Origin of the sequence: Saccharothrix longispora (assembly GCF_030852425.1) — a bacterium.
Taxonomy (GTDB): Bacteria; Actinomycetota; Actinomycetes; order Mycobacteriales; family Pseudonocardiaceae; genus Actinosynnema; species Actinosynnema longispora.
Genome location: NZ_NSDM01000031.1, coordinates 1 through 45,233 on the forward strand (window position 1 = coordinate 1; position 45,233 = coordinate 45,233).

Consider the following 45,233-nt stretch of genomic DNA (forward strand, 5'->3'; position numbering starts at 1 on the left):
GTGGCGTAGCGCCAGGATCTCCGTGTCTTTGTCCCGGTCGCTCATGGGCAGCAGGCGCAGCAGCGCGAACGTGTTGGTCATGCCCAGGTAGGCCAGTCGAAGCAGCACAGCCGGTCATCATGCCGTGCTTGTCGATGTCACAGCGGATACAGCCGTGCTGTGAGCGCTTCGATGTCTTTGGCCTTGCACGCCCTCTACCTGCGTGGATGGAGTTCTCGGCAGGTACAGGGTTGTGATGGCCCCGAACATCGCAACCAGTCCCGCTCCAAGCACCACGGTCATGGTCTGGCAGAGTTGTTCCATTGGGAAGCCGGGACATCCCCATGGCACCACAGGTCAGACTTATCTCTGAGGAGTATCGTGACGCCCCCATCGCTGCAGATCGCCGTCGATCGATACATTCGCGCGCTTGAGGTCTCGCAGCGACTCATCGCATTGCATCCGCGCAATATAGGCGGCTCAGGCAACCACGCCGCGCTAGCTCCCGCCATTGCGTTGTCGACCATCGGGGCGTTCGAGGGCTTCTGCGAGGAGTTCCTGGCGAACCTGTTGCTGTTGAATGGTCACGGGTACGCACATGTGGCGAAAGCTGTCGGGAAGATGAACAACCCCACGCCTCGACAGTTCGCCACAGCCTTGGCAGCTGAGATCCCTAGCCTCAAGGCCGCCGCTGGGAACGGCTACTCACTTCAGGTCTGGAACATCCCTGGCGTCAACCAAAGGCCAGCGACGGAGACGATCGGGTGGAGCGACATTCTGACCAGGGCCGATGGTTGGATGGAAGTTCGACACTGTCTGGCGCACGGGCTGGTAAGCGGTTGGCGCAGCGAGGTGTGGCCCGCACCGTTGAAAGGCACCGGCGCCGTGGCTGCCCGCGACGTGCTTCGAGCCAAGGCAGGCGGCAAGCACTCGATGGGACTCACCGGTGCGCTCTCCTGCGCCCGCCTCTACTACTACCCGGCACAACACCTGGCCGACTTGGTTGCAGGCTTCATCGGCCAGCCACTCAGCTGGAACGCTGGGCCGGACTACGCACTTAAGAAGGCCGACTAGAAAATCGCCTGTAACCCGACAGCACCTCTGGTCTGCCACAGCACACGGGTCTGTCAAACGAGCGGCTCTGGCATGTAGCCGGTGGTGACGCGAAGTAGTCAGTCATGGTCATGATCTTGTGATGGATGTCGATTTCCTTATGGGAACGGTGTTTCCGGTTGTCGGCGCTGGTCGTCCAGAATGTGGCGGACAGTGAGCCTTTCCAACCTCATCCGGCGTTGAGGTGGAGTGTGAGGACGGCTTGGTCAGGTCGGTGATGTGGGTGGTGGAGCAGCGGAGTCTGCGCAGTAGCCGCCAGTTCTTGAGGGTGGAGACGGCGCGTTCGCCCAGGGCGCGGATGCGGGCGTGGGAGCGGTTGACCGCCTGCTGCCCTGGTGACAAGTTGTGCCACTTGCCTCGGTGGGGGACGCGGACCGGGCCGCCGGTACCCCGGTAGGCCTTGTCCGCCCAGTACGGGATGTCCGCTGCGGCCAGGGCGTCGACGATGCCGTGGGTGCGGGCCGCGGTCAGATCATGGACCGAGCCCGGCAACGCGGGCGAGACCCAGAGCAGTCGCCCGGCCGGATCGGCGAGGACTTGGACGTTCATGCCGTGCCGCTTGTGCTTCCCGGAGTAGTACGGCCGGTCGGCGGCGACGCGGTCGATGCGTAACAGGGTGCCGTCGAGGATGACGTAGGCCTTGCGTGAGGCGACTTTCGCCGCGTCGGCCAGGTCCGGTGCCAGTGCGGCCAGGAGTTCGACCGCTTCGTGGATGTAGCGGCAGACGGTGGCCAGACCGACGCCGAATCCGACGGCCAGTCGGGTGTAGGTGTCGCCGCAGCGCAGATGCGCCAGCACCAGCAGGGCTTGGCGTCCGGGATCGAGCCTGCGCCACCTGCTGCCGATCCGGCGCCGGTGCGCGGTCAGTTCCCGCGCCAGGAACCGGAGGTGTGAACTGGACAGGTCGATCGCGGATGGGTGGACAAGCACTCGAAGCTCCTGGCGATGGCCTTGCTCTTGGTCGAGAAGTCATCTACCAGGAGCTTCGCCACGTCTCCATCACAACCGCAGCCCCACCACGCCAGATTGGAAAGGGCTCAGTGTGAAACCGCAGGTCAACGGCGGTGAACGGCATGGTGGCCGGGTCGTGCTCCAGGGTGAGCACTTCTGCAACTCCGAGGAGCCGCTCCGCGCTCTTGAGGACCGTGTGGCTGGTGGCCGTGCATGGGCTGGTCGGTGTTTCGTGGTTACAGAGGGTGTGGCAGAGTCGGACCGTGCGAGAGGTGCCGGGTGTGGTGGGTGTCGGGTACGAGGGACTGGACGTGGAGGGCTTCGTGTCCCGGCTGACCGACCTTGGCGTGCAAGTCTTGGCGGATGTCCGGTTGACGCCGATCTCGCGCAAGCGTGGCTTCAGCAAGCGTGCGTTGGCCGAGGCGGTGTCCGGGGCCGGGGTGGAGTACCTGCATCTGCGCGAGTTGGGCAACCCGAAGGACAACCGGCCGGGGTTCGCCGGTGACGACGTGGCGTTGTCGCGGGCTCGTGGGCGGTACGCGGACCTGCTGGATGTGGGGGCTGCGGATAGTGCTCTGGACCGGCTGGCGGTGCTGGCGGGGGAGCGGCGTGTGGCGGTGATGTGCTTCGAGGCTGACGAGGAGCGCTGTCACCGGCACGTGGTGCTGGAGGCGGTTCGCGCCCGTCTGGATCCGGTGTCGGTCTAGCGTTTCGGCCAGTAGACGCCCAGGACGCTGAAGGTGCGCGGGCTCTTGGCCTGGTTGCCGACGTAGAAGACGGTGTCCCGGCCTGGCGCGCACATCTGGTCGAGGTACTTGGCTTGCAGTTCGCGTACGAGGTCGTCGTCGTTGCGGTGCTTCAGCGTGCGTTGCAGGGCGACGAACTCCCAGTCGAGGATGCCTTGGCGGTGGCCGTTGCAGCGTGGTGTGCAGCGGTAGCGGTACCAGCCCTGGAACCGCGGCGCCTGCAGTGCGGTCCGGTCGCCGCCAGTGAGGTCGAGTTGACCGACGTAGCGGTCGATCTTGCGCTGATCCTCGGGGCTCCATCCCGGATGGGGCTTGATGTCGATGCCGAGAACCCGGTCGGGGCGAACGGCGGCCAGGGATGGCGCGGCGGAGTTCGCGTGGACTGCTTCGCGGACGGCGCACATGGACGCGTCGACGTAGGGCTCGACTTCGACACGTCGTCGTGTCCACGGTTTGAGGTGGTCCACGGTGTGCACGCTGGTGATGTCCGGGCGCCAGCTCTCGGTGCGGAAGTCGCCTCGGGCGGGTTTGGCGCGCAGGGACACGATGTCGTACTTCTTGAAGGTGTGCGGGCTGTCGAGTTCGCGGAAGTTGATCGGGTACAGGCGTACCCAGCCAGGCGCGTCGAAGTCCAGGCGGATACCTGCCACGCACACCGTCTCGCCGTAGGTCTCCGACGGGTTGGGCGCCGCCTTGACGGTGATCAGCACCCGCATCTGTTGCCATCCGTCCCCGACGGGTTTGGCGGTAGGAGCGTCGTCCGGTCCGAACAGCAGTCCCTGACTCATGACACCCCCGGCAGTGTGACAATCGGTCACCACGATCGAGTGTGACCTGCGTGAACATGCAAGTCATTCCTCCGGTCGTGTGCACACGGTGAGAGTGCGGTTCCTGTTGCGGCTTTCGAAGACGAAGCGATGAGCGTCGATCACTCGACCGGGTGAAGACGTTCGGGTGATGTAGCGAAGATCGCCTCGCATCGATGGTGATCCACAACGCTGTGCGTGCTAAAGATGCCATCCGTGCTGGTCAGGCGGCGGGGTGGTACTCGTTGAGGATGCCGCCCAGTCGTTGCCGTTGGCGGATGTCGAGTCGGGTGAGGGCCGCTTGGTCGGTGACGGCTGGTGGCGGTGTGCGCAGTGGGCGGGCGTTGGCGATGCCTTGGTGGGGCCGGTGGGTGTTGTAGTACTTCTCGTACTCGCGCAGGGCGTGGAGTAGGTGCGGTCGGTTCCAGATGAGGGTGCGGTCGAGGAGTTCGCGTCGGCAGCTGCGGAGCCGGCGTTCCATGATCGCGTTCATGCGCGGTATCCGCACTCCGCTGAGGACGACCTCGATGCCCGAATCGGCGAGGACGGCGTCGAACAGGGCGGGGAACTTGCCGTCGTGGTCTCGGATCGGCAACCGCACGTGTCGGCCTGCGTCTTCGAGGTCCATGACGAGGTTCCTGGCGGCTTGGGTGACCCAGGACGCGGTCGGGTGCGCGGTGGCGCCCAGGATCCTGATTCGGCGGCTGGCGTGCTCGATGACCGCGAGCACGTACAGGCGGGTGCCGCTCAACGTGGAGGTCTCGAAGAAGTCGCAGGCCGGTAGAGCGTCGGCCTGTGAGCGGAGGAAGGCCGACCAGGTCGTCGTGGTGTGCTGGGGCGCCGGGTCGATCCCGGTGTCCTTGAGGATCTGTCGGACGGTGGAGGCGGCGATCTTGATGCCGAGGACGAGGAGTTCGCCGTGGATGCGGTGGTAGCCCCAGGTGGGGTTCTCCCGTGCCAGGCGCAGTGTCAGGAGCAGGATCGAGCGGACGGTCCGTGGACGACCGGGCCGCCTGGGACGGGATCTGATCGCGTGGCGGCGTTTCATGAAGTCCTGGTGCCACCGAAGCACTGTCTCCGGACGCACCGGCAGTCGGAGCCGACGAAGCGCATCGACCGGAATTCGGTGCAGCAGTGCCGTGAGGAACGCCCGGTCGTTGGGGGAGAACCGTGGACGGGCGTCACCGAGTTGGCGTTCCAGGACGGTGATCTGGTGCCGTAACGCCAGGATCTCCGTGTCCTTGTCCCGGTCGCTCATAGGCAGCAGGCGCAGCAGCGCGAAGGCATTGGTCACGCCGAGGTAGGCCAGTCGGAGCAGCACAGCCGCTCATCATGCCGTGCTGGACGACGTCACGGCGGATGGCAACCGTGCCGCGAGCACTTCGTGGTCTTGAGCTTCGTGCATCTTCTACCTGCATGGATGGGGTTGTCGGCAGGCACAGCGTCGAGGTCATGGACTGCCGGAGGCTGGTGTTGGGTCTCGGGTGGCATTTGGTCGCGGGCTTGGTGCGGCCGGTGTCGGTTGTAGTGGTGCTCTTAGGTTGTGAGGACCCGACGTGCGTGGGCCTCTCCAGGATCAGGATGTGGTCGAGGAGTTTGCGTCGGAGGGTGCCGATGACCCGTTCGCAGTGGGCGTTCATCCGGGTGCCTGTGGCGCGCTCTTGATCATGTGTAGGTCGTCGGCGTGGAAGACGGCGTTGAACGCTCGGTCGTACTTGCCGTCGCGGTCGCGTAGCAGGAAGCGCAGCGACTCCATCCGGTGTCTGAGGTCGGCGGCGAGGGGCCTGGCCTGCTGCGTCGTCCACTCCCGTGTCGGGTGGGCGGTGACGCCGGTGATGTGCAGGCGGCAGGCCCGGTGTTCGAGGAACACCAGTGCGTAGAGCCTTCGACCGTGCACGGTGTCGAGGTGGAGGAAGTCGGCCGCGATGATGCCCTGGGCCTGGGCGGTGAGGAACTCCCGCCAGGTCGGCCATCACGGCGTGGCGCCGGGTCGATGCCTGCGTCGTGCAGGATCTGCCAGACCGTCGAGTGGGCGCTGCGGTGGCCGAGTCGGGCCAGTTCACCCTGAATCCGCCGATGACCCCATCGGGTGTTCTCCTTCGCGAGCCGTAGCACGAGTGTCTTGATCGCGGTTCGTGTCGGTGGGCGTCCGGTGCTTCGGCGCGCGGAGTAGTCCCACTTATGGGCCATGAGTCTGCGGTGCCAGGCGAGCAGGGTGCCTGGGGTGACCGGAAAGATCTCTGACCAACGTCGACGATCCACCAGCCCGGACAGGGCGGCGAACCAGAACCGATCCGTGGGCTCGTAGCGGATCCGACCTGCGAGCTGCCGACGAAGGACCGCGTTCTCGTGGCGCAGCACGAGCAGCTCGGCGTCCTTCACCGCCTCGCTGCACAGCGGCACCGACGGCACGGACCAGCTTCCGGGTCATTCTGTACAGCAGGGACACGATCACCCGGACATGCTTCCAACGCCGTGACAGCTTCAGCTCTACCAGCGGCGATGACTGCTCGAGCGGCACAGGTCCGACGCAGCACGGCGACCTCGTGCCGCAGCAGCAGCTCGACGTCCTTGGCCGCCGACGACCGGCCAAGCAGGCGAACCAGCCGACGAGCCGGACAAGACCAGGTACAGCAGTCGTAACGCCACGCTTCACGACCATGCCCTGACCTTGCAAGGCGCGATCACCTCAGATCAGCACCTCAGTGCAGAGTTCTGGCACCCCACACGCTCATGCAATTCCTGCTCATGTGGATTATTGACATTTATTCGGAGGCGCTTGACACGGCGATGTCGCACTGGTTGAGTGCTGACTCAAATCGAATCAACTCAAGTCATATCGAATCACGGCATCCCGAATGGGGTTAACTAGATGGACGTGGCGGCGGAGAGCACCGACTCGGTGTCGACCGGGCGCGCGCGGCTGGCTGCGGAGCTGCGTCGACTGCGCGGCCTATCCGGCGTCTCGGGTCGTGAACTCGGCCGGCGCATCAACATGAGTCAGTCGAAGGTGTCCAGGATCGAGGCGGGAACCGTGCTCCCCTCGCTCCCCGAGGTGGCCGCGTGGGGTGCCGCTCTGGAGGCGTCCATCGACACAAGGGAACGACTCGACGCGTTGACCAGGATCGCGCACCGCGAGGCGCGGCACTGGCCTGCCCTCCTCCAGGACCGCGACCACCTCCAAGACGAGATTCACGCGCTGGAGACCATGGCGGTTCGGGTGCGCACCTACCAGCACTCGGTGGTGCCCGGTCTGCTCCAGACCGCCGACTACGCGCGCCGTGTCTTCTCCCTGTTCCAGGTGCCGTACTCGGACGAGGACCGGAGTGCCGCCATCGCCGCCCGCCTGCGCCGGCAGCAGCTGGTGTTCGAACCGGAGCGGCGCTTCGACTTCCTGATCACTGAGGCGGCCCTGCGCTGGCGACCGGGCCCATCCCGGCTGCTGCTCGCCCAACTCGACCGCCTCGTCTCGATCAGCACACTCGACAACGTGTCGCTCGGCTTGATACCGCTCGGCGCCGAAGCGTCGACGACCCTTTCCCACGGATTCGTCATCTACGAAGGACCCGACGAGGGCCGCGGGACCTTCGTGGCGGTCGAGATGATCCACGGCCCCGTCGAGGTGGTGGACGTCGAGGGCATCGAGCTGTACGAGAACCACTGGTCCCGACTGGAGCGGATGGCGGTCTTCGACGACCACGCCCGCTCGTTTCTGCTCACCCTTGCCGAAGACATCCGCTCGTCCACCGGATGAGCCGGGTGCCGCGGCTGCAACCAGCCGCGACACTCGCGCTCACCGGTCCGTCACTGGACGCCGAACTCGCCGGCCATCACGCCGTACAGGAAGGCGATCCACTCAAGGGAGGTGAACCACAACTCCGGTCCACTGGGGTTCTTCGAATCCCGGACGAGCACGCCGTTCGAGGCCATGGCCACCTCGACGCACGCGCCGCCACCCTCGCTGAACGAGCTCTTCTTCCAGTTCCTGTTCTTGGCGTCCACGATTCCTTCTCCTGTTCCGCTCCGGCATTTCCGTCGCATGGACAGAGGTTGGACCGCCGAACTAGCCGAACAGCTTGCTGTGCCACTGGAAGCAACTGGCAGGAGCGCTGCACCCAACTGGCACGACCGCTGCACGGACGCAGATCCGCCTGCGGAAACATCGAACCGAAAGGGCGAAATGACCGATCGACCAGTCGAATTCCGACTGTGGGGCCAGGTGACGGCGTACCGCGACGGCGAACGCGTGCACCTCGGCACCGAGAAGGAGCAGTGTTTGCTCGTCGCGCTCGCCGCGAAGAGCACGCCGGTGCGGCGCGACACGTTGCCCGAGTGGCTGTGGGACGACCCCCCGGACAGCGCCGCGTCGGAGATAGACCGGTACATGACGCGGTTGCGCGGTCGGCTGGTCGCAGCCGGAATCGGCGACCTGCTGGAGAGCAGGAACAGACTCTGCCGGTTGGACGTCGTAGACGCGCAGGTCGACGTCCGCCGCTTCGAGGCGTTGGCCGCGCGGGCCCGTTCCGTCGCCGACGGCCAGGCGGCCACGTTGCTCGCGGAAGCGCTGGAGCTGGCGGAAGGAGTGCCCTTGGCGGGGCTGCGGAGCCGTCGGATCGAGGTTTACCGGGCCGCGCTGGTCGAACAACGCCTCGCCGCCCGGATCCGCCTCGCTGGGATCGAGATCGGTCTCGGGCGGTACCACGAGTGCATACCGGGTCTGGTTCAACTGTTCCTGGAGCATCCCGGCAACGCCGAAGTCACTCGGCTCACGATGTCCTCCCTGCACTTCGCCGGGCGCACGCAGGACGCGCTCGACACCTTCGCCACGTACCGCAAGCAAGTAGTCGAAAACGGAGGGCTCGAAGTGGACGCGGAACTCGTGAAGCTACAGCGGATGATCATGGACAACGCCGAGAGCTTGCGCCGGCCCGTCGCATCGCGCCCGGCCCAGGTGGTCCCCGTGACTCTGTCTCCCGCTCAGGAGGTCCAGCGAGAGCTCATTGTGGTGCTGCGCCCCGACGACGAGGACCTGATCGCACTGCGGACGGCGATCTCCCGGTCGTTCCACCGGGATGGCATCGACGTCAGCATTGCGGACGACCGGTTGGTCTGCGTGGTGCCCGCCGACGTCCCGCACGCGGAAGTGGTCACCTCGTGGCTCGACCGGGTCGCCGCCGAGGTGCGGTTCCCAGTACGGGTGGGCGTCTCCGTCGAGAACGAGGAGCTGGCCACCGAGCTGGCCGGTTCTGACTACGCCAGACGGGTGCTGGCTGCGGCCCGGACCAAGAACCTGGTCGTCGTCGTGTCGGACGAACTGCACGAGTCAGTCGTGCGCCGCCGAGGAGTCCCGTACGAGCTGGGCTCCTACCGGCAGGTCGAGGAGCACCCAGGTGGTTGGGTGCGCGTGCCGGGTTACTCGGTGCCACCGAGACCGGTCCAGGTCGAGGAACGGCATCGCGGACCTCGCTCGGGAGACGTACTTAAGGGACCCACTGTGTACGTCCAGGGCCGGGCGCGGATCGGTGAGCAGTTCAACGCGACGGTGATCAACATGGACGCGAGGCGTCGCCGTGAGCGGTGAGGGTGCGAGCGGAACCGACCGACCGGCGGATCCCGGCACGTCGGGCACCGGACCGGCGAAGGGCGGTGGACCCGCCAAGGGCGGCGAGCGGAGCGCGGGTCCGGCCAAGAGCGGGGAGAAGGACGGCGCGGGCAACGGCAAGACGGCTTCGGAGAGCAGCGACCCGGACGCGCCGTACGGTTCGGACCGACGCGCGTTCGGCGAGGCGTACGACGAGGGCCGCAACCTCACCACCGGCGGCCCGATGGCGTTCATCCGCGATTCCGCCGTGGACGAGATGCACGTCGGGGACCGGCACTACCACTACTCGGCGGGCCGCGGTGGCAAACGCCGGTCCGGCTCGGTGCACGAGGACGAGTTGGAGGCCGTGCGCGCCCGCTACGTGCCGGTTGACGGGTACGACGACATGCTGTCGACCCTGGAGGACCGCCGAGTCATGGTGCTCTGTGGCGAACCCGGCACGGGCCGCTTCACCACGGCGGTACGCCTGCTCGACGGCGTGGGGTGCGAGGTGATCTCCCGGTTCGATGCTGGGCAGGACATTGGCGCGTTGACGTCGAACGACTTCGAGAACGGGCACGGCTACGTCGTGGAGCTTCTCGACGCGGCGGGCAGCTCCACGACGGAGACCCAACTCGACAAGCTGCGGGACTTGGTGGGGGCGAGCGGCAGCAACATCGTTCTCATTGCCGAACGCGACGATCTCCAGGGTTGGCACCTGGGCAGTTACGTGGTGCTGTATAGCCCGCCGAATTCGGACAGGGTTCTGGAGAGCCACCTCGTTGAAGAGGTGCGCGAGGACGGCCAGGATGCGCAGGCGCTGTTGCGCGAACTCGGTGAATCCCACCGCCTGCGCCGAGCGCTCGGTCCGGCCCCGCGGCCGGTGGAGGTCGCCCGGATGGCCCGCCTGCTCGCTGAGTACGGCCGGGGCGCCATCGGCTTGGACGAGGTCGAGAGTCAGGCCGCCCAGTTGGTGCAGCGACAGGTCGTGGAGTGGTTCGCCGGGCTGGCGGGGCTCCGCTCGGCCGAATTGGGCGACGCTCTGAGACTGGCGGCGTTCCGCATTGCGCTGGCGGTGCTGAACAGGTCGCCGTACAACATGGTCGCAGAGACCGGCCGTCAGCTCGCCGACCTGTTCCTCAAGGACGTCAAAGGGGTGTCGACGACCCAGTCCTCGCTGTTCGCCGACGATCACCAGAGCCGGTTGCCGAAGTCGCGGGCCGAGGTGGTGGAGGGTTCGATGTCGGTCGGTCTGGAGCGCGTCCCGGTTGGGCTCGCGAAGTACTCGGACGATCGCCTCCCGGTGGTGCTGCTCAGCTACGTGTGGAAGAACCACCACGGTCTGCGCAAGGTCATGGTCCAGTGGCTCAAGGCGCTGAGCAAGGACGGCCGTCCGATGATCTGGGTGCGCGCCGCGCAGGCGGCCGGGCTGTTCTGCTCACTGGACTTCCACTCCACCTTCGAAGACATGATCCGTCCCGGCGCCACGGCGATGGGCAAGAGGAGGAGGCAACGCAGACTCTTCGCGGCCGTCGCGCTCGACCAGGCCGCGCGGGACGAACGGGTCGCGGACGCGGTCGACGAGCGGCTCAAGATTTGGCGCCGGTCTGGCACGGACGCCGAGCGCTGGACCGCCGCGTCGGCTCTGGGCTACGACCTCGGGCGGCGGTCGATCGACTCGACCTTCGAGGAGCTGCGCGTCCTGGGCACGCCGTCTGAGCAGCAGTCAGCCCTGGACGAGTGGACGGACGCCAGTTTGGTGCAGGCGTCCGGCTACAGCGTGGCGAACCTGTTCGCGTTCGGTGAGGTGGAGCCCGTGCTGGGCAAGCTCGCCGAGTGGACCTCCAGCGACCGGCAGAGCGTCCGCAAGCTCGCCTGGTGGGCGATGCTCTATCTGATCCACATGCACGGCTTCGACCTCGACCAGCTGCGGCTGTCCGCGGGGCGGGTGGAGCGCCCTACGCCCAGGGCTCAGGAGCACTGGCCGCTGCTGCTGGCGTTGCAGGACGAGCAGTCGCACCTGGCCACCCCTATCGCTGACCTGCTGCGGTGGGGCCTGCGCGGGCGGCGGGGTGACTTCGTGGCCAGGTACCTGTTCGGGCCGTGGATCCGGGCTGCGGAGAAGGACGGTGAATGCCTGCGCGCTCTGATCACCTTCGTGCCGCACCTGGTGCACGACGAGTTCGATGTGCGCCGGCTCCACTACCTGGTCAACCGTCTGAGACACGACTGGAGCGACCCGCTTAAGGACGACGCCGCCCGGCTGCTCGAAGCCGCCATCCGTGTCCCCGCGCTCAGAGAGGAAGCGTCATGACGAAGTCGGATCCCAAGTCGGACTCCAAGGACCCCGCGCGGACCGAGGAACCGCCCCCCGCCGCCGAGGGCGCGAAAGACCGCGCGCGGCCGCTCGCTCCCGTCACGGCGCCGGATTTCGGCAGCCCGATCGTAGATGAACTCCACGTCAAGCGGTTCGAGCTGCTCTACCGACGACTGCCGGTCGGAGCCCGGGTCGCTCGGGTCTTCGTCACGCGTTCGGGCAACTGCCTCACCTATCCGGCGACGGGCCAGCCCACCACCGGGGAGTTGGTGTGGAACAAGGTCCGTACGGTGTACGAGGTCGATCTCGGCATCCACGTGTCCACCGTCAAGGCCCACCTGCCCAGCCGCGGCGACAAAATCTACTTCAAGGCGACCGTCGACCTGGAATGGAAGGTGACCGACCCGGCGCAGGTCGTGCAGGCTGGCGTTACCGACGTCCGCAAGGTTCTGTCCCCGCGCCTTCTCGCACGGCTGCGGGCGGTGACACGCAGGTTCGACATAGAGGACGCCGCCCAAGCCGAGAACTGCGCCAACGAGGAGTTGGAGGACGACTCGTTGGGCGCGGACCGCGGCCTGTGGGTGCGGCCGCACGTCCGCTTGGCGATGGACGACACGAGCCTCGGGCAGTCGGACATCCAGCGGAAAGTCGACCACTTCCGGACGATTATCGCCGAAGGCGACTTCGACCAGTTCGCGTTGCAGCTCACCCTGAAGCCCGAGGACATCGACTCCGTGGTCAAGGTCCTCGTGGACGAACGGGACAGCCGCCTCCGGGCGACCTTCGATTTCATGAACCGCCTGCTCGAATCCGATGCGCTCGACCGCTGGCAGATCGACGACCAGGTGCGGACCGCTCTGCAGATGGCGCAGGAGTCGATCTTCAGGGTGCTCACCGGCAGCGGGCAGCCGCGTCTGGTCTCCTCTGGTGAGACGATCAGGGAACCGGTGGCCAGCGGCAACGGCAGTGCGAGCCTGCCGTGACCCTCGCCGCGAGGATCGTCGGCCCGCTCGTCCCGCCGGGCGTCCTGTTCGTCGCGGCAGCAGTCGTGTTCGCTTGCCTGGCCACGCGCTGGGCGGCGCCGTTCCTCCTGCGCTTGGCGGCGTCGGCACTGCGCGGCGCCATCGCTGTGGCGGCCACACTGCTGATCTTCCCCGAGTACCGTTGGAGCACCCGGAGCCGCCGCAGAGAGAAGCCCCCGTCGTCGTTCGCCTACACCTACGGAGACGTCGTCGGGCGGACCACGTTTTGGATCAACCGGTTGCTGTCAGTCGTGCTGCACGCTGCGGCGGAGGCGGTCAAGGCGCTACCTCCGCCGCTGGTGGCGGTCCTGACCGGGGTGTTCGCCGCAGCGTTGTCGCTCGACCTCATCACGCCCTGGTGACGGAAGGCGGTGAGCCTTCATCGTCACGGTGCAGGTCACGGCACAGGCTGAGCGGTGGGCGAGCAGTCGACCAAGATCCGATGCTCCGACCGGGAGCCTTGCCGTGTCGTCGTACCCTGCCGCGATTCTGCTGTCCAACTACACACTCGTCCGCTTGGGCAACGTAATCAGCGCAAAGCGAGTGCGGCGTCGGTCGCGGTGGCGGCGACTCGATTCCGGGTGCCGGACGCTGCTCGTGCTCGCCCATCTGCGCGACGGTGACCCCATGCCCACCTCGCCGCCGGGTTCGACATTGGGTTGCAGCTTGATGCCTGCTGATCACGGTAGCCGTCGTGGGGCCGTGTTGCTGGTGGCACGGATTTGGTCACTTGACGAGTTGTCAAGCAGCAGTGCCGAGTGTCAGTTCTTCGGTAGTGATACGAGTCCGTTCGGATGCTGTCGGTACCAGGACACCAGCGCCACCTGTGGCGCGTCCTGCGGCGCGGTGCGGACAACAGCAATCCGACCCGACCGAGGCGTACCCTGGTCGCCAACATGATCACCGCGCCCACGAGTGCGTCCAGGCCATGCCGCTGCTCATCTTGGTGCGCTGCTCTCGCGGAGGCGTCCGCCTTTTAGCGGGCTGCGTGTTGTGGCGACGAGACCGTTTCCCGCTGTTACCGGTCGGGTTGGAGAGGTGTTCGTAGTGGTGGGGTACGAACCCGGTGATCAATCTGATCTCGGTTCCCGGCTCGCGGACGGGAGTGACGGGCCGCGGGTGGGCAACACCGCGTCTGGGACCGTGGTCGGGGTGGTGCAGGTGGGTGTGGTGCATGGTGATGTGCATCTACACGCGCCACCTCCGCCGTTCCCGTCGGTACCGCGGCAGTTGCCTGCCCTTCCGGGGGTCTTCGCTGGACGCGTGGCGGAGTTGGCCGCGTTGGACCGCGTCCTGGCCGCCACCGAGCGGGGTGGTCGGGACACCGCAGTGCCGGCGGGGGATCGGGCCGCTGCGGTGGTGAACGAGCCTGTGATGATCTCGACGATCGGCGGGGTGGGTGGGGTCGGCAAGACGTGGTTGGCGTTGGCATGGGCACACCGCAACCTGAGTCGTTTTCCCGACGGACAGTTGTTCGTGGACCTGCGGGGGTTCAGTCCTGCTGGTGAGCCGATGGTGCCGGCGGAGGCGTTGCGGGGCTTCCTCGACGCTCTGGGTGTCGACCCCGGTGGGCTTGCTCCGGACCTGGATGCCCTGGTCGCGTCGTACCGGAGCCTGGTGGCCGGTCGGCAGATGCTGGTGGTGCTGGACAACGCTGCTACCGCCGAGCAGGTGGTGCCGCTGCTGCCGGGCAGCGCGATGTGCACCGTGTTGGTCACCGGGCGCACGGTGATGTCCTCGTTGCTCGACCGGCACGGTGCCCGTCACCTGCCGTTGGACGTGTCCGGTCGTGACGAAGCCCGTGGTCTGCTGGTTGCACGCCTGGGCGGTGACCGGCGGGTGGACGTCGAACCTGAGGTTCCCCCGATAACCCGAGGCGGTTGTTACCTGGATCGGGTCGGTGATGCCGGGATGGTAGTCGGTTCGCTCTGGGCGGCGTGCCAGGCGGCTTCGTACTCGTCGGGGCTGAGCCAGCCGAGGTCCTTCTGGATGCGTTCGGTGTTGTAGAACCCGTCGATGGAGGCGAAGAGTTCGTTCTCGGCTTCGTCGCGGGTGCGCCAGGAGCGCCGGTAGACCAGCTCGATCTTGAGCGTGGAGAAGGAGTTCTCCATCAGGGCGTTGTCGTAGGAGTCGCCGACCGACCCCATCGAGGGCAGGATTCCGTTGTCCGCCAACCGTTCCGCGAAGCGGAAGGCCGTCTAGGTCGAGCCGCGGTCGCTGTGGTGGATCAACTGTCCGTCGCGCACGTCGCGGGACCAGATGGCGTACTCCAGGGCGCCGAGCACGAGGTCGGTGTCGCAGCGGTCGCTGGTCTTCCAGCCCACGATCCGGTTGGAGAAGGCGTCGCGCACGGCCGCGAGCCAGAAGGCGCCCTCGCCGGTGCGGATGCGGGTGGCGTCGGCGACCCACAGCCGGTCCGGCGCCGGCGCGGTGAAGTCCCGGTTCACCCGATCGGGCGCCGGCGTGGCCCGCGGATCCCGCCTGGTCGACGGCATCCGCCATTGTTACGCAGGAAGGCGCCCTGCAGGCCGGCCTGGCGCATCAGCCGCTCGATACGCTTGCGCGACACGCGGACGCCCCGACGCCGCAGGACCTGGTGGACCCGCGGGCTGCCGTAGGTGCCGCCCGAGGCGGTGTGGATGTCGGTGATCTCGGCGGTGATCGCCTCGTCCTCGCGCTCACGGCGGGACGGGTCGGCCTGTCGGGCCACCCAGCCGCGGTAGGTGGAGGAGGAGACGCCCAGGACCCGGAGGACGAACTCGACCCCGAAGCGGTCGCGAAGCTGCTCGACCAGCTTCACGACCGTCGCCGGGTCGGGTCGAGTTCCGCCGCGAAAAACGCGGACTTACATTCAACCGGTCGGAGCAACAGTGCTGGTTGAGGTGGGTGTGCGTGGCGAAGTTGGGTCGTCCGGGGATGTCGAACGAGATGAAAGCCGACCTGTGGCGGAGGTGGAAGACCGGGGAGTCGATCAGCGTCATCTCGCGTGGACTCGGCAAGCCGCCGGGCTCGGTGTTCACCGTGCTCAAGCACCACGGTGGAATCGCTCCCGAGCCCCGCAAGGCGCGTGGCGGGAGCCTGGTCTTGGCCGAGCGGGAGGAAATCTCGCGAGGGCTGCACGCGGGTGAGTCCTACCGGGCGATCGCCGAACGCCTGAGTCGTGCCGTGTCCACGGTCAGCCGTGAAGTGAACCGCAACGGCGGACGCGTCCGGTATCGGGCGACCACCGCGCAGGAGCTGGCTTCGGAGCGGGCCAGGCGCCCCAAGCCGTGTCTGCTCGCCCGTCGTCCCGGGTTGCGGGAGAAAGTGGTGGAGTTGTTGGGCCAGGAGTGGTCTCCCGAGCAGATCGTCGGGCACCTGCGCCTGCACCATGACGGCGATCCGGAGATGAGGGTCAGCCACGAGACGATCTACCGGTCGGTCTACACCACCCGCTGGAAGGTGGTTCCGCGCGTGTTGTCGACGCGGTTGCGCACGGGGCGCCCAATTCGGAAGCACAAGCGGCACACGGTGAAGGGGCAGTGGCGCTCGCAGATCGTCGACGCCCGGCCGATTGGACAGCGCCCTCCGGGGGCGGAGCACCGCACCGAGCTCGGGCACCTGGAGGGCGACCTGGTCCTCGGGTCGGCCAACAGCCAGGTCGCGACCCTGGTCGACCGGAAATCCCGGTTCCTCACGATCGTCAAGCCCGCGAGCCGCCATACCGCGGTGGTCGTCCCGGCCCTGGTCGAAGCCTACGGACGCATGGACCCGCGCTTGCATACCACGCTGACATGGGACCGTGGCATGGAGTTGGCCGCCCATAAGGCATTCACCGCCGCCACCGGTGTCGCGGTGTTCTTCGCCGACCCGCGAAGCCCTTGGCAGCGCGGCACGAACGAGAACACCAACAAGCTGCTGCGACAGTACCTGCCCAAGGGCACGACCCTGGCCACGTTCAGCCAAGAGGACCTCGACGCCATCGCCGCGAAACTCAACAACCGACCCCGCAAATGCCTCGGGTTCCGCACACCGGCAGAGAGTGTTGCCTTGACCGGGTGAATCTAAGGACGCGGTCTTCAGGATCTCGTTGGCCCGCTTCAGTTCCGCGTTCTCCCGCCGCAGCCGGCGCAGCTCCTCCGACTCGGCCGCGGAGGGCCGGTCGCCCCGCTCGCCGCGGTCGGCCTCGTCCTGCCGGATCCAGTTCCGCAACGCCTCCGGGTGCACGCCCAGCTGCTCGGCCAGGCGCCGGATCACCGGCTTGGGGTCCGACTCCCGGTACAACCGGACCGCGCGGGACCTCAACTCGTCGGGGTACTTCTTCGGTGGTGCCACGGACGACTCCCATCAGGCCCTATCGGACCATGCCTGGAAAGACTCCGAGCCACCGGGAACCTTACGTTCGCAGTGGGCGTTCATCCGAGGCGCCTGCGGCGCGCTCTTGATCACGTGTAGATCGTCGGCCTGGAAGACGGTGTCGAACGTCTGGCTGTACTTGCCGTCGCGGTCCCGGAGAAGGAAGCGTAGGGACTGCGTCCGGTGTCCGAGGTCGGCGGCGAGGTTCCTGGCCTGTTGCGTGGTCCATGCCTGGGTGGGGTGGGCGGTGAGGCCGGTGATGTGCAGGCGTCTGGTGCCGTGTTCGAGGAACGCGAGCGCGTACAGGCGTGTGCCGAGCACGGTGTCGAGGTGGAGGAAGTCGGCCGCGATGATGCCCTGGGCCTGGGCGGTGAGGAACTCCCGCCAGGTCGGGCCATCACGGCGTGGTGCCGGGTCGATGCCGGCGTCGTGCAGAATCTGCCAGACCGTCGAGTAGGCGATCCGGTGTCCGAGACGGACAAGTTCGCCTTGGATCCGTCGAACCCCACCGAGGGTTCTCCCTGGCGGGCCGCAGCACAAGCGATCTGATCGCCGCTCGTGTCGGTGGGCGTCCGGTACGTCGGCGCGTGGAGTAGTCCCACTTACGGGCTACGAATCTGCGATGCCAGGCGAGCAGGGTGCCCGGCGTGACCGGGAAGATCTCCGGCCACCGACGGCGATCCACCAACCCGGACAGGGCGGCGAACCAGAATCGATCGGCGGGCTCGTAGCGGCCCGGACCCATGAGTTGCCGGCGCAGGACCGCGTTCTCGTGGCGCAGCACGAGCAGTTCGGCGTCCTTCGCCGCCTCGCTGTGCAACACCATCGACGGCACGGACAGCAGTTGCCGGGTCACCTTGAACAGCAGGGACACGATCACCCGGACATGGTCTCAACGCGGCGACACCTCGCTCTACCAGCAGCGATGGTTTCCGAGCGGCACAGGGTGACGAACCACCGGGCTCCGCAGGGGTGCCTGCAGCCGGTCTGCGGCCGTCTCCGGTCATCCTCGTGCGCTGACCGGCCCATGACTGTTACCCCGCCCAGGTGACCTCCCTGGACCGGCGCTAGCAGTCAACGGCGGCGGTGGGGCCAGGGATGCTCGGAGGGCCGGTCGAACCTGCCACCTTCCAGTTGTCGCCGCACGCGGCGGGCGTCGGCCACGCGAAGTTGGTTGCGGTAGAGGACCAGCGCCTGCCGCCACGTGCGGTCGGCGTCGTCGGTGCGGCCGAGCGCATGCAGCACGTGGCCGGTTCGGTCGAGGGTGTCAGGGACGTGGTAGACGTCGCCGAGTTCCTGGTACAGGGCCAGCGCGCTGCGGAAGTGTTCGAGCGCGTCATGGTGGCGGTGGGTGCGGTGGGCGATGAATCCCAGTGTGTCCAGTGTGTCGGCAGCACCGCGGGGGTCGTAGTGGCTCAGTACCGGGTACGCCTCCCAGCACAGGTGTTCGGCTTCGTTGAACCGGCCGAGCAGGGCCGCACACCAGCCGGCGGCGTTGATCGCGTCGGCCACCCACAACGGTTCGCCGGTTCGGCGGAACAACTCCACCGCTTTCCGGGCGTGGTCGTACGCGGGTTCGAGGTGTTCCTGGTACTCGTACATCACCGAGACGATCCGGTGGACGAATCCCTGGCTGCCGATGTCGTCCTCGCGCTTGGCCTCGTGCAGGGCGCGGCCGAGATGGTGGCGTGCTTCGTCGAACCTTCCGACCTGGACGTAGGCGTGCCCGAGGTGCCGGTGCACGAGGGCGTCGACGACGGGATCCGGCCACCCCTCCGTTGCGCCCAGCGCGTAGACCCACGCTTGCAGGTCGTCGCCGAGCAGCCCGGACAGGCGGTGGTAGGCGCTCATCGCCCACGCGAGCTGCCAGGTGGCCCAAGGGCTCGAGCTGTACTGCACGACCAGCAGGTGCCATAGGTTCCGGTGCTCGGCCGCGAACCACGCCAACGCTTCCATCCGGCTCGACAGCGGCTTGGGGCGACACGTCCGGGAGGGCGCTGGCAGTTCGATGTAGATGTCGTGCGGTTCAAGCAACCGCCGGGCCGCGTGGGCGGTGTGCGTGTGGAACTCCGTCAAGCGGTGCCAGGCCCCGTCTCGGGCAGGCTCTGTGATGTCGTGTCGTGCCCGGTCCTCGGCGAAGGCGTGGACGAGGTCGTGCGCGTGGTACCGGTCCGCGTCATCGCGCGTGAGCAATGACGACTGCTCCAAACCACGCAAGACGGTTCTGGCGTCGCGAACCGGTGTTCCGGCGAGCGCGGCAGCGGCCTCCACGCTGACGTCCGTGACCAGGATCAAGCCCAGCAGCGCGAACATCTCCGCGTGGCGCGGGTCCAGCGCGCGGTAGGACCACGACAGCACCGCCTTCACATCGGTGCCCGGTTCACCGTCCTCCAGACCGTCGAGTCCGGCCTCGTGCAACTCGTCGACCACCGTGCTCAACGCCAACCGCGGGTGTGCTGCGGCCCGTCCCGCCACGACGCTCAACGCTAGCGGGAGGCCGCCACAGCAGCGCAACAATGCGTGGACGGCCTCGGGCTCGCAGGCGAGCCGGGCGGATCCAAGCCGTGCGGCCAGCAACGCACGCGCCTCCCTGTCGGGCAACGCGTCGAGCACGAGATGCCGGGCTCCGGCGGTGTTGATCAACTGACTCGGCCTGCGCCTGCTGGTGATCACCACGGTGCACGTCGGAGATCCGGGCAGCAGTGGCGTCACCTGGTCGGAGTCGGCCGCGTTGTCCAGGACGACCAGCATCCGGCGCCGGGCTACCAGCGTCCGGAACAGCGCTGCCTGCGCGTACTCGTCGACTGGGATCGCAGCCGGGGGCACGCCGAGTGTGCCGAGGAAGCCCCGCGCGGCCGTCGCCGCCGTCAAGGGTTCGCCCTCGGGGGCGAACCCGCGCAGGTCGACGTAGAGCTGTCCGTCGGGAAACCGGTCCGATCGGCCGTGCGCCCAGTGCAGCACCAGGCAGGTCTTGCCGATGCCTCCGGCACCGCCGACCGAGGCGATCACGACCGTGTCGGCGGCGTCGGGGCGGAGTGCCTCGTCCAACGCGGCCAGGTCGTTCGTGCGGCCGACGAAGTGCGGTGGCCGTGCAGGCAGTTGGCGTGGCACGACGTCCTCGACACGCACGCCGACGTGCAGGTCCCCGCCCACCTGGACGACCGTCGAACCGGCTACTGCGACGGCGTGCTGGTGAGTCACGCGCGTCACCTTAGGGCGCTGTGAGGCGCGGCCAGCCGCAATCATGCGGCCCCGTCGAGAGGGGTCGGGATGGGGTGTCAGCTCGCTGGCGGATGTGTCGTGTGCCGTTCGAAAGTCATCGTTGCTGGCCAAGCGGCATGTTGTGCTCGTTGATGAGCCCTGTGCTCGCCGAAATGTCGTCCGTGCAGGTCGGGCAGCGTGATGGTGCTCGTTGAGGATGCCGCCAAGTCGTTGCCGTCGGCGGATGTTGAGGCGGGTGGCTGCTGCTCCCCTTGAATCCGTCGGTAGCCCCAGTCGGTGTTTCCGGGCTATCCGCTCGATCAACGCCACCACGGCATCGTCGACCGGTGGTCGCCCGATCCGGTTCGGGTGGGTCCACTTCTTCGCGACCGGTCGCCGGTGCCATCGCAGGACGGTGCCCGGCGTCACCAACCGGTGGTGTCGTAACCGGTCGGGTAGGCGTCGCGCCAACGCGGCGAGCACCACGCGATCGGCCCAATCCAGTCGCGGGCGAGGGCTGGCCCGGCGCAGCACGGCGACCTCATGCCGCAGCACCGGCAACTCCACGTCCCTGGCCGCCGCCGACCGACGGGGCTGGAACCAACCAGCCAACGAGCCAACGAGCCGGACGAAGATCAGGTACATCAGTCGTAACGCAATGCCTGGCCATCATGCCTCCACGGCTCATGGTGCGCGATCGCCGCAGCTCAACGCCCCAGCGCAGAGTTCTGGCACCTCACAGGTTCCGGTGCGACTTCCGACGGTGTTGCGTTCGGGAACTCCGGCGATGTCTCGGGCCATGACTGCGGTGCCGGGCCGAACGCGCGTCGGGTGGCCCGGACGGCCAGGGCGGCGACGGTGGCGTTGGCTCCGCCGCCGATGACCGCGCCGATACCGAACGGGACTGCCCGGCCGAGCACGATGATCCCCTGCTTGGTGCCGTACTTGGTGACGAAGTTCTTGCCCAGGGCTTTGTTGATCTGACGCAGGGTCGCCATGGGCACCTTGTTGACGAGCTGGCGCCCCCAGTGCCGTCCGGTGCGCTCGGCGACCTTGCCGATGGTCGTGGAGCCGGACTCGCCGAGCAGGATTCCCATGACGAGGGTGCGGCGGCGTTCGATCTCATCGAGCCGGACCCCGTGGACCTCGGCTACCGAGAGCACGAACAGGGTGCTCAGTTCGAGCGAGGAGAAGAACTCGCCCGCGGAGAGCGCCAGCGCGATCCCGGTGCCGACTGCGGGTGCGGCCGCAGCGCCCCCGACCGCGGCGCCCGTGCCCGCCAGGGCGCTGACGTACATCCGCTCCAGGGTGCGGACGACCTCCTCCGGTGTCGCCTCAGGGTTGCGCTGACGGGCCCGGGCGATGTTCCTGCGGACCAGCGGTGCCTGCAGGCCGATGGCCTTGTCCAGCAGGTCGAGGATCGGCTGACCCCGTCCGCTCGACGTCGGTAACGGTCCTTCGATGGCGTCAGAGTCCACACCGAGCTCCTTGAGTCGTCATGTTGTTCGTCCAGTCTTGCACCGGGCGACCCGGGCTCCGCCGATCGTTCACAGCCGCCGCGTCATGCTGCCAGGCGCTCGGGACGACCAGGCCGCTGCCCGTGACCTGCACGTCCGCCCGTGTCTTGGCCGAGCACGCCGCGTCAGCGTTGGCGCACCTCGAAAGCCCCCGTGGTGATCAACCACGACAAATAGGGGACGGCTGACCCGAGCCGGGAACTGACAATCCCTCACGAGCGTGATTTCGCGCGGCCGGCCCCGACTCCGACCTGAGCCTTCGCTGGCGAACGATCACTGGGGGTGGTGAGGCCGTGTCGGTCGTCGTCGGTCCAGTCGGGGGAACGGCCGACCTCGGCGCAGTGCTCGGCCCAGGTCTTGCGGCGCTGGGTCGAGGGCTGCTTCTCCACGCCCTGCGTGGCCGCCCTGGTCCAGTAGGTGACCTGGCCGTTGTAGCGCCAGGCGCCTGTCGCCGGCCCGTACTGGCTGAGCAGGGTGCCGGTGCGTTCCAGGCGGCCGAGGGCGACGCCGAAGCGGACGCTGGAGGCGGTGTAGGCGCGGGAGCCGAACATGGAGTGTCCCTGTTCGGCGACGTGCGCGGCGAACAGGTCGGGGAAGCGGGTGCGCAGACGGTGCTCGACGATCCCGTACTCCAGGAACGGGTCGTCGGGGTCGACGCAGCGGTCGAGCGGGTCGAGCAGGTCGTCGGTCACGCCTTCACGCACCTCGCTCGGCGGCTGGACCGCCTCGCGGGTGGTGAGCCACTCGTGGTCGCCGTGTGCCCGCCGGTTGGTGCAGCGGTATTGCAGCACGCCGTCGGGCAGCCTGCGGGGCGGCCGCACGTCGTCGGCGGTGAAGCACTTCGGGCAGGTGATGATCACGGTCGGTCCTCCGGGGCGCCGGCGAAGAGGATGTGCTCGATCTCGTCGGGCGCGCGGTGGTGCTCCCGGGCCCAGCGGGCCAGCAGGTCGCAGTAGCGCTGGTAGGTGTGTGCCGGCCATGAGCCGGCGGGGTTCAGGGAGGCCCAGCCGCAGTGGTCGCGCAGCGCGGTGGCCACGACCCGGTCCAGGATCAGGCACGGGTGCTCCGGGGCGCCGCCTCCCGCGAAGTAGAGGAACTTCGTGGAGAACGACGGACCCAGCGACCGGATCGCGCTGTGGTTGTCGGGCCACAGCACCGCGTACGCGCCGGCGGGGTCGTGTCGTGCCCTGTCCGCTGCCTCGGTCAGGAGTCCCTCGGCGCGCGGCACGTCGGCGGCGATGCTGTCCAGCCTGCGGGCGTTCTGCCGCAGATGGCCGCCCGAGCCCCAAGCGAGGACCCGCCACAGCAACGTGAACACATCGCCGGCCGGCGCCCACACCTGGGCGCGGGTGAGCGTCGGCCCGACCGGCGGTGTGCCGGGCAGCCCGCGGGCACTGACCGCCTCGCGCCACCACTGCTCCCGGATGGCGATCGCGTGGTCGCCGACGCTCACCCGGCGAGGATGAGAAGGGACCGCCCAGAGCGGCAACACCACCGTCGTCAGATCGGTCATCGACACACCGCGTGCATCGCTGTCCGCTTCCTGCCGTTACCGGCCACGGCGGGGGTCCCTGCTGCCGAATCCTTCGCCACTTGACGACCGCCCATGTGTTCGACGGTCACAGCGGTCGACATGAGCCCGCTGTGGGAGGGAGGTGGGAGGAAATTGGGAGAATTCGAGGTGGATGAGCAGGGGTGAACTGCGTTGAGGTGCGTTCGACTGCACCGTCACGACCCGTGGGTTTGATGTTCTCCCAGGTCGGGGAAGATTTGGGCAATTCTGCGGGTTGAGTGCGCAACATATCGGTTGGTCAAGTGGTCGTCTCTTCAGGCTGGACTGAAGGCGACTCGTGGTTGCTGCACGACTATAGCGCCCTGCTCGGTGATGCCGTTCGAGGTGCTTGAGGGGCGGTTGAGGGCTCACGACGCGGCGTCGTGCGGCTGGCACCACTGGTGATCCTGGTGGTGGGTGTCGTCCGACTCCTCGGGCGGCGCGGTGGTCGCGGCGGCCATGATCGTGCCGATGTCGTGGTGTATCAGGCCCTTGAGCGTCAGAGCGGAGCGCAGTAACGGCTCGGGGCCGACGGTGGGCATCGTCAACGTGGCGTCCCGGTTCGGACAGTGAGTGCCGGCCCGCGTGCCGCTCGGGCCTCGTCCAGGGTGGCCCCGGACAGGTCGTCGGTGTCACAGCGTAACCCCCGGCGGAATTGGCGCGCCCCTCGTGCGGCCGGACGACCGCGGTGGCGGTCTCTGCCGGTCGTCGCTGGTGATCCGCCAGTCCACGCTGGGGAGCGCAGCCCCCTCGGATCGATGGCCGACCACGCGCGGGCCCTCGCGCTCGCACAGCAGCTGCATCAGCTCTCGCGGTCGCTCAGGACGCTGCTCATGGCTAATGACCTGCGACGATGACTTTCGAGCGGCACAGGGTGGAGAACGCTGTGCGTGCGCGCGGCGCGGCTGAACGGGTGATCCGTTCGGCCATCACGGCGAAACCGTGGCCGGTTTGTGTCGTTCGCCTCCGCAAGAACTGCATACCTGCATACAGTTCTTCGATCCCGCATTTCGTGGAGGAGGCCAACGGTGTTCGAAGGGCGCACCCGGCTGCGCGGCCTGGTCAAGGAGCTGGTTGAGGCCGTTGGCGCGGGAGCCACGCCGGTGCTCGTTGTCGAGGGGTGCGGAGGCTCCGGCAAGACCGCGCTGCTCACCCAGACGGTGCTGGAGTGGCAGGACACGACGCCCACGGTGCTCGTGCGACCGCGCGAGCTGCGGGTGGACGACGAAGACGGCGCGGCCGGCGCCGTGCGGCCGGTGCTCGCGGCGGTGTTGCTGGGACTCAGCGCCGAGGTGCCCGGTTTTCCGCTGTCGTTCGAACGGGTGCTGCTCGCGCAGATCGCCATGCGCGTCGAGGTGGAAGGCCTCGACCAGGACGCGGCGCTCGATGAGCTCAACCGGCAGACCAACAACTACCGCGAGCGCAACCTGCGGGACCTCATCCGCGACCTCGCGGCCACAGCCGGGTCGCTGATCCAGTTGCCGCTCGACCCAGGGCCCATGGTGAACCGGATCGCCGACTACCTCGGCGGCATGCTGGAGAGCTCGCGACGGGCGTCCAACTTCCGCTGGAGCAGGGCGGCGCTGGAGTGGTTCGGGCACCAGGACCAGGGGCTCAGGCTCAACGCCGACCGGGCGCGGTTGCGGTTGAGCGCGCAGGCCCGCAGTCAGGACCCCGACGTGCGGCGCGACGTCGACGACCTGCTGGTGGCGGCGTTGCTCGCGGACCTGCGACACAGCCTCGCGCCGGTCACCACGCGCCTGCACAACGTGGTGATGCTGCTCGACGACGGTGACGTCGCTGTCGCCACGACGTTCGTGCGCGCGCTGCTGCGGGTGCGCAGAGCGGTCGCGGACCGGGGCCGTGGCGGTGATCCCGCGCCGCCCGACCCGTTGCTGGTGATGACGACGAGCGGCGGGCTGCTGGCCGAGGAGCTGGCCGACGACGAGCTGCCGGCCCCCGAGCTCGTCAGGGAGTCCGAAGTGGACATCTCGTTGGTGGCCGAGGCACGGGTGTGGGTGCGAATCCGGTCGGAAGACCTGACCGGCAAGGACGTCGTGCAGCTCGCCAAGGGCCACCTCTGGCCGAACGACCTCGCCGCGAGCACGGTTGGCAAGGTCGTGTACGGGTTGAGCCGCGGCCACCCCAAGTCCGTCGACGCGTTGCTGCGCAGGCTGCACGACGAGCCGAGCCTCGCCCGCGACCCCGGCAAGCTGCTGCGGGGCGTGGAAAACTCGTTGCTCGAACCGTTCGTCCGAGAGTTCTCCGCAGGCGACCGGGCGAACAAGCACCACCTGCGGGCACTCGTCACGCTGTCGGCCGCGCTCACCAAGCTGGAGGCGCAGACCCTCGCGCCGCTGCTGCCGGACCCGGTCGAGCTCGACTCGCCGTTGTACTCCTCGTCGACGCTGTGGACGTCGGGAGACTCCGGGCAGCAACAACTCCCGCCGCTCGTCCGGTACCTCGGCATGCGGATGCTGTCGGCCAGGGCCGACGACGACGAGGCCTCGTGGGCCAAGGTGATCGGCAGGCTGCGCGACCACGCGGGTGACGAGGGGCCCAGACTGCGGTACACGTTGTTGCTCGGCGACCGCGCGGCGGTGGCGGAGGAACTGCTGGAGTCGTTGGAGGACATGGCCACCAGGGACTGGCTCGAGCTGTTCGACCTGGTGACATCCGACGTGAACCCGCGCGAGACCTCGCCGGAGTCGATCGGCACCGCCCAGCGCGGCAGCGACCTCGCGCACACCTACCGGCTGCTCGGCGTCGTGCCCGCGTTCGACCACGACCCGTGCAGCACGGAACCGGACGTGCGGCAGGATCTCGCCGCCCAGGTGGCACAGGCGTTGCGCCAGCTGTCCAACCGCGCGCAGGACCCCGCGCTGCTGCTCAGACGGGCGCAGCGCTACGAACGGTTCGGGAGGAACTACCGGTGAGCCGCTACCACTTCGGGATCTGGCCGAAGGCCCGGCCGCTCCGGCACCCGGCGAAGTGGACGGACTGGCTGCGCCCGGTCGCCGTGCTGGCTGCGGTCGTGCTCGTCGCCGGCCTGGTCACCGGCGGCCCGTGGCTGTGGAAGCGCTTGTCCTGCAAGGACGGCTGGCCCAGCACGGACGTGTGGTCGGCCGGCGGTGAGTGCGTCGGGCTCAGCGTCGGTGGCTACGACTTCGGCCTGCCCGCGTTCACGAACGTGCTCAAGGTGATCGAGGGGCAGAACGCGTCGGCGGCCGACGTGTGCGACCCGAAGGGCACGCCGGTCACCGTCGGCGTGCTGCTGACCATGACCGACCAGTACGCGGGTGCGCGGGCCGTGCACGAACTGGAGGGCATGGCGGCCGGGCAGGCGCGTGCGAACAGCACCGGCTGCCTGCACCCGCTGCGGCTGGTGGTCGGCAACATCGGCGCGTACGGGCCGGAGCAGGAGGCCGTGCAGGTCGCCAGGAGGCTCGCCGACCGCCCCGAGGTCGTGGCAGTGGCCGGGATCGGGCTGAGCAACCAGCGTTCCGCGGAGATCGCCGACCTGTTGGCGGCTGCGAAGATCCCGATGGTGTCGGACCTGATCACCGCGGAGGGTTTCGACCAGAGCGGCTCCACCGCGCAGGAGACCGACTACAGCGGCTGCGAGCCCGACACCACCTACCAAAACGGCGTCGGCCGCGACCACTACTACCGGGTGGCCTACCGCGGTTCCGAGCAGATCAGGGCGCTCGGCGCGGCACTGCCGGGGGCCCGGCTCGACTTCATCATGGTGCCGACCGGCGGCACCGACCCGTACACCTGCACGGCGTTGCCGTTGATGCACAAGCAGTTCGGCGGCAACATCACCGAGGTCAAGTTCGACCCGGACGAGGCCAGCACGGTCTCCCAGACGGCACAACGGGTCTGCAACGTCGCCAAGGACGTGACGGTCGGCTACATCGCCCGCGGCCGCGACCTCGCCATGTTCCTGCACAGCCTCGACCAGGAGTTCACCGAGGGCCACTGCTCGGCGAGTTCGATCACGGTGGTGAGCACGTCGGACGGCCAGCGCGTGCGGGCGGCCGAGCTGGACCCGCGGCTGGAGGACCTGCGAGTGCGGGCGTTGTCCTCGCCGTCGTTCACGTCCGGCAAGCTGCGGCTGGTGTCCACCCTGGTCGGTGGCGCGGACAAGCAGGTGCTCGGCAACACGGGTTTCACCGACTTCGAGCGACACTTCACCCGGATCGGCTTCGACGTGGCGCACACCGATGCGGGCTGGGCGGTCAACGGCTACGACGCCTTGGCCGTGATCGAGGAGGCCGTGAACAAGCTGCCGGTCACCAAGGAGGTGCAGCGCAGCCAGGTGAACACCCAGATCAGCTTCGTCTCCTCACCGGAGACGGCGGTGCTGGGCGCGGGCGGGCCGATCATGTTCGACAACGACGGCAACCGGGTCGGCCCACCTCCGCCGGTCGTGCGGGTGTGCCCGTTGCCGCCGCAGAACGGGACGGTGGGCCGAGTCCGCAGCGTGACGCTGCAACCGGCCGGATCGGCTCCGTCCTGCTGAGCGGCGTCTGCAAGTACTACCGACTCGGCTCGCAGCCTGCCCCGGAGATCCGCTGGCGCTGTGCTTGTCGAAATGCCGTCCATGCAGGTCAGATGCTTGTCATGCAGTTCGGCCTCTCGGTGTGGAGGCGGCATCCCGCAGTCGTGCCCGACGGCGATCGACGTCGCGCTTCAGTCGAGTGTGCGGCCTGGAGGACGATTGCTGTGCACAGCGGTCCGGCTGACTCTGCGTCTGGACCGGTTGCGGTCTACCTTGCAGGTGTGGCGGCGGATCGCACTGCCGACCCGCGAAACCAGGAGGCGGCCCGTCGGCTGGTGGACGCCACCATCGAGGTCCGTCGTGCGGGTGCCTCCCGACCGGGCAGTGTGTCGTGGGACGATCTGCGGGCGGAGTCGGGTCTGTAGTCGCCGGTGGTCCGGGCGGCGGTCGACGACGGTCATGGCGCGCACCCTCGACATCGATCCTGGTGCGCAGGAGCTGATCCGCGCGCTTCCGCCCGAGGCGCTCGTCGCGCTCGGCGAGGCGTTCGAAGTCCTGACCCCGGTGCCCGAGCGGGACAGCCCGCTCAACCGGACAATCCGGATGGCGGACTGTCCACCCAGGACCTGTGAGGTGTCAATAGTCGACAACACGGTCTGACCTGTGCTTACGTGGCTGTGGGTTGTGCTCGTCGATCAGGCCGCCGAGGATGGTTCGGCGGCGTATCGACGTGTGGACCGGCGGTCTGCGAAGGCTCGTGCTCGGCGTATCGGTCATGAGTATCTTTCAGACGCCTTCACCGCGGTGGCTTCCGGGCCGGTGATCGACGACCGGGGACGCTCGTGGCGGTTCGGCGTTAGGGTGGGGTAATGGCCTCTCCTGCTGCGTCGATGCCCTCCGGTGGCGATCCGGTGGCGCCTGCGGCTGATCCGGTGGCGATCCGGGCTGCTTTGACGCCGATGCTGGTGGCGGAGTTCGACCGTGAGTGGGAGCTGGTGTTGGAGCGGGCCAAGGTGTCGAAGGACTTGGCCGGGATACGGGATCTGTTGGGCAAGTGGCGGCACATCGCCTACGGCGAGCTGCGCGACCCAGGCTCGTACTACCGGATGTTGGCCAAGGCCGAGCAGGTCCAGCGCTTGGGTGCCAACCCGGACGCGGTGTCGTTGGAGGAGATGAAGGCGCTGCTGCGCCGGCGTCAGGGGCGGACCGGGTAGCCGGGTGTATCGCGTCGTACCCACGGGCGGCGGTTGTCGCATCGGACGGCAGTTCCGTGGACTCCGGCGAACACGCGGGAGCGGGCAGTGGGAGCAGAGTGGGAGCCATCGGACGCGTTCAACAGCGCAGAGCCGCATCCAAGGGCGCCCGACAGTCGTGTATTTGCTGTGGAGATTTTGTTTCCGCTGGTTGAGGCCTTATTCTGGCTTCATTCACACCGAAGAGGTCACTGGTTCGATCCCAGTATCGCCCACAGCGTGTTTGTGCAGGTCACCGACCCGCAGGCGGATCATCGTCTGCGGGTCGGTGATCGTTCCGGGGAGCAGTTTGGGAGCAGACCTCCTTCAGAATTCGCCGCATTTGTGGTCGGATTGGCCTGTCTTCGGTGATAAAACTGCAGGTCGCGTCCCTGCGGCCTTGATCGAAATCTTGGGTGTCGGGGTGAACACTTCGTACGGCACCGAAGAGGTCTCGGGTCCGGTTGATTGCCGTTCGGGTCAGTTGAAGGCTGGTGCGATGTCTCGCTGGGACGGGTCGGGTGTTCGCCGCGTGCTGATCCGCTCGTTCTGGCCTGGCGCTGGTGCTGTCGCGGGATGGTGTCCTGCGGTGTCACCGGTCGTTGCTCATGCGGCACCCGGAGGAGTCGGCGCTGTGCGTGCCAAAGATGCCATCCGTGCTGGTCAGGCGGCGGGGTGGTACTCGTTGAGGATGCCGCCCAGTCGTTGCCGTTGGCGGATGTCGAGTCGGGTGAGGGCCGCTTGGTCGGTGACGGCTGGTGGCGGTGTGCGCAGTGGGCGGGCGTTGGCGATGCCTTGGTGGGGCCGGTGGGTGTTGTAGTACTTCTCGTACTCGCGCAGGGCGTGGAGTAGGTGCGGTCGGTTCCAGATGAGGGTGCGGTCGAGCAGTTCGCGTCGGCAGCTGCGGATCCAACGCTCCATAATCGCGTTCATGCGCGGTATCCGGACTCCGCTGAGAACGACCTCGATGCCTGAATCGGCGAGGACGGCGTCGAACAGGGCGGGAAACTTCCCGTCACGGTCTCGGATCAGGAATCGTGCGGTGCTGCCTGTGTCTTCGAGGTCCATGACGAGGTTCCTGGCGGTTTGAGTGACCCAGGACGTGGTCGGGTGTGCGGTGGGGCCCAGGACTCTGATTCGGCGGCTGGTGTGCTCGATGACCGCGAGTATGTACAGGCGGGTGCCGGTCAACGTATGGGTCTCGAAGAAGTCGCAGGCCAGTAGAGCGTCGGCCTGTGAGCGAAGGAAGGTCGACCAGGTCGTCGTGGTGCGCTGGGGCACAGGGGCGATTCCGGCGTACTGGAGGATCTGCCAGACGGTGGAGGCTGCGGCCTTGATGCCGAGCACGAGGAGTTCTCCGTGGATGCGGCGGTAGCCCCAGGTCGGATTCTCTCGTGCCAGGCGCAGCACCAGGAGTCGGATCGAGCGGATGGTCCGTGGTCGACCGGGCCGCTTGGGACGGGAGCTTGCTGCGTGGCGGTGGGCGAGAAGGTCTCGGTGCCACCGCAGCACCGTCTCCGGGCGCACCAGCAGCCGGAGTCGACGAAGTGCTTGCATCGGGAGTCGGTGCAGCAGTGCCGCGAGGAATGCCCGGTCAGCGGTGGAGAACCGTGGGCGGGCGTCTCCGAGTTGGCGTTCCAGGACCGTGGTCTGGTGGCGCAGCACCAGGATCTCCACGTCCTTGTCCCCGTCGCTCAGGGGCAGCAGACGCAGCAACGCGAACGCGTTTGTCACACCGAGGTAGGCCAGTCGGAGCCGCACAGTCGGTCATCATGCCGCGTCAGCCCAGGACGCTGCGGACCTGCAGTCGCACTCACGAGCACCTCCGCCCTTCACGCTACGCACGGCTTCAACCTGCATGGATGGAGTTATCGGCAGGCACAAGGTCGGGTGCCGGTCGGAGAGGACGTCGATGCCCTCGTGCAGGTAGCGGTAGCCGGTGGCCTGGGAGACTCCGGCGTCGTGGGCCAGGCGGTGGACCCGGCCGCAGTCGCAGGACCAGCACGGCCTGGCGGAACGGTCCCAAGGCGCGACTGCCGGACGGAGCGCTGATCGCCCGACGGTGGGCGGCGAGCAGGCGGGCCAGGAACTCGACCAGGTGGCGAGGGACGTCGAGCGTGGCAGAATGGGTGACCATCGTGAGCCTCTGGTTGACAGAACGTGATCTCGGCAGATCTATTCCTACCAGGGGCTCACGTCCTTCCGCAGGTCAGAGCCCGGCCACTACTGGATCTCGACCAGCCTTCCGCTCATTTCGTTGAGAAACCTCAGTGTCTATGGTTTCCTGGACCGGTGAGTCGGAATATGTTCCGGGCGGACGTGACCTACGACAACGTCTTTCTCTTGTTTCTCGACGCGTCCGGGTACTCCAGCATTGTCGGCCGCAATCCGCGTGATCGAGCGGCGTACGCCTTCGACCTGCTGCGTACACGGGTTACGGCCAGGGTGCTCGGCGTGGCCGAGCGGCACGGCTGCGCGCGGGCGGAGCTGTGGAGTTGGCGCGGGGACGGGGGTTTCCTGATTGTCCACGACGATGATGAGAGCGTCGCGCGGGACGTGGTGTTGGAGGCCGCCAGGACAATCCTGATGGAGGACTTGCCGCGGTTGCGGGAGGAGCTCGACAAGGCCGAGTTCCGGGGTGGCCTGCACGTGCGCATCGCTGTGCACAAGGGGCCGATTCGCGTGCCGGTCGAGAGGGAGAACGGCTCGATCCACTCACCGGATGTCAACTTCGGGGCGCACTTGGAGGAGGTGGCTCCTGCGGATCGCCTGGTGGTCTCCGGTGGGGTCTACCGGGTCTCCGGGCCGTTTGCCGAACTGTTCGAGCGGGTCGGTGATTTCGAGGGGCACGAGGTCTACCTGATGAGGTCCGCCGACGACGCTGAGGATGGCAGGAGGGTGTGGCTGCGCACGGCGGGTCTGGCGGGGGCGGTGGGGGTGCACGCCTATCCGCAGCGACCCAGTCAGCGGGACAAGGCCCGGCTGGTGGAGACCGCAGCGGGGGAGGTGGTCGACCTCGGCACGGCGCTCAACACCTGTGCCAGTTTGCTGGTCACCACCGAACGCCCTGCTGTCTACCGGGACGCCGTGCTGGGGTTTTTGCGGCGAGGCGGCACCTACCGTTGTGTGCTGCTCGATCCTTCGAGCGAGGTGGTGGCCTTGCTTACCACTCTCCGGGGGGAGGACCTGGCGGCGAAGATCGACGGTTCCCTGGCGAAGTTCGCCCGGTTCAAGGAGCGGCACGGTCCGTCGGCGGATCGGTTGGAGGTGTATCGAACCGTCGCGTTTACGGGCATGGCCGCGTTGTGCTCCGATCCGGGCACGTCGCGCGGGCTGATCCTGTACTCGCCCTATCTGTTGGGGGCCCACCCGACCGGCTTCACCGTCGACCGCGCCGACATGCCGCACTATCTGGCTGGCCCCGAAGCGGGACGGTTGCACCAGACGCTGTCCGACGTCGTCGCCCACGTGACCGCTCCGGAGCGACTGGAGCGCGTCCTGTAGGGCATGCCGTACCGCCAGCGGGCGCGGCGCATGAGGTGCCCCGTCCTTACCGCCCGATCACCGTCGGCTCGAAGTCGACCGGCGTGGCGCCAAGCCGCCCTGGTGGAGGACCTTCAGGACGGAACGCGCAGCTTGGCGGGCGGCGAGTCGTTGTCTCTGCGTCTTGTCGACCGACTTCTCGGCGGCGTAGTCGCACACGCTTTTGACGATGATCCAGTCTATGTTCTCGCGATCGCTCGCCGATTGCAGGCCGACGCCTTCCATTTCGCCGCCGATCGCGTCCGGGAAGCGGTCGAGGAGAGCCTTTTTGAAGTCCGGGTTGTCTATCAGCTTCTCGCCCGACAGCATCTCGCCAGCGAGCACCTCCACGCCAATCTCATGCAGGTTCGCGTCGCGGAACCGGCTCAGCAGGCGGGGCGAGCATTCGGTGCCAGCGCCCCGATGGGTCACTCGTAACGAGCCGTCTGCGTTCGTCCCCACTCGTTGGAGTTCGTACGCGCTGAGCTTTTGGGAGAGCAGAAGTTGACCGATCGGCTGGGTTTCCCTGTCAATTCCGAAAGCGATTCCGACGCCGATGATGCAGGTCGGCCGCAGATCACGAATCGCGTCGGTCACGGTGAGGGAGGAGCCGCCCGTGCCTCCCGACCCCATGGTGCATCGGACGTGGGCGACGGTGGCGCCGGCGATGGGGCCGTAGCGCCAGTAGGTGTTTACCGGTCCGAACTCGGCGCTTCCGGGGTGGCCTGCCCCGGTCAGTGCCGAGCGCATCTCTATGGTTTCCGTCTCGGTGACGGTCACCAGCAGGACGTCAACGTGTTTCATGGCGGATGAACCTCGACTCGACTCGACGTAGGTACCCAGCGCCGGTTCCCTGTCCACCATGCGGTCGGTCAACCAGGTCACGTACTGGAAAACATGGCGGGCTACCTCCTCGGCCGGGGTGTCGGGACGGGGCGGTGCGGGGCGGGGGGCGGTGCGGGCGGCGTCCCTGATGTGTCGGAGGATGCGGGACCGGACCTGGCGGGGGTGCGCATCGAATTCCCGGTCGGGGACGCCGGCCCGGTGCGAACCGAGATCGAACTGGTACAGCGCCTGCAACGTGTCGCGGACTACCTCGGCGGTCGTCTGCATCGGCCAGCTGTGCCGGGCGAGCACGTATGCGCTCCACGCTTCGACCCCGAATCGCTCGGCCCGGAACATGTCCTCGATCCCGCACGCGAGGGCGATCTCCGCCAGGATCCGGATGTCGTGGTGGGGGAAGTCGAGGGCGAGGTGGTCGAAGAAACCGAGTTCGGGGATTCCGGTCGCGATGTCGCCGTTGCCGTGCCGCTGGTTGTCCAGACTGAATCCCTCGCTGATCTTGCGTCGTATCGCGTATTCGATGTGGTCGTTGCTTCTGACGTCCTTCAGGAACCGGGAAAAGTAGTTGAAGGTGACCGCTTCGTCCTCCCGGTGGCGCAGCGCCTCCTGGACGGGATCGCGAAGCTGCCACAAGGCCGGGCTGAACCTTGCTTCCGGGGCTGCCGGGATCGCCTCGGTCCACTGCTGTAACACCCGTGTCAGCGGCATGGTGCTGCCCGTGGTCTTCTGCCACGTCGGGGTGAGCCACTCCAGACCGTCCCCAGCGGAGGTGTAGTAGTTCGGGTATCTATCGCTGTCGTGACGGTACGCGGCCGCCCGGGACGCCCGAAACTCCGCCAGGGTCACGTCGCGGCTGACCGTCTGCAACTGATACTGCTCGAACAGCAGTCGGAACTCCTCGTATGACGCCGGCGTGAGCCGATCATTCTCCCAAATCGCCGAGAGTCCGACGTACAAATCGGATTGGGTGAAGAAGGTCAGAAGCCTGGTCGCCTGTATGATCTGCTTCTCGCTCATCTCCCTGCCGGTCGACAGGATCAGTTCGCGGTCCAGGTAGTGCAGATAGACTGCGTCGTATGTCCTGCCGTGCCCGTTATACTCGTTCACTGAGTTCCCGGGCTCTTCCCAGTGCGTGGACGATAATATCCGCGCCGCCGTTGGTCAAGTGGCGTAGCAGCACCGCGCGGTCCAACCCGGTGCGAACCAGGACCTCGACTTCCACGTCCAGGTTCACCAGGGAGGTTTCCTTGATGTTCGACGCGCGGTTGTCGATCGTGAAGTAGCGCAAGGGCTTGCTGCTGCGTGCCGCCTGCGCAATCTCGATCACTACTCCGTCGGCCAGGGTGTCGCCGAAGACCCAGACCTCGTCGGCGGCCTCCAGTAGGCGCATGTTCCCGCGGCGGACGGAGTCGCGGTTCACCCGGTCGCCGAGGAAATAGTCGAACGCTCGGAACGGATTCAGCGGTACGGCACCGTTCTGGAAGACGAACTCGCACACGGCGTCCCGGCAATAAAAGAACTGCTTGGACTGTGCCGTGTAGACCAAGGTAGAATCATTCATCCAGTGCTCCTCGATATCCGGCGGCCGATTGGCCTGCTATGTGACCGCTGACCAGGGCCGCCGTCAGTCCACGAAAATCTCCGGCGACGTCGCCGGCACACCATAATCGCCCCATCGGGCTCGCCAGTCGCTCGTCGTGCACCGGATACAGTCCGACGCCCTCGATCGTCGGTCCGGTCAGCAGCGCGTCGAGGAAGTCGTGGTCGGGAAACGTCGCGACCAGCCTGTCGAGCCCCTTGGCCAGTAGGGTCGTCAGTCCCCGGCCCAACACTGCGGAGAGGTCGTTGTCCACGGCGGACCCGGCGTCCCGAATGAACCGGCCCAGTAGGCACCGACGCAGACGCCGCGCGCGACGGACCGTTGCGAAGAACCGGGCACCCTCCAGGCTCTCCTCCCAGGCTGCGTCGAGCCGCACGTTGAACCCGACGTTGGACCGTCCGGTGCCCGGCCCGTCTGAGCGTCCACTGGCACTGGTGACCCCATTGGTCGACGTGCCGATGATTTCGCCGTCCCGGCAGCAGCAAAAGGTCCGCCACTCGACCGGGCCGTCGCGCCAGATGTACTTGGGGTCCACTTGGGGGTGGGCGGACAGGAAGAACGATTCGGACGGTTCCTCGATCCTCACCCCGACCTCGATTCTGCGGAAGGTGAGGTGCCGTCGGTCGATCCAGTCGCCCGCCTGGAGGGGACCTAACCTGCCGGTGGCGAGGAGAAGTCTGCGTGTGGTGAGGACCTCTCCGGTGCGGAGAACAACCCTCCAGCCGCCTGGGAACCTTTCCGCCTGGGACACCGGGCTTTCGCTCTGGACACGAGCGACTCTCTCGTGCAGTTGCTTGATCAGAACGCGCCTGGAATCGAGGTCGGAGTAGACAGACGGATACCTCTTCTGACCGCTCCCCCCGCCGAGGGGCACATGACGCTTGTCGACGGAAAGGGGCGGAGTCGTGATGCCGACCAGATGCAACTGGTGTCGGAACCAGGCGTATGCGCCGCGCAGCGAAGGACCGTGCAGTGTCCACAGGTTGGATGCGGAAGGCCAAAAAGAGAACTTCCCGTCGGAGAACAACCCGGCACCCCCGACGCCCTGAGCCGCCTCCTGCGTGTCACCATGATCACGTCGGTCCAACGCCGGGCCGCCTTCCAGGACAAGCGGATCCATGTCCCGTGCCGCGTGGGCTGCGGCAAGTCCGGCGGGCCCGGCACCCACGATGATCAATTGCTCGCGCACCCTGACCACACTCCCACCCGTCACTGCCTGTGGCTCTCGGCGTCGCCGGATCGAACGGTAGCGTATGAGCATCGTTAACGTATTGACGACATGCGGCATGTCGCGCGGTGTCCGACAGGAGGTGCGTCATCGAGAGGCATAGCGGACCCGAAGGTGGCTTTAGCGGTTCATGATCGTGAACCTTAGGAGTGCTCACAATTGCCTGGGATGCAAGGGGTGAGCTTCCCGGTAAGTGTCTTGTCGTCCGGCGGCAGGCCGTCGGCGAAGCCCGTGTACCCACCGCATACTGCAATTGACCTATCAGTGAGCCCTTTCCAACCTGGCGGCATAGGTGGTGACCGTGGTGGAGACATGGCGAAGCTCCTGGTAGATGACTTCTCGACCAAGAGCAAGGCCTTCGCCAGGAGCTTCGAGTGCTTGTCTACCCATCCGCGATCGACCTGTCCAGTTCACACCTCCGGTTCCTGGCGCGGGAACTGACCGCGCACCGGCACCGGATCGGCAGCAGGTGGCGCAGGCTCGATCCCGGACGCCAAGCCCTGCTGGTGCTGGCGCACCTGCGCTGCGGCGATACCTACACCCGCTTGGCGGCGGGGTTCGGCGTCGGTCTGGCCACCGTCTGCCGCTACATCCACGAAGCGGTCGAACTCCTGGCCGCACTGGCACCGGACCTGGCCGACGCGGTGAAAGTCGCCGCACGCAAGGCCTACGTCATCCTCGACGGCACCCTGTTACGCATCGACCGCGTCGCCGCCGACCGGCCGTACTACTCCGGAAAACACAAGCGACACGGCATGAACGTCCAGGTCCTCGCCGATCCGGCCGGGAGACTGCTGTGGACCTCGCCCGCACTGCCCGGCTCGGCCCACGACCTGACCGCAGCCCGCACCCACGGCATCGTCGACGCCCTCGCCACAGCAGACATTCCATGCTGGGCGGACAAGGCCTACCGAGGCGCCGGCGGTGCGATCCGCGTCCCCTACCGCGGCAGATGGCACAAACTCTCGCCCGGCCAGCAGGCGGTCAACCGCTCCCACGCCCGCATCCGCGCGCTGGGCGAACGTGCCGTCTCGATCCTCAAAGCCTGGCGACTACTGCGCAGACTCCGCTGCTCCACCACCCGCATCACCGACCTGACCCGAGCCGTTCTGGCTCTTCATCTTGCGACCGGGTGAGGTTGGAAAGGCTCAGTGAGCCCTTTCCAACCTCGTAGCGTGGGCTGCGATCGTGGTGGAGACATGGCGAAGCTCCTGGTAGATGGCTTCTCGACCAAGAGCAAGGCCATCGCCAGGAGCGTCGAGTGCTTGTCTGCCCATCCGCGATCGACCTGTCCAGTTCGCATCTGCAGTTCCTCGCCCACCAGTTGGCCGCGCACCGACGGCGGATTGGCAGCAGGTGGCGAAGGCTCGACCCCAGGCGCCAAGCCCCGCTGGTGCTGGCCTATTTGCGTTGCGGCGACACCTACACCCGTCTCGCCGCCGGGTTCGGCATCGGCGTGGCCACCGTCTGCCGCTACATCCACGAAGCCGTCCGGGTCCTTGCCGACTTCGCCCCGGATCTCGCCGATGCGACGCGGGTTGCCGCCCGTAAGGCCTACGTCATCCTCGACGACACCCTGCTCCGGATCGACCGCATCGCCGCCGACCGGCCGTACTACTCCGGAAACACAAGCGCCACGGCATGAACGTCCAAGTCCTCGCCGACCCGGCCGGGCGACTGCTGTGGACCTCGCCCGCGCTGCCCGGCTCGGCCCACGACCTGACCGCGGCCCGCGCCCACGGCATCGTCGACGCCTTGACCGCAGCGGGCATCCAGTGCTGGGCGGACAAGGCATATCGAGGCGCGGACGGTCCCCTTCGCATTCCGTACCGCGGCAAGTGTCACAACCTCCCGCCCGGTCAGCAGGCCGTCAACCGCTCGCATGCCCGCATCCGCGCACTCGGCGAACGAGCCGTCTCCATCCTCAAGGCCTGTGGGGTGTCAAAAGCTGGCTACATGGTCTGACCTGCGGTTAGGCGGCCGTGGGTTCGTACTCGTTGATCAGGCCGCCGAGGACTGGTCGGCGGCGTAGCGAGATGTGGCCCGGTTCTGGGATCGGCTGGTTCGGTCGTGGTGGCAAGAGTTGCAGTGCTCTGTGTGGTCTGCGGTGGTTGTAGTGGGCCGCGTAGCGGTTCAGCACGGCCCGCAGATGGTGCTCGTTGATGATGAGCAGGCGGTCGGTGACTTCTCGTCTGACGGTTCCGATGAACCTTTCGGCGTAGCAGTTGGCTCGTGGACACCGTGGCGGGATCTTCACGACCTTGATGCCTTCGCCGGAGAGGACCGCATCGAACGTGTTGGTCATGCCCAGGTAGGCCAGTCGAAGCAGCACAGCCGGTCATCGTGCCGTGCCAGACGCCGAGCCAGTGGAACACGAGCACCCTCATGGGCCGTCCCGAGACCTTGTCCCGACCGTGCTCTCACCTGCATGGACGGGATTATCGGCAGGCGCAAGGTCAACGTCATGTCCGCGGTCGCCTCACGGGGCGCGTTGTGGTTCACCGTGTTCACCGAGCGGTTCACCGCGCCGGTGTTCACCACGTTTCTCGACCGCGTCGCCCGCCAGGCGGACCGGAAGGTCCACGTCATCGCCGATCGGCACCCGGTCCACCGCAGCAAGGCCGTCCGCGCCTGGCTGCAGGCCAACACCGATCGGGTCGAGCTGCACCTGATGCCCGGCTACAGCCCCGAGCTGAACCCCGACGAACTGCTCAATGCCGACCTCAAGCGCAACGTCAACGCCTCACGGGCGCACAACGTCGACCGGCTGGCCCACGAGACCCGACGCTTCCTACGACGCCGCCAGCGCCAGGCACACCTCGTCCGCGGCTACTTCCGCGTCCCGCACGTCCGCTACGCCGACATGTAGGCAACCGAACACTTTCGGCTCAAATAGCTGAGGACGCTGCGGACCTGCAGCCGCACTCACGAGCACCTCGGCCCCTCACGCTACGCACTGCTTCAACCTGCATGGATGGAGTTTCGGCAGGCACAGGGTCCCCGGTGTCACCAATCGGTGTTCCCGTAGCCAGCCGGGTAGGCGTCGGACCAACGCGGCGGGCATCGCGCGATCGGTCCAGTCCAACCGTGGGCGAGGGTTGGTTCGGCGCAGCACGGCGACTTCGTGCCGCAGCACGAGCAACTCCACGTCCTTGGCCGCCGATGACCGACCGAGCAGAACCAACCAGCCGACGACCCGGATGAAGATCAGGTACAGCAGTCGTAGCACCACGCCCCACGATCATGCTCCTACCGCCCATGGTGCGCGATCACCGCAGCTCAGTGCCTCAGTGCAGAGTCCTGAAACCTCACAGGGCCGTGGCCGACCGGTGCCGGACTCAGGTCGACGACGTGTCCGCGAGGATGCGTGCCAAGGTACGCTGGCCCATCTCGGTCATGGCCGGATTGCTCTCGACGTAGTACCAGGCGGCTCCCATCGCTTGTTCGAAGGCCCACGCCTTACCGCGCTGCCACTCGAGGTCGTCGCAACCGAGGACGTCGCGGAACGCCTGCCGTGGCCCGGGTTCGAGCAGGTGCCAAGCACCTACGAGATCCAAAGCGGGGTCCGCGGGACCCAGGCCGCCGACATCGATGATCCCGGTCAGGCGCCCATCGGACACGAGCACGTTGCCGGGGATCAGGTCGCCGTGGGTCATCCTGTCGCCGGCGGTACCACGCGGCAGGTTGCGCAGGGCGTTCCACTCGCGGCGAAGCCTCGGAACGTCCAGGAGTCGTCCGCTGTTCCCGAAGCAGATTTCCATCCACGCGTCGTGGGATCGCAGGTCCCCTCCTCGGCCTTTCCCGTTGAACGTCCGGCCCCGTGTGTCGACAGCGCGCACACCACGGATGAACTCGGCCAGGTCGTACGCGAACGCGACGGACTCGCCCGGGTCCTCCTCCGCGGCCACGACCCCGGGCAGCCAGGTCTGCACCGACCACGGAAGCGGGTAGCCCGTCCCGGGTTCACCCAGCGCGACCGGCTCCGGTGTGCGGAACCGCGTGCGACCCGCCAGTTCTCGGGCTGCTTCGGCCTCGGACTCCAACCACCGCCGCACCGACCCGACCTCGCCGGGGCGCAAGGGGAAACGAGCGGCGAGCCGATCGCCGATGCGGAAAATGGCGTTGACCGTCCCCCGCGAAGCGACACCCGTCACGGGCAGGCCCCGCCACCGAGGGAACTGCTCATCGACCAACCCGCGCACCGTCTCCAGCGCCACCGTCAGTTGATCGGCATGCATCTGCACGACAATGAGCTTCATTCACTTCGATCACCGAGCGCAACCCAGTTCTCTGTCGAACCACCGCCCACGAGTGCAAACGCAACAGACGGTCGTCGGCATGTGCGGACGTGTAGTCGGCCGTGGGCTTCGGCGCGATCAGCTCGGACTTGCCGTCGAGGTCGGCGGTCATGGGTCTTCGGGTAAATCGGGGGCGGCCTACGTGCGTGGTCGATACGATCCGCGCATCTCATGGAGTAGATCAGTGGCAGATCACCCCGCTTGGGACGGGGAGGGCGCGGGTTCGATCCCCGCCTCCATGTCCGGCCGACCGTGGAGTCCGCAGTGTCCGATCAGGTCCACACCGCTTCGTCCGGTTACGCGACCGGTCAGCTGGCGCGGGCGTTGGCCGCGGCGGTCTCCGCGGGTACCGAGGCCGACCGCGAGCGGGCGCTGCGCAAGCTGCGGCGCTGGGAGGATGTCGTTAGCGGGATGGCCGACGGCATGCTGACGGTCGGCTCCCGCACCCCGGTCGCGGACACCCCGGCGTGGGTGACGCTGGAGGTCGCGCACGGCGGATTCGCGACCGGTGGGTACCTGGCCGAGGTGCCGCTGTCCGAGGACGAGGCGGCCCGCGTCGCCTCCTTCCCGGACGACGTGCCCGGCAGGAACGAGCGGGAACGGCTCAACTCCTGGTACCTCGGCGACGCCGGCCAGGCCGAGCTGCTGGACGCGATCCGCAGCGGGCACTACCGGGTCGAGGTGCCGGAGGACGCGGCGCTGCCCGTCGTGGCGTTGCTGCTGGACAGGGGTTTCCCGGAGCAGGCGCTCGACCTGGTCGCCGAACTGCGCCCGCTGATGCACCGGCTGCGGCTGACGCCACGCTTCGAACCGGTCCCCCGGCCTTCGGGCGCAGCCGTCCGCCTGACCTCGGTGAAGGACGCCGCCGCGTCGCTGCGTTCCGCGCGGGTGCCGGTGCAGCTGGCCAAGATGCGCGACGCGCTGACCGTGTGGGATCCGCTGTACGACCGGCTGGTCGCGTTGTGGTGCCGCACCGTCGACCACGAGCTGCCGCACGTCGAGGAGAACGGGACCGTGCGCGGCGGCTGGCCGTGCCGGACGTGGCCCGCGGACTGGGCGGCGGCCAGGACCGAGTGGCTCGCGGACTTCGCCGAGACGTCTCGCACCCACGCACCCTCGGGCAGGCAGACCAACCCGAAGAGCAACTTCGCGAGACTGCGCAGCGCGCTGGAGTCCTGCCCGGACGGCAGCGACGCGCTCACCGCGCGGGAGGTCGGCTGGATCCGCCGCGTCATCGCGAGCACGGTGAGCCACCGGGGCGCTCCGGGAACCGGACAACGCGACGCGTGGCGCACCGCCCAAGTGGCCACCGTCGCGGCGCCGACTCACGCCGCACTCGCCGGCGTGCTCGCGGGCAGGCTGGACCGGTACCCGGCGGACGGCGGCCTGCCGTCGCTCGACGTCGCGACGGCCGCGGTGTCCGAAGCCGAGGCGACCGACGAAATCCCGTACGGCACGACGATGCCGGACCACGTGGTGCACAAGGCGGCGCGGTCGCTCGAAGCACCGGCGGACGAGCTGGTGCGCCTCGGCGTGATCACGTCGGGGGAGACGCTGGCGGTCGTGCTGCCGCAACTCACCTCACGGCTGCTGAGCGCGGCGATCGACGACCCGGTCGTGGCGGGGCTGCACGAGCAGACCTACACCGCGTTCCGGCGTCGCCGCGGCCTGCTGTTGCTCAACCTCGAACACCAGGTGCGGTTCACCGAGCTGCCCTGGGTGGACGCGCTCGCCCCCTACCGCTCGCCCAAGCCGGACAACGCCGGGGCCGCACATCGCGCCCTGCGGCAGACCACGATGCTGGCGCTCACCGCGTTCCCGCACGCCCTGCTGCCGAACCCGCTGGTGACCGAGCTGAGGACGCTGGCGAAGCAGGCAGGCCTGGAGCTGCCGCTCGTGGAGGAAGTGGCCGCGGACATCTTCACGGGCACGTTCACCACCAAATGGCGCGAGGCCGGCGCGGTGGCGAGCCGTCTGCTGGCCGGCACGCCCTACGCGAACTACTACGACCTGCCGGCGGACTGGCCCAAGCCCCGGCGCGAGAGGATGCGTTGGAGCAAGCACACCGCCGAGGACTTCTCGGAGCTGTGCCGGGAGCGGGCGGGCACCTCCGGCGGCTCCATCGCGGCGAACGGCATGGTGCTGGAGCAGAGTCAGATCCTGACGACCCACAACCTCGCCGTGCTGGTCGACGGCCTGAACCTGACCGACGAGCTGCGCGAACGCGCGCCGGAACTCGCGTGGCAGGCGTTCGGCTGGCTCGTCCGCAGGCTGACCCAGCGCGCGGCCCACCGGCACGCGGCGCTGATCCAGGTGAAGAACGCGGCCTACGCGTGGCGACAAGCCCTGTTCCTGCTCGCCTTCTGCGAGCCCGCCGTGCAGCTCGCCCACGCGGAAAGGCTGGCGGGCGAGGCGCGCGGCACCGCACTCGAACCGGCGGTCGAAGGTCTGCTGCACGTGCTTCACGGTGGCCGTTTCACGCCAACGGGAACCGTGCAGCACGGCACGGCCGTGCGGTTCCTCGGCTGGGCCGAGAACACACACCCGCTCCTGACCCCCTCCGGCCACAGCTGACCCTGTGGGGTGCCAGAAATCGGCCATATGGTCTGACCTGCGGTTACGCGGCTGTGGGTTCGTACTCGTCGATCAGGCCGTCGAGGACTGGTCGGCGGCGTGTCGACGGCAGCCCGATGATTTGTCGAGCGGTACAGCGCAACTCGGCGTGAGTCGACTCTATAGTTTCAGTGTTGATTGAACCACTATTGTTGTCAGGTATTGGGACCGCAATCGTGAATTTTTGTGGCGTGATGGTCAGCCGAGGTCTTCGAGCCAGAGGACGCGTTCGACGACGATGCGTTTCTGTTGTTCGAGGATGAGGTAGACGATGAGGCCGTCGCCGTACCCGTAGACGAGTTGGCGCAGGGCGCCGTGGGGGTTGGCGCGGTGGTAGGGCTCGCCGTACCAGGGTTCGTGGGTCAGCAGGGTCATGGCCTCGGACAGTGGTTCGTCGGCCTCCGCCGGCAGTGCGTGGATCTGGTCCCAGACCTCGTCGGGGAGTTGGATCTGGTAGGTCACCTATCGGCCGCCGCGCTCCGTCTGCAGTTCTTCCCAGGTGCGCAGTCGTCCGGGTGTCTGGCCGGTGGTGAGGGTCTGGTCGATGCGGCCGAGCATCCGTCGGTGGGTGGCGGGGTCGTGCCGGGTGACGGTGGCGATGCGCCACCACTGCTCGATCACGCTGCGGACCGGTTCGAGGCTGGACTCGGCCGCGGCCCGGCCCAGGGCGTGGCGGCAGTCGGCGTCGAAGGCGTCGCGTTCCTCGGGCAACAGTGCGGCGCGGATCGCCTCGGGGGTCTTCTCGACCTCCGGCGATGGCGGGTGCGCGGCTGCTGCGGTCACATCGACACGATAGCGGGTCGGCGTCGACGGTGGCCCGGCGACAACGACACAGTGGTGCGTGTCGTTGTCGCCGGGCTGGCGGCTACGACCCTTGTCCTCCGCGTCGACCGATGCATTCGCTGTCCGGGCCATATGAGGGTCGGATGCGCGACCGTCGCAGTCGGCGGTCCGCGGATCGTCAGGGAGCGGAGGAGTGCGTGGGAGCGGATGCTGGGAGCGGAATGGGAGCCGTCGGACGCGTTCAACAGCGTTGAACCGCATTCAACGGCTCCCAACGGTCACGCATTTTCTGTGGTAATTCTGTTTCCGCTGGTAGGGGATTTATTTTGGCTTCATTCACACCGGAGAGGTCACTGGTTCGATCCCAGTATCGCCCACAATGTGTTTGTGCAGGTCAACGGCTCGTAGACGATCTTCGTCTGCGGGCCGTTGATCGTTTCGGGGAGCAAATGGGGAGCAGACGATCTTGACCACCTCCGTATTTGCGGAGGTGGTCAGGGGTTCGTGCTCCCCGTCTGCTCCCAGCGCCGCTGCAGTCCGGCGATCATGGCCTCGATCATGGGCTCGGTGACGTGGGAGTAGACGCCCATGACGCCGCGGAACTTGTGGCCGATCCTCTTGTGCTGCAGCACTTCGGGCACGCCGTCCTCGATGAGCCAGGTCTTGTGGGTGTGGCGCAGGTCGTGGAAGTGCATGTCGGGGGCGATGCGCGGCCGGGTGGTGTCGCCGCGCAGGGCGGGCAGCCATACGCGGCGGCGGAAGTTGGAGCGGCGGTGGAAGCCGCCGTCGGGGCCGGTGAACACGAACCGCGCGTCGGGGTGGCGGTCGTGGTGGGCGTCGAGCAGGTCGGCGAGGAACGGCGGCAGGTGCACGACGCGGACGCTGGCCGGGGTCTTGGGCGGGCCCAGGGTCAGCCGCCCGCCGACCTCGTGCAGGGCGCCGTCGCGGGCGTCGACGCGGATCTCGCCGATGCCCGTGTCCACCCGTGACCACTGCAGCCCGGTCAGTTCACCCCAGCGCAGCCCGGTGTAGGCGGCTGTGACGATCAGGGCGGCGTTGTCGGGCGATGCCACGCGGGCGGCCAGGCCGGCGATCTGCCCGGCGGTGGCGTGCGGCCGTTCGGGATGGTCTCCGGTGGTGAGCCGGAGTTTGCGGCAGGGGTTGGAGCCGATCAGCCCTTCGTCGACGGCTTCGCCGAGGATCCGCGAGAGCAGGCCGACGATGTCGGCGACGCTGCGCTCGCCCAACGACCGGCGCAGTTGCTTGGCCCAGACCTTGACGGGACTTCACCCCGGATGTTGGACACGGGGTTATGCGGCGCGGGTCAGCGTAGCCGGTGTCGGGGTGAGGCTGTTCTCGTAGTCGATCGGGGACATCTGGCCGACGTGGGAGTGGCGGCGTCGGGTGTTGTAACGATGCGCCCAGCCGAACACCGCCAGCCGTGCCTCCCTTTCACTGCACCAACTCTGGGCGCCTTGTAGCGTCTCGCG

Annotated in this window: 40 protein-coding genes, 1 tRNA gene and 7 pseudogenes; 20 read left to right on the forward strand and 28 right to left on the reverse strand. The window is 67.7% G+C overall.

From position 1 onward, the window contains the following. The first annotated feature begins 360 nt into the window (after nt 1-360). On the forward strand, nt 361-1,053 hold the full coding sequence (locus CKY47_RS35685) for a hypothetical protein (RefSeq protein WP_306750810.1): 693 nt from the start codon (nt 361-363) through the stop codon (nt 1,051-1,053). 208 nt (nt 1,054-1,261) lie between these two features. On the opposite strand, the pseudogene CKY47_RS35690 reads toward CKY47_RS35685, so the two are convergent. Then, nucleotides 1,262-2,022: pseudogene (locus CKY47_RS35690) on the reverse strand (transposase family protein). 284 nt (nt 2,023-2,306) lie between these two features. Here CKY47_RS35690 and CKY47_RS35695 point away from each other — a divergent pair. Next, nucleotides 2,307-2,750 carry a DUF488 domain-containing protein gene (locus CKY47_RS35695; RefSeq protein ID WP_306750811.1) on the forward strand — a complete coding sequence of 148 codons (444 nt, stop codon included), beginning with the start codon at nt 2,307-2,309 and terminating at the stop codon, nt 2,748-2,750. Here the strand turns inward: CKY47_RS35695 and CKY47_RS35700 are convergent. From CKY47_RS35700 to CKY47_RS35710, 3 genes are all read right to left on the reverse strand, one after another. After that, nucleotides 2,747-3,505 carry a DUF8757 domain-containing protein gene (locus tag CKY47_RS35700; protein WP_306750812.1) on the reverse strand — a complete coding sequence of 253 codons (759 nt, stop codon included), beginning with the start codon at nt 3,503-3,505 and terminating at the stop codon, nt 2,747-2,749. The two genes, CKY47_RS35695 and CKY47_RS35700, sit on opposite strands and share 4 nt — an antisense overlap. 313 nt (nt 3,506-3,818) lie before the next feature. After that, nucleotides 3,819-4,916, reverse strand: coding sequence for an integrase core domain-containing protein (locus CKY47_RS35705; protein ID WP_306750813.1), 1,098 nt, complete (start codon nt 4,914-4,916; stop codon nt 3,819-3,821). 315 nt (nt 4,917-5,231) lie between these two features. Then, a complete protein-coding gene (locus CKY47_RS35710; RefSeq protein WP_306750814.1) occupies nt 5,232-5,465 on the reverse strand; it encodes a hypothetical protein in 234 nt (77 codons plus the stop codon). 1,002 nt (nt 5,466-6,467) lie between these two features. Between CKY47_RS35710 and CKY47_RS35715 the strand changes: the two genes are divergently transcribed. Then, on the forward strand, nt 6,468-7,349 hold the full coding sequence (locus tag CKY47_RS35715; protein ID WP_306750815.1) for a helix-turn-helix domain-containing protein: 882 nt from the start codon (nt 6,468-6,470) through the stop codon (nt 7,347-7,349). 50 nt (nt 7,350-7,399) lie between these two features. On the opposite strand, the gene CKY47_RS35720 is transcribed toward CKY47_RS35715, so the two are convergent. Beyond that, on the reverse strand, nt 7,400-7,597 hold the full coding sequence (locus tag CKY47_RS35720; protein ID WP_306750816.1) for a DUF397 domain-containing protein: 198 nt from the start codon (nt 7,595-7,597) through the stop codon (nt 7,400-7,402). A gap of 217 nt (nt 7,598-7,814) precedes the next feature. On the opposite strand from CKY47_RS35720, the gene CKY47_RS35725 reads away from it, so the two are divergent. From CKY47_RS35725 to CKY47_RS35750, 6 genes and pseudogenes are all read left to right on the forward strand, one after another. Beyond that, complete coding sequence (locus tag CKY47_RS35725; RefSeq protein ID WP_306750817.1) at nt 7,815-9,176, forward strand: AfsR/SARP family transcriptional regulator; 1,362 nt, start codon at nt 7,815-7,817, stop codon at nt 9,174-9,176. Beyond that, the gene (locus tag CKY47_RS35730) at nt 9,166-11,490 is read left to right on the forward strand and encodes a hypothetical protein (protein WP_306750818.1); all 2,325 of its coding nucleotides are present in this window, start codon (nt 9,166-9,168) and stop codon (nt 11,488-11,490) included. Before CKY47_RS35725 ends, CKY47_RS35730 begins: the two co-directional genes overlap by 11 nt. Further along, nucleotides 11,487-12,476 (forward strand): hypothetical protein, encoded by a 990-nt coding sequence (locus CKY47_RS35735; protein WP_306750819.1) that lies wholly within the window; start codon nt 11,487-11,489, stop codon nt 12,474-12,476. Before CKY47_RS35730 ends, CKY47_RS35735 begins: the two co-directional genes overlap by 4 nt. Continuing rightward, entirely contained in the window at nt 12,473-12,877 is a 405-nt protein-coding gene (locus tag CKY47_RS35740) for a hypothetical protein (RefSeq protein WP_306750820.1), read from the forward strand. Before CKY47_RS35735 ends, CKY47_RS35740 begins: the two co-directional genes overlap by 4 nt. 103 nt (nt 12,878-12,980) lie before the next feature. Beyond that, nucleotides 12,981-13,177, forward strand: a pseudogene (locus tag CKY47_RS35745) (IS5/IS1182 family transposase); the annotation flags it as partial. 601 nt (nt 13,178-13,778) lie between these two features. Beyond that, nucleotides 13,779-14,522 carry a hypothetical protein gene (locus CKY47_RS35750; RefSeq protein WP_371320796.1) on the forward strand — a complete coding sequence of 248 codons (744 nt, stop codon included), beginning with the start codon at nt 13,779-13,781 and terminating at the stop codon, nt 14,520-14,522. A gap of 2 nt (nt 14,523-14,524) precedes the next feature. Here CKY47_RS35750 and CKY47_RS37165 read toward each other — a convergent pair. The 3 genes and pseudogenes from CKY47_RS37165 to CKY47_RS35765 form a co-directional block, all read right to left on the reverse strand. Beyond that, nucleotides 14,525-14,662: pseudogene (locus tag CKY47_RS37165) on the reverse strand (IS3 family transposase); the annotation flags it as partial. 51 nt (nt 14,663-14,713) lie between these two features. Continuing rightward, complete coding sequence (locus CKY47_RS35760) at nt 14,714-14,962, reverse strand: DDE-type integrase/transposase/recombinase (RefSeq protein WP_306750821.1); 249 nt, start codon at nt 14,960-14,962, stop codon at nt 14,714-14,716. Next, a complete protein-coding gene (locus tag CKY47_RS35765) occupies nt 14,959-15,315 on the reverse strand; it encodes an IS3 family transposase (protein WP_306750822.1) in 357 nt (118 codons plus the stop codon). Before CKY47_RS35765 ends, CKY47_RS35760 begins: the two co-directional genes overlap by 4 nt. Nucleotides 15,316-15,431: 116 nt before the next feature. Here CKY47_RS35765 and CKY47_RS35770 point away from each other — a divergent pair, with 116 nt between their 5' ends. Beyond that, on the forward strand, nt 15,432-16,556 hold the full coding sequence (locus CKY47_RS35770) for an IS30 family transposase (RefSeq protein WP_371320795.1): 1,125 nt from the start codon (nt 15,432-15,434) through the stop codon (nt 16,554-16,556). Between the two features lie 57 nt (nt 16,557-16,613). On the opposite strand, the pseudogene CKY47_RS37170 reads toward CKY47_RS35770, so the two are convergent. The 8 genes and pseudogenes from CKY47_RS37170 to CKY47_RS35805 form a co-directional block, all read right to left on the reverse strand. Next, nucleotides 16,614-16,829 (reverse strand): annotated as a pseudogene (locus tag CKY47_RS37170) (transposase); the annotation flags it as partial. A gap of 12 nt (nt 16,830-16,841) precedes the next feature. Then, nucleotides 16,842-17,171, reverse strand: a complete 330-nt coding sequence (locus tag CKY47_RS35775; RefSeq protein ID WP_306750824.1) for a hypothetical protein — start codon at nt 17,169-17,171, stop codon at nt 16,842-16,844. 76 nt (nt 17,172-17,247) lie between these two features. Then, the gene (locus CKY47_RS35780; protein ID WP_306750825.1) at nt 17,248-17,730 is read right to left on the reverse strand and encodes a helix-turn-helix domain-containing protein; all 483 of its coding nucleotides are present in this window, start codon (nt 17,728-17,730) and stop codon (nt 17,248-17,250) included. Between the two features lie 194 nt (nt 17,731-17,924). Next, on the reverse strand, nt 17,925-20,051 hold the full coding sequence (locus tag CKY47_RS35785) for a tetratricopeptide repeat protein (RefSeq protein WP_306750826.1): 2,127 nt from the start codon (nt 20,049-20,051) through the stop codon (nt 17,925-17,927). 707 nt (nt 20,052-20,758) lie between these two features. Continuing rightward, nucleotides 20,759-21,529 (reverse strand): hypothetical protein, encoded by a 771-nt coding sequence (locus CKY47_RS35790; protein WP_306750827.1) that lies wholly within the window; start codon nt 21,527-21,529, stop codon nt 20,759-20,761. 251 nt (nt 21,530-21,780) lie between these two features. Continuing rightward, nucleotides 21,781-22,428, reverse strand: a complete 648-nt coding sequence (locus CKY47_RS35795; RefSeq protein ID WP_306750828.1) for a zinc ribbon domain-containing protein — start codon at nt 22,426-22,428, stop codon at nt 21,781-21,783. Beyond that, nucleotides 22,425-23,021, reverse strand: a complete 597-nt coding sequence (locus tag CKY47_RS35800; protein WP_306750829.1) for an 8-oxoguanine DNA glycosylase OGG fold protein — start codon at nt 23,019-23,021, stop codon at nt 22,425-22,427. The genes CKY47_RS35795 and CKY47_RS35800 overlap by 4 nt, the downstream gene beginning before the upstream one ends. Nucleotides 23,022-23,488: 467 nt before the next feature. Beyond that, nucleotides 23,489-23,668: a hypothetical protein gene (locus tag CKY47_RS35805; protein WP_306750830.1), complete on the reverse strand. Its 180-nt coding sequence runs from the start codon at nt 23,666-23,668 to the stop codon at nt 23,489-23,491. A 480-nt stretch (nt 23,669-24,148) separates the two neighbouring features. Between CKY47_RS35805 and CKY47_RS35810 the strand changes: the two genes are divergently transcribed. From CKY47_RS35810 to CKY47_RS35825, 4 genes are all read left to right on the forward strand, one after another. Next, entirely contained in the window at nt 24,149-26,056 is a 1,908-nt protein-coding gene (locus tag CKY47_RS35810; protein ID WP_306750831.1) for a hypothetical protein, read from the forward strand. Continuing rightward, a complete protein-coding gene (locus CKY47_RS35815; RefSeq protein ID WP_306750832.1) occupies nt 26,053-27,645 on the forward strand; it encodes an ABC transporter substrate-binding protein in 1,593 nt (530 codons plus the stop codon). Before CKY47_RS35810 ends, CKY47_RS35815 begins: the two co-directional genes overlap by 4 nt. A 438-nt stretch (nt 27,646-28,083) precedes the next feature. After that, entirely contained in the window at nt 28,084-28,284 is a 201-nt protein-coding gene (locus tag CKY47_RS35820; RefSeq protein WP_306750833.1) for a hypothetical protein, read from the forward strand. A 209-nt stretch (nt 28,285-28,493) separates the two neighbouring features. Then, on the forward strand, nt 28,494-28,838 hold the full coding sequence (locus CKY47_RS35825; RefSeq protein ID WP_306750834.1) for a DUF6247 family protein: 345 nt from the start codon (nt 28,494-28,496) through the stop codon (nt 28,836-28,838). Between the two features lie 681 nt (nt 28,839-29,519). Here CKY47_RS35825 and CKY47_RS35830 read toward each other — a convergent pair. Then, nucleotides 29,520-30,617 (reverse strand): integrase core domain-containing protein, encoded by a 1,098-nt coding sequence (locus CKY47_RS35830; RefSeq protein ID WP_306750835.1) that lies wholly within the window; start codon nt 30,615-30,617, stop codon nt 29,520-29,522. A 120-nt stretch (nt 30,618-30,737) separates the two neighbouring features. Continuing rightward, a pseudogene (locus tag CKY47_RS35835) lies at nt 30,738-30,993 on the reverse strand (helix-turn-helix domain-containing protein); the annotation flags it as partial. A 182-nt stretch (nt 30,994-31,175) separates the two neighbouring features. Between CKY47_RS35835 and CKY47_RS35840 the strand changes: the two are divergent. After that, nucleotides 31,176-32,360: a nucleotidyl cyclase domain-containing protein gene (locus CKY47_RS35840; protein WP_306750836.1), complete on the forward strand. Its 1,185-nt coding sequence runs from the start codon at nt 31,176-31,178 to the stop codon at nt 32,358-32,360. Nucleotides 32,361-32,417: 57 nt separating this feature from the next. Here the strand turns inward: CKY47_RS35840 and CKY47_RS35845 are convergent, their stop codons facing one another. Genes CKY47_RS35845 through CKY47_RS35855 form a run of 3 tightly spaced genes read right to left on the reverse strand, consistent with a single transcriptional unit; the run spans nt 32,418 to nt 36,010 of the window. After that, entirely contained in the window at nt 32,418-34,328 is a 1,911-nt protein-coding gene (locus CKY47_RS35845; protein WP_306750837.1) for a 5'-methylthioadenosine/S-adenosylhomocysteine nucleosidase family protein, read from the reverse strand. Next, entirely contained in the window at nt 34,315-34,782 is a 468-nt protein-coding gene (locus CKY47_RS35850) for a DUF7768 domain-containing protein (protein WP_306750838.1), read from the reverse strand. Before CKY47_RS35850 ends, CKY47_RS35845 begins: the two co-directional genes overlap by 14 nt. Next, complete coding sequence (locus CKY47_RS35855) at nt 34,775-36,010, reverse strand: hypothetical protein (protein WP_306750839.1); 1,236 nt, start codon at nt 36,008-36,010, stop codon at nt 34,775-34,777. Before CKY47_RS35855 ends, CKY47_RS35850 begins: the two co-directional genes overlap by 8 nt. A 413-nt stretch (nt 36,011-36,423) precedes the next feature. On the opposite strand from CKY47_RS35855, the gene CKY47_RS35860 reads away from it, so the two are divergent. Together CKY47_RS35860 and CKY47_RS35865 are read left to right on the forward strand one after the other, a co-directional pair. Next, nucleotides 36,424-37,185, forward strand: a complete 762-nt coding sequence (locus CKY47_RS35860) for a transposase family protein (protein ID WP_306750840.1) — start codon at nt 36,424-36,426, stop codon at nt 37,183-37,185. A gap of 125 nt (nt 37,186-37,310) precedes the next feature. Continuing rightward, nucleotides 37,311-37,981, forward strand: a pseudogene (locus tag CKY47_RS35865) (transposase family protein); the annotation flags it as partial. A 40-nt stretch (nt 37,982-38,021) separates the two neighbouring features. On the opposite strand, the gene CKY47_RS35870 reads toward CKY47_RS35865, so the two are convergent. After that, nucleotides 38,022-38,381: an integrase core domain-containing protein gene (locus CKY47_RS35870; protein ID WP_306750841.1), complete on the reverse strand. Its 360-nt coding sequence runs from the start codon at nt 38,379-38,381 to the stop codon at nt 38,022-38,024. 96 nt (nt 38,382-38,477) lie between these two features. Here CKY47_RS35870 and CKY47_RS35875 point away from each other — a divergent pair, with 96 nt between their 5' ends. Then, nucleotides 38,478-38,918, forward strand: coding sequence for a transposase (locus tag CKY47_RS35875; protein WP_306750842.1), 441 nt, complete (start codon nt 38,478-38,480; stop codon nt 38,916-38,918). 75 nt (nt 38,919-38,993) lie between these two features. Here CKY47_RS35875 and CKY47_RS35880 read toward each other — a convergent pair whose 3' ends face one another. Further along, entirely contained in the window at nt 38,994-39,281 is a 288-nt protein-coding gene (locus CKY47_RS35880; protein ID WP_306750843.1) for a hypothetical protein, read from the reverse strand. Nucleotides 39,282-39,387: 106 nt separating this feature from the next. Next, nucleotides 39,388-40,308, reverse strand: coding sequence for an aminoglycoside phosphotransferase family protein (locus CKY47_RS35885; RefSeq protein WP_306750844.1), 921 nt, complete (start codon nt 40,306-40,308; stop codon nt 39,388-39,390). 209 nt (nt 40,309-40,517) lie between these two features. On the opposite strand from CKY47_RS35885, the gene CKY47_RS35890 reads away from it, so the two are divergent. Further along, nucleotides 40,518-40,589 (forward strand) — tRNA-Pro (locus tag CKY47_RS35890). A gap of 22 nt (nt 40,590-40,611) precedes the next feature. After that, nucleotides 40,612-42,921, forward strand: a complete 2,310-nt coding sequence (locus CKY47_RS35895) for a hypothetical protein (RefSeq protein WP_306750845.1) — start codon at nt 40,612-40,614, stop codon at nt 42,919-42,921. 237 nt (nt 42,922-43,158) lie between these two features. Here the strand turns inward: CKY47_RS35895 and CKY47_RS35900 are convergent, their stop codons facing one another. The 4 genes and pseudogenes from CKY47_RS35900 to CKY47_RS35915 all read right to left on the reverse strand — a co-directional run. Beyond that, nucleotides 43,159-43,422 carry a hypothetical protein gene (locus tag CKY47_RS35900; RefSeq protein WP_306750846.1) on the reverse strand — a complete coding sequence of 88 codons (264 nt, stop codon included), beginning with the start codon at nt 43,420-43,422 and terminating at the stop codon, nt 43,159-43,161. Further along, nucleotides 43,423-43,743, reverse strand: a complete 321-nt coding sequence (locus CKY47_RS35905) for a DUF6247 family protein (RefSeq protein ID WP_306750847.1) — start codon at nt 43,741-43,743, stop codon at nt 43,423-43,425. Between the two features lie 494 nt (nt 43,744-44,237). Next, nucleotides 44,238-44,990, reverse strand: coding sequence for a tyrosine-type recombinase/integrase (locus CKY47_RS35910; RefSeq protein ID WP_306750848.1), 753 nt, complete (start codon nt 44,988-44,990; stop codon nt 44,238-44,240). A gap of 63 nt (nt 44,991-45,053) precedes the next feature. Beyond that, nucleotides 45,054-45,233: pseudogene (locus CKY47_RS35915) on the reverse strand (IS3 family transposase); the annotation flags it as partial.

Bases quoted from the DNA above. Each gene is read 5' to 3' on its own strand.
- CKY47_RS35700 (WP_306750812.1), bottom strand. From the start codon at position 3,505: ATGCGGGTGCTGATCACCGTCAAGGCGGCGCCCAACCCGTCGGAGACC.
- CKY47_RS35715 (WP_306750815.1), top strand. From the start codon at position 6,468: ATGGACGTGGCGGCGGAGAGCACCGACTCGGTGTCGACCGGGCGCGCG.
- CKY47_RS35735 (WP_306750819.1), top strand. From the start codon at position 11,487: ATGACGAAGTCGGATCCCAAGTCGGACTCCAAGGACCCCGCGCGGACC.
- CKY47_RS35770 (WP_371320795.1), top strand. From the start codon at position 15,432: ATGTCGAACGAGATGAAAGCCGACCTGTGGCGGAGGTGGAAGACCGGG.
- CKY47_RS35820 (WP_306750833.1), top strand. From the start codon at position 28,084: ATGGCGCGCACCCTCGACATCGATCCTGGTGCGCAGGAGCTGATCCGC.
- CKY47_RS35825 (WP_306750834.1), top strand. From the start codon at position 28,494: ATGGCCTCTCCTGCTGCGTCGATGCCCTCCGGTGGCGATCCGGTGGCG.
- CKY47_RS35850 (WP_306750838.1), bottom strand. From the start codon at position 34,782: ATGAATGATTCTACCTTGGTCTACACGGCACAGTCCAAGCAGTTCTTT.
- CKY47_RS35875 (WP_306750842.1), top strand. From the start codon at position 38,478: ATGGACGGGATTATCGGCAGGCGCAAGGTCAACGTCATGTCCGCGGTC.
- CKY47_RS35885 (WP_306750844.1), bottom strand. From the start codon at position 40,308: ATGAAGCTCATTGTCGTGCAGATGCATGCCGATCAACTGACGGTGGCG.